This is a genomic window from Arthrobacter sp. P1_D12 (assembly GCF_056406175.1).
In genome coordinates this window covers 1-45,409 of sequence record NZ_JBFUAR010000033.1, presented here as the reverse complement: position 1 = coordinate 45,409, position 45,409 = coordinate 1, and the positions used below count along the sequence as shown (strand labels likewise).

The 45,409-nt window shown below is 67.1% G+C and carries 47 protein-coding genes, 1 other RNA gene and 1 riboswitch; of the genes, 24 read left to right on the top strand and 24 right to left on the bottom strand.

Annotation, left to right across the window (positions count from 1 at the left end; all coding sequences use genetic code 11):
- Positions 1-755 (top strand): HNH endonuclease (locus AC1DZV_RS20425; protein ID WP_476954462.1); only part of this gene is annotated, 755 nt, incomplete at its 5' end.
- Between the two features lie 77 nt (positions 756-832).
- On the opposite strand, the gene AC1DZV_RS20420 is transcribed toward AC1DZV_RS20425, so the two are convergent.
- Positions 833-1,705: a sulfurtransferase gene (locus AC1DZV_RS20420; protein WP_476954461.1), complete on the bottom strand. Its 873-nt coding sequence runs from the start codon at positions 1,703-1,705 to the stop codon at positions 833-835.
- 48 nt (positions 1,706-1,753) lie between these two features.
- Here AC1DZV_RS20420 and cds1 point away from each other — a divergent pair, with 48 nt between their 5' ends.
- Positions 1,754-2,854 carry an L-cysteine desulfhydrase Cds1 gene (cds1, locus tag AC1DZV_RS20415; RefSeq protein ID WP_476954460.1) on the top strand — a complete coding sequence of 367 codons (1,101 nt, stop codon included), beginning with the start codon at positions 1,754-1,756 and terminating at the stop codon, positions 2,852-2,854.
- Between the two features lie 60 nt (positions 2,855-2,914).
- Here the strand turns inward: cds1 and AC1DZV_RS20410 are convergent, their stop codons facing one another.
- A complete protein-coding gene (locus tag AC1DZV_RS20410) occupies positions 2,915-3,571 on the bottom strand; it encodes an MBL fold metallo-hydrolase (RefSeq protein ID WP_243181235.1) in 657 nt (218 codons plus the stop codon).
- Positions 3,572-3,703: 132 nt separating this feature from the next.
- Here AC1DZV_RS20410 and AC1DZV_RS20405 point away from each other — a divergent pair, with 132 nt between their 5' ends.
- A complete protein-coding gene (locus AC1DZV_RS20405; protein ID WP_223916071.1) occupies positions 3,704-4,165 on the top strand; it encodes a Fur family transcriptional regulator in 462 nt (153 codons plus the stop codon).
- A 119-nt stretch (positions 4,166-4,284) separates the two neighbouring features.
- Here AC1DZV_RS20405 and AC1DZV_RS20400 read toward each other — a convergent pair whose 3' ends face one another.
- The 6 genes from AC1DZV_RS20400 to AC1DZV_RS20375 form a co-directional block, all read right to left on the bottom strand.
- Positions 4,285-5,172, bottom strand: coding sequence for a metal ABC transporter permease (locus tag AC1DZV_RS20400; protein WP_476951035.1), 888 nt, complete (start codon positions 5,170-5,172; stop codon positions 4,285-4,287).
- Entirely contained in the window at positions 5,173-5,988 is an 816-nt protein-coding gene (locus AC1DZV_RS20395) for a metal ABC transporter ATP-binding protein (RefSeq protein WP_223916075.1), read from the bottom strand. It abuts the gene before it with no gap.
- Between the two features lie 49 nt (positions 5,989-6,037).
- Positions 6,038-7,012 (bottom strand): metal ABC transporter solute-binding protein, Zn/Mn family, encoded by a 975-nt coding sequence (locus tag AC1DZV_RS20390; RefSeq protein ID WP_476954459.1) that lies wholly within the window; start codon positions 7,010-7,012, stop codon positions 6,038-6,040.
- Between the two features lie 162 nt (positions 7,013-7,174).
- Positions 7,175-8,239, bottom strand: a complete 1,065-nt coding sequence (locus AC1DZV_RS20385; protein WP_476946911.1) for a hemolysin family protein — start codon at positions 8,237-8,239, stop codon at positions 7,175-7,177.
- Positions 8,236-9,573 (bottom strand): hemolysin family protein, encoded by a 1,338-nt coding sequence (locus tag AC1DZV_RS20380; RefSeq protein WP_476951038.1) that lies wholly within the window; start codon positions 9,571-9,573, stop codon positions 8,236-8,238. The genes AC1DZV_RS20385 and AC1DZV_RS20380 overlap by 4 nt, the downstream gene beginning before the upstream one ends.
- A gap of 318 nt (positions 9,574-9,891) precedes the next feature.
- Positions 9,892-11,370, bottom strand: a complete 1,479-nt coding sequence (locus AC1DZV_RS20375; RefSeq protein ID WP_476951039.1) for a GuaB1 family IMP dehydrogenase-related protein — start codon at positions 11,368-11,370, stop codon at positions 9,892-9,894.
- A 375-nt stretch (positions 11,371-11,745) separates the two neighbouring features.
- Here AC1DZV_RS20375 and AC1DZV_RS20370 point away from each other — a divergent pair, with 375 nt between their 5' ends.
- The 5 genes from AC1DZV_RS20370 (at position 11,746) to AC1DZV_RS20350 (ending at position 18,066) form a co-directional block, all read left to right on the top strand.
- On the top strand, positions 11,746-15,549 hold the full coding sequence (locus tag AC1DZV_RS20370; RefSeq protein WP_476954458.1) for a multifunctional oxoglutarate decarboxylase/oxoglutarate dehydrogenase thiamine pyrophosphate-binding subunit/dihydrolipoyllysine-residue succinyltransferase subunit: 3,804 nt from the start codon (positions 11,746-11,748) through the stop codon (positions 15,547-15,549).
- A 112-nt stretch (positions 15,550-15,661) separates the two neighbouring features.
- Positions 15,662-16,261 (top strand): GDSL-type esterase/lipase family protein, encoded by a 600-nt coding sequence (locus tag AC1DZV_RS20365; protein WP_028277496.1) that lies wholly within the window; start codon positions 15,662-15,664, stop codon positions 16,259-16,261.
- Between the two features lie 150 nt (positions 16,262-16,411).
- Positions 16,412-17,239: a DUF4097 family beta strand repeat-containing protein gene (locus tag AC1DZV_RS20360; protein ID WP_476954457.1), complete on the top strand. Its 828-nt coding sequence runs from the start codon at positions 16,412-16,414 to the stop codon at positions 17,237-17,239.
- On the top strand, positions 17,239-17,877 hold the full coding sequence (locus tag AC1DZV_RS20355) for a PadR family transcriptional regulator (RefSeq protein ID WP_476954456.1): 639 nt from the start codon (positions 17,239-17,241) through the stop codon (positions 17,875-17,877). Before AC1DZV_RS20360 ends, AC1DZV_RS20355 begins: the two co-directional genes overlap by 1 nt.
- A gap of 114 nt (positions 17,878-17,991) precedes the next feature.
- A complete protein-coding gene (locus AC1DZV_RS20350) occupies positions 17,992-18,066 on the top strand; it encodes a 50S ribosomal protein bL37 (RefSeq protein ID WP_104061284.1) in 75 nt (24 codons plus the stop codon).
- Positions 18,067-18,164: 98 nt separating this feature from the next.
- Here the strand turns inward: AC1DZV_RS20350 and rsrA are convergent, their stop codons facing one another.
- Together rsrA and AC1DZV_RS20340 are read right to left on the bottom strand one after the other, a co-directional pair.
- The gene (gene rsrA / locus AC1DZV_RS20345; protein WP_018775287.1) at positions 18,165-18,425 is read right to left on the bottom strand and encodes a mycothiol system anti-sigma-R factor; all 261 of its coding nucleotides are present in this window, start codon (positions 18,423-18,425) and stop codon (positions 18,165-18,167) included.
- On the bottom strand, positions 18,422-19,174 hold the full coding sequence (locus AC1DZV_RS20340; protein ID WP_476954455.1) for a sigma-70 family RNA polymerase sigma factor: 753 nt from the start codon (positions 19,172-19,174) through the stop codon (positions 18,422-18,424). Before AC1DZV_RS20340 ends, rsrA begins: the two co-directional genes overlap by 4 nt.
- 248 nt (positions 19,175-19,422) lie before the next feature.
- Here AC1DZV_RS20340 and AC1DZV_RS20335 point away from each other — a divergent pair, with 248 nt between their 5' ends.
- The 14 genes from AC1DZV_RS20335 to AC1DZV_RS20270 all read left to right on the top strand — a co-directional run bounded on the left by AC1DZV_RS20335 (position 19,423) and on the right by AC1DZV_RS20270 (position 30,731).
- Positions 19,423-19,971, top strand: coding sequence for a DoxX family protein (locus AC1DZV_RS20335; protein ID WP_028277492.1), 549 nt, complete (start codon positions 19,423-19,425; stop codon positions 19,969-19,971).
- A gap of 7 nt (positions 19,972-19,978) precedes the next feature.
- The gene (aroA, locus tag AC1DZV_RS20330) at positions 19,979-21,391 is read left to right on the top strand and encodes a 3-phosphoshikimate 1-carboxyvinyltransferase (RefSeq protein WP_476954454.1); all 1,413 of its coding nucleotides are present in this window, start codon (positions 19,979-19,981) and stop codon (positions 21,389-21,391) included.
- Positions 21,375-22,490 carry a ribosome small subunit-dependent GTPase A gene (gene rsgA, locus AC1DZV_RS20325; RefSeq protein WP_079553032.1) on the top strand — a complete coding sequence of 372 codons (1,116 nt, stop codon included), beginning with the start codon at positions 21,375-21,377 and terminating at the stop codon, positions 22,488-22,490. Before aroA ends, rsgA begins: the two co-directional genes overlap by 17 nt.
- Before the next feature lie 76 nt (positions 22,491-22,566).
- The gene (gene hisN, locus AC1DZV_RS20320; protein ID WP_028277489.1) at positions 22,567-23,397 is read left to right on the top strand and encodes a histidinol-phosphatase; all 831 of its coding nucleotides are present in this window, start codon (positions 22,567-22,569) and stop codon (positions 23,395-23,397) included.
- Between the two features lie 77 nt (positions 23,398-23,474).
- Positions 23,475-23,588, top strand: a riboswitch (SAM riboswitch).
- 34 nt (positions 23,589-23,622) lie between these two features.
- Positions 23,623-25,062, top strand: coding sequence for an aminotransferase class V-fold PLP-dependent enzyme (locus tag AC1DZV_RS20315; RefSeq protein ID WP_476954453.1), 1,440 nt, complete (start codon positions 23,623-23,625; stop codon positions 25,060-25,062).
- 81 nt (positions 25,063-25,143) lie between these two features.
- Positions 25,144-25,920 carry a class I SAM-dependent methyltransferase gene (locus tag AC1DZV_RS20310; RefSeq protein WP_476954452.1) on the top strand — a complete coding sequence of 259 codons (777 nt, stop codon included), beginning with the start codon at positions 25,144-25,146 and terminating at the stop codon, positions 25,918-25,920.
- 167 nt (positions 25,921-26,087) lie between these two features.
- Positions 26,088-27,374 carry an Nramp family divalent metal transporter gene (locus tag AC1DZV_RS20305; RefSeq protein ID WP_476954451.1) on the top strand — a complete coding sequence of 429 codons (1,287 nt, stop codon included), beginning with the start codon at positions 26,088-26,090 and terminating at the stop codon, positions 27,372-27,374.
- A 16-nt stretch (positions 27,375-27,390) separates the two neighbouring features.
- Entirely contained in the window at positions 27,391-28,104 is a 714-nt protein-coding gene (locus AC1DZV_RS20300) for a metal-dependent transcriptional regulator (protein WP_476954450.1), read from the top strand.
- A complete protein-coding gene (locus tag AC1DZV_RS20295; RefSeq protein ID WP_476954449.1) occupies positions 28,105-28,554 on the top strand; it encodes a fluoride efflux transporter FluC in 450 nt (149 codons plus the stop codon).
- On the top strand, positions 28,554-28,922 hold the full coding sequence (locus AC1DZV_RS20290; RefSeq protein WP_476954463.1) for a fluoride efflux transporter FluC: 369 nt from the start codon (positions 28,554-28,556) through the stop codon (positions 28,920-28,922). Before AC1DZV_RS20295 ends, AC1DZV_RS20290 begins: the two co-directional genes overlap by 1 nt.
- 87 nt (positions 28,923-29,009) lie before the next feature.
- Positions 29,010-29,381, top strand: a complete 372-nt coding sequence (locus tag AC1DZV_RS20285) for a hypothetical protein (RefSeq protein WP_243181223.1) — start codon at positions 29,010-29,012, stop codon at positions 29,379-29,381.
- Between the two features lie 47 nt (positions 29,382-29,428).
- Positions 29,429-29,563 (top strand): hypothetical protein, encoded by a 135-nt coding sequence (locus AC1DZV_RS20280; RefSeq protein ID WP_018775274.1) that lies wholly within the window; start codon positions 29,429-29,431, stop codon positions 29,561-29,563.
- 301 nt (positions 29,564-29,864) lie between these two features.
- Positions 29,865-30,353, top strand: coding sequence for a DUF6325 family protein (locus AC1DZV_RS20275; RefSeq protein WP_476954448.1), 489 nt, complete (start codon positions 29,865-29,867; stop codon positions 30,351-30,353).
- A 33-nt stretch (positions 30,354-30,386) separates the two neighbouring features.
- A complete protein-coding gene (locus AC1DZV_RS20270) occupies positions 30,387-30,731 on the top strand; it encodes an SHOCT domain-containing protein (protein ID WP_243181221.1) in 345 nt (114 codons plus the stop codon).
- A 143-nt stretch (positions 30,732-30,874) separates the two neighbouring features.
- Here the strand turns inward: AC1DZV_RS20270 and ssrA are convergent.
- The 13 genes from ssrA to AC1DZV_RS20205 all read right to left on the bottom strand — a co-directional run bounded on the left by ssrA (position 30,875) and on the right by AC1DZV_RS20205 (position 41,408).
- Positions 30,875-31,243, bottom strand: a transfer-messenger RNA (tmRNA) gene (gene ssrA / locus AC1DZV_RS20265).
- Between the two features lie 111 nt (positions 31,244-31,354).
- A complete protein-coding gene (gene smpB / locus AC1DZV_RS20260) occupies positions 31,355-31,825 on the bottom strand; it encodes an SsrA-binding protein SmpB (RefSeq protein ID WP_026266743.1) in 471 nt (156 codons plus the stop codon).
- Positions 31,826-31,951: 126 nt separating this feature from the next.
- The gene (locus tag AC1DZV_RS20255; protein ID WP_476951131.1) at positions 31,952-33,355 is read right to left on the bottom strand and encodes a peptidoglycan DD-metalloendopeptidase family protein; all 1,404 of its coding nucleotides are present in this window, start codon (positions 33,353-33,355) and stop codon (positions 31,952-31,954) included.
- 26 nt (positions 33,356-33,381) lie between these two features.
- Entirely contained in the window at positions 33,382-34,296 is a 915-nt protein-coding gene (ftsX, locus tag AC1DZV_RS20250; protein ID WP_028276034.1) for a permease-like cell division protein FtsX, read from the bottom strand.
- Positions 34,293-35,114 carry a cell division ATP-binding protein FtsE gene (gene ftsE / locus AC1DZV_RS20245; RefSeq protein WP_043435207.1) on the bottom strand — a complete coding sequence of 274 codons (822 nt, stop codon included), beginning with the start codon at positions 35,112-35,114 and terminating at the stop codon, positions 34,293-34,295. The genes ftsX and ftsE overlap by 4 nt, the downstream gene beginning before the upstream one ends.
- A gap of 138 nt (positions 35,115-35,252) precedes the next feature.
- Positions 35,253-36,368: a peptide chain release factor 2 gene (gene prfB / locus AC1DZV_RS20240; RefSeq protein WP_223916104.1), complete on the bottom strand. Its 1,116-nt coding sequence runs from the start codon at positions 36,366-36,368 to the stop codon at positions 35,253-35,255.
- Between the two features lie 193 nt (positions 36,369-36,561).
- Positions 36,562-36,975, bottom strand: coding sequence for a pilus assembly protein TadG-related protein (locus AC1DZV_RS20235; protein ID WP_476951048.1), 414 nt, complete (start codon positions 36,973-36,975; stop codon positions 36,562-36,564).
- A gap of 35 nt (positions 36,976-37,010) precedes the next feature.
- The gene (locus tag AC1DZV_RS20230) at positions 37,011-37,463 is read right to left on the bottom strand and encodes a hypothetical protein (RefSeq protein ID WP_476951049.1); all 453 of its coding nucleotides are present in this window, start codon (positions 37,461-37,463) and stop codon (positions 37,011-37,013) included.
- Positions 37,444-37,869: a TadE family protein gene (locus AC1DZV_RS20225; protein WP_476951050.1), complete on the bottom strand. Its 426-nt coding sequence runs from the start codon at positions 37,867-37,869 to the stop codon at positions 37,444-37,446. The genes AC1DZV_RS20230 and AC1DZV_RS20225 overlap by 20 nt, the downstream gene beginning before the upstream one ends.
- Before the next feature lie 3 nt (positions 37,870-37,872).
- Complete coding sequence (locus AC1DZV_RS20220; protein ID WP_476951132.1) at positions 37,873-38,076, bottom strand: hypothetical protein; 204 nt, start codon at positions 38,074-38,076, stop codon at positions 37,873-37,875.
- 316 nt (positions 38,077-38,392) lie between these two features.
- Positions 38,393-39,334, bottom strand: a complete 942-nt coding sequence (locus tag AC1DZV_RS20215; protein WP_476951051.1) for a type II secretion system F family protein — start codon at positions 39,332-39,334, stop codon at positions 38,393-38,395.
- Positions 39,331-40,185: a type II secretion system F family protein gene (locus AC1DZV_RS20210; RefSeq protein ID WP_476954447.1), complete on the bottom strand. Its 855-nt coding sequence runs from the start codon at positions 40,183-40,185 to the stop codon at positions 39,331-39,333. Before AC1DZV_RS20210 ends, AC1DZV_RS20215 begins: the two co-directional genes overlap by 4 nt.
- On the bottom strand, positions 40,185-41,408 hold the full coding sequence (locus tag AC1DZV_RS20205; protein ID WP_476951053.1) for a CpaF family protein: 1,224 nt from the start codon (positions 41,406-41,408) through the stop codon (positions 40,185-40,187). The genes AC1DZV_RS20210 and AC1DZV_RS20205 overlap by 1 nt, the downstream gene beginning before the upstream one ends.
- A gap of 189 nt (positions 41,409-41,597) precedes the next feature.
- Between AC1DZV_RS20205 and AC1DZV_RS20200 the strand changes: the two genes are divergently transcribed.
- A complete protein-coding gene (locus tag AC1DZV_RS20200) occupies positions 41,598-42,470 on the top strand; it encodes a glycosyltransferase family 2 protein (protein ID WP_476951054.1) in 873 nt (290 codons plus the stop codon).
- Positions 42,471-42,483: 13 nt separating this feature from the next.
- Here the strand turns inward: AC1DZV_RS20200 and galE are convergent, their stop codons facing one another.
- Positions 42,484-43,527, bottom strand: coding sequence for a UDP-glucose 4-epimerase GalE (gene galE, locus AC1DZV_RS20195; RefSeq protein ID WP_476954446.1), 1,044 nt, complete (start codon positions 43,525-43,527; stop codon positions 42,484-42,486).
- 644 nt (positions 43,528-44,171) lie between these two features.
- Here galE and AC1DZV_RS20190 point away from each other — a divergent pair.
- On the top strand, positions 44,172-45,409 hold a 1,238-nt coding region (locus tag AC1DZV_RS20190), incomplete at its 3' end, for a GH25 family lysozyme (protein WP_476954445.1).

The following is a 45,409-nucleotide window of genomic DNA, read 5'->3' as shown; positions in this document are numbered from 1 at the left end:
CCGACACCCTCCGCGCCGCCGCGGACCCGAGGGGCCGCGGGCAGCTCATGGCCGACGCGCTGGTCGAACGCACCACCGGAACCCCGGGCGGGATCAGCGGCGTCGAGATCCAGCTCGTCATCACCGACCGCACCCTGTTCCAGGGCAACGCCGAACCGGCCGTGCTGCCCGGCTACGGCATCATCCCCGCCGGCTGGGCCCGCACCCTCATCAACCCGTCGCCGGGCGGTAGCACCGGCAGTCCCCGTGGACCGGGTGGCGCCGCCGGGAGCGGCGACAACCCCGCGTTCAACCTCTGGCTCCGCCGCCTCTACACCCACCCCGGCACCGGCGAGCTCGTGGGGATGGACTCCCGCGCCCGGCTCTTCCCGCCCGGGCACCGCCGCTTCATCCAAACCAGAGACGACACGTGCCGCACCCCCTACTGCGACGCCCCCATCCGTCATCTGGACCACATCGTCCCCCACCACACCGGCGGCCCGACCACTACGGACAACGCCGCCGGCCTCTGCGAAGCCTGCAACCACACCAAAGAAACCCCCGGATGGAGAGCACGCCCCGCACCCGGGCCCCGCCACACCCTCGAACTCACCACCCCCACCGGCCACACCTACAACTCCACCGCGCCACCGTTGCCCGGAACTCCGCTCCGGCCATCAGCCACAGATCTGCCGGGCTCCCGCCACCGGCGCCAGCTCCGGCACCAAGCCAAAAGGCTCAGGCGCGAAAAGCCCAAAGTGGCAGCCGCAGCCTAGGAACCATTGACTGCCCCGGGAGGAACTGGAGGAGCTCTGGGCAGCCCGCGCGGGCCGTCCGGTGCTCGTGCTGGCCCTCAGTGGGAAGCCGCGTCCTCGCCGTACGGTTCCGGTCCGGTGGCAACATCGTTCGCGGGACCGTGGCACCACTCCGAAAAGGACCCCGGATAGAGGGCAGCGGAAAAGCCGGCAACCTCTAGGGCGGCGATTTCATGGGCCGCCGTCACTCCGGATCCGCAGTACACGGCAGTGGGGACGCCGTCCCGGTAACCGAGCCGTTCGAAGCGCTCCCGCAGCTCCGCCGGGGCCAGGAAGCGCCCGTCAGCGCGCAGGTTCCCGGTGGTGGGGGCACTGACGGCCCCGGGAATATGGCCGGCGCGGGGATCCACGGGTTCGATTTCTCCGCGGTACCGCTCCCCCGCCCGGGCGTCCAACAGCAGTCCCCGGCGGCCCCAACTGGCGGCTTGTCCGGCGTCGATCGCGGGCATGGCGCCGTCGGACAGGGTGACGGTTCCGGGTGCCGGCTGTTCGGGTCCGGCCGCCAGCTCGAACCCCGCAGCCCGCCACGCGGCCAGGCCGCCGTCGAGCAGGTACACAGAACTGAAGCCGGCGTTGCGCAGCATCCACCACAGCCGGGCCGCAGCCATGTTGCCGCTGTCGTCGTACGCTACGACCGCATCGCCGTCGTTGATGCCCCAGCGGCGCGCAGACTCCTGGAACTGCTCCGACGGCGGCAACGGATGCCTGCCGCGCGCCGGTTCCGCCGGTCCGGCAAGTTCAGTGGCGAGATCCACGAAGACGGCCCCGGGGATGTGTCCGCGCAGGTAGTGATCGTGACCGTGGGGATCTCCCAGCGCCCAGCGAACGTCGAGGAGTACTGTGCGCTGGCCGGCTGCGCCGGCGCCGTCCATCCGGTCCTTGAGGGCGGCAGCATCGAGAATGGTGTCCATTTCCCCACTCTATCTTTGGCGTCCCGCCGCCCCCGGTAGGCTGTAGCGGTGAACACCGCGCATCTGCAGGACCGGGCCTGGGCCGACGAGGCCGTCCGCCGGATCAACGCCGAAAACAACCGCTCAGCCGACACCCACCTGTATTCGGTGCCGCTCCCGGAGCACTGGGGCGTGCAGCTGTACCTGAAGGACGAATCCACCCACCGCACCGGCAGCCTCAAGCACCGGCTGGCCCGGTCCCTGTTCCTCTTCGGCCTTGTCAACGGCTGGATCCGGGAAGGCACCACTATCGTGGAGGCATCCAGCGGCAGCACCGCCGTCTCCGAAGCCTATTTTGCGCAGCTGCTGGGACTGCCCTTTATCGCCGTGATGACCCGGACCACCAGCCGCGAGAAAATCGCCCTGATCGAACAGTTCGGCGGCTCCTGCCATCTGGTGGACCACGCATCCGAGGTCTACGAGGCCGCCGCGGATCTGGCCGGCAGCACAGGCGGGCACTACATGGACCAATTCACGTACGCCGAACGGGCCACGGACTGGCGCGGGAACAACAACATCGCCGAATCGATCTTCGGCCAGCTGGCGCTGGAGGAGCACCCGGTCCCCCGCTGGGTTGTGGTCGGGGCCGGCACCGGCGGGACCAGCGCCACGATTGGCCGGTACCTGCGCTACCACCGCTACGAGACGGCCCTCGCCGTCGTCGACCCGGAAAATTCCGCGTTCTATCCGGGCTGGCGGAACAGCCGGCCCGACGGCGGGACAGCTGCCGTACCCGCGGCGGGATTGCCCTCCCGCATCGAGGGCATCGGCCGGCCGCGGATGGAGCCGAGTTTTGTGCCCGCCGTGATCGACCACATGATCCAGGTTCCCGACGCCGCGTCGGTGGCGGCCATGCGGCATCTGAGGGACCACGCCGGTCTGCACGCGGGTCCGTCCACCGGGACCAACCTCTGGGGCGCGTGGCAGCTTATCGCCGGGATGATCGCGGAGGGCCGCCGGGGCAGTGTTGTGACCCTGATGTGCGACGCCGGGGACCGCTATGCCGGGAATTACTACAACCCGGAGTGGCTGGAGGCCCACGGCCTGGATCCCGAACCCCATGAGGCCGTGCTGCGCGAGTTCTTCCGGACCGGCGCCTGGCCGGCCTAAACCAGCCCGCCAGCCCGCCGCCAGCACGCCGGCCTCAGCCCGCCAAGGCGCCCCCGGAGGCTAAACCTCCGCTGTATCGCCGCTGGAGAGGTGCCGGTACTCGGTGCCGTACTTGGCGCCGATCCGGGTCACGTGCCCCTCCACCAGGCCGCGGCCCAGCTCGTTCAGGAGCGCGTCGTGGATCGGGAAGGCCTGCGGTGCGCGCACACCGATGACAAAATCCACCACTTCGCCCACCTTGTTCCACGGAGCGTGGATGGGTACGAGCAGCGTCTTGACGTCGACGCCGTCGGGGATCGCGAAGGAGTCCCCAGGATGGTAGACATTGCCATCGACGAGGTAGCCGACGTTGGCCACCACGGGGATCTGCGGATGGATGAGGGCGTGCTGGCCGCCAAATGTCCTGATGGCGAAGCCCGACGTTTCAAATTCCTCGCCCGCGCCCGCCGCATGGATGCGGCTCGCGGCGTCGGGCGCCTTGCCGCGGAGCGTCGCGGCCACGGTCTCCGGGGCGAAAAGCTCAAGGGTGGTGTTCGACTGCAACGCCGCGGCGACGGCGTCGACGTCCACATGGTCCGCGTGCTCGTGGGTAATGAGCACAGCATGTGCTCCGGCCAGGGCCTGGTCCGTCTCCGAAAAGGTGCCCGGGTCAAACACCAGCACCCGGCCATCCTGTTCGAGGCGGACACAGGCGTGAGTAAATTTGGTCAGCTTCATCCGGCCAGCCTAGGCACCAGCCGTCACAGTGTCCACGGAGCGGTGCTGGCAATCCTGGGCGCTGGTAATCTTGGACATTGCCACCCTTAGCGAGTCCCACCCGCGAATTCTTTTGACGAAGCGAGTTCCACGATGTCCCAAGGCGCTACCACCGGCAGCAGCCGGACTCCGGCCTCGGCACCCGTGCAGGGTAAAGAACAGCGCGTCACCAAGCAGCGCCTCGCCGTCAGTGCCGCCTTGGACGATCTTGCGGACTTCGTCAGCACCCAGGAACTGCACCGCATCCTCCAGGAGCGCGGCACCGCGGTGTCCCTCGCGACCTCTTACCGGATCCTGCAGTCCCTCGCCGACGACGGGCTGGTGGATGTCCTGCGCAACGCCGACGGCGAAGCGGTGTACCGGCGCTGCGCCGTCACCGGGCACCACCATCACCTGCTGTGCCGGAACTGCGGCAAGGCCGTGGAAGTGGAAGCACCGGCGGTCGAGGCCTGGGCCGCGCGGATCGCGAATGAGCACGGCTTCACCGCGGTGGAGCACACCGTGGAAATCTTCGGCCTGTGCCCCGAATGCACAGCCAGTCAGCCCGGCCAGTAGCCGGAGCTGCTGAAATTCCCCACCTTTGACCTCGTGACCCAGGAAATCACCGGCGGGGCGCAGGGACCCGCCGGCGGCCGGCGGCAAACCTGGGGAAATTCCGCCGCAGTGGCGAGCGTTTAAGCCACGGCTCCCGCGCTCCGCACCACCCGGCCGTTGAGTCCCCGCCTGGCCCGTGCGCCACCGATCATCCGGCAGGCCACGTAGATCAGGAAGGACAACGTGGTCACATAGGGGCTGATCGGCAGCCGGCCGCCGAGGGCCAGCAGGATGCCTCCGACGGTCGCCGTCATCGCAAAGACGATGCTCAGCGTGACCACCAGCCGGGGCGAGGACGTGACGCGCATGGCGGCGGCCGCGGGCGTGATCAGCAGGGCCAGCACCAGCAGCGCGCCCACAATCTGGATGGACAGCGCCACGCTGATCCCCAGCAGCACCATGAAACCAAGGGCGAGGGCCCGCACCGGCACGCCGCGGGCGGTGGCGACGTCGGGGTCGACACTGGCAAAGGTCAACGGCCGCCAGATGGCGGCCAGCGCCAGCATCACCACGACGGCGGCGACCGCCAGGACCTGCAGCTGGACGGTCCCGACCGACACGATCTGACCGGTGAGCAGGCCGAACTTGTTGGCCGCCCGGCCCTCGTACAGGGACAGGAAGAGGATGCCCAGGCCAAGCCCGAAGGGCATGATGACGCCGATGATCGAGTTCTTGTCCCGTGCGCGGACCCCCATGACGCCGAGCACCAGGGCTGCCAGCACGGATCCCGCCAGCGAGCCGAGGATGATGTCGGCGCCGATCATCAGTGCGAACGCCGCGCCGGCAAAGGAGAGCTCCGAGATTCCGTGGACGGCGAAGGCGAGGTCGCGTTTCATCACGAAGGTGCCCATGATTCCGCCGAGCAGCCCGAGGACGGCGCCGGCCCAGATGGAGTTCTGCACCAGGACCAGCAGCTCGCCGTAGTTTTCGAAGTTGAAGATTGAGTGCAGCAGGTCGCCCAGATCCATTTAGCCCACCTCGCCCGCGACTGAGTGCGCGTCCAGATGGTGGTGCGTCGCGGCATCCGGCAGCCCGACGACGATCAGCCGGCCGTTGGCCTGGATGACTTCAACACGGCTGTCATACAAATCGGAGAGCACCTCGGTGGTCATGACCTCCGCGGGTGTGCCCACCCGGAACTTTCCGCCGGCCAGGTACAGGACCCGGTCCACGTAGTCCATGATCGGGTTGATCTCGTGGGTCACGAACACCACGGCGCTATCCGCGTCGCGGCATTGCCTGTTGATCAGCGCGCTGACGCCCTGCTGGTGCTGAAGGTCAAGGGAGAGCAGCGGCTCGTCGCACAGCAGCACCTTGGGATCGGTCGCGAGGGCCTGCGCCACGCGCAGGCGCTGCTGCTCACCGCCGGAAAGCTGCCCCACCGGCACCTTGGCGTAATCGGTGGCGCCCACAAGCTCCAGGAGTTCATCGACTTTGCGGTTCACCTTGGCGCCGCCGAGGCGGATGCCCCAGCGGTGGCCGTCGACGCCGAGGGCCACGAGGTCGCGGGCGCGCAGGGGCGTATCGGGGTCGAATGATTTCTGCTGGGGCACGTAGCCGATCCGGCGGCTTCCCCGCTCAACGGGGTGGCCGTCGAGCACGGCCGTTCCCGTGCTCAGTTCCTGCAGTCCCAGCAGGACCTTCAGGAAGGTGGTCTTGCCGCTGCCGTTGGGCCCGAGCACGGCAAAGAATTCCCCCGGGTTGATGTCCAGGTCCAGGCCCTCCCAGAGAGTCCGTTGGCCGAACGCCAGGGAGGCGCCGCGCAGGCTCACTACCGGTGTCAAAAGGGGTTTCCTCGATTTTCCGCGGAGATGGCTGCTCCCGCTGTTGCGATCATCCTAGGGCCTTGCCGATGCTCTCCACGTTTCCGGTCATCCACTGCAAGTAGGACTGGCCGTCCGGGAGGGTCTCGCTGAAGTTCACGACCGGGACGCCGGCGTTCTCGGCGGCTTTTTTCACCGCCGCCGTCTGCGGTCCCTCGGTCTGAGTATTGTAGGCCAGCAGCCGGACGCCCCGGGATGCCACGAGATCGACGGTGGTCTTGAGCACGGCGGGCGGGACGTCGGCGTCTTCCTCGATCGCCGCGGTGTACTCGGCCGGGGTTTCGTTCTCCAGTCCGGCGTCCTCGAGCAGGTACAGCGGTACAGGCTCGGTGACGGCCACGGGCGCGTGGCCCGCCGAGGACTTGATGGCGGCGAGCTTCGTTTCCAGGCCGCGGAGCGAGTCCTTGAAGGCCGCCGCGTTGCTCCGGAACGTCTGCGCCGAGGCCGGTTCCAGCGAGCCCAGCTTCCCGGCGACGGCGTCCGCGAGGCGGGACATGGCAGGCAGGCTGTACCAGACGTGTTCGTTCAGCCCCGCGGACCCGTGGGTGTGGCCGGCGGAGTCGGGGCTCGCCGCTGCCGGGCTTTCGCTGGCAGCGCTTTCGGAGACAAGGCCTGAAACGTCCACGGCGCTGATGACGCTGCCGCGGTCCAGTCCGGTGTCGGTCGCCAGCGTGTCGATGAAGGCGTCGTATCCCCCGCCGTTCTCCACCACCAGCTCGGCCTTGGAGATGGCCAGCTTGTCCTGCGTGGTCGCCTCGTAGGAGTGCGGGTCCTGGCTGGTGCGGTTGATGATCGAGCTGACCCGGACCTTGTCGCCGCCGATACTGGAGACGATGTCGCCGTACACACTGGTGGATGCGACGACGTTGACCATGCCGTCCCCCGCGGTCCCCCGCGGGCTGCCGGACGTCGGACTGCACGCGGTGAGCAGGAGGCCCAGGCCGGCAAGACCAGCCAGCAGGACTCGGGCAGCGGGACGACGCACGGAAAACCTCGGATCTGTTATTGAGAATCAGGAGCAATAGCAACAGCCCGAGTGTATCCCTAAATAGGAATCATTCCTATTTAGGGATACACGGCGTGCCCCGCCGGCGCCCGGCCGCAGCTGGGCTGCCGCTTACTGGGCCGCCCGTTATTGGGCTGTCCCTTACTGGTCCTGGCCCAGCCTGCGGTAGCCGGTGGCCTGCGTCGCGTCCCGGATTTCGCCGACGAGCTGCTCGATGACGTCTTCGAGGAACAACACGCCTTGGGTCAGCCCGTCGGGTCCGATCACGCGGGCCAGGTGCGAACCCGTGCGCTGCATGACGGACATGGCCTGCTCGATTTCGTCGTCCATGGCGAGGTTCGCCAGCGACCGGATGCGGCTTTCCGCAATCGGCTGGTGGTACCCGGCGTCCGGGATGGACAGCACGTCCTTGATGTGGAGGTAGCCGGCCAGCATGCCGTCGTCGTCGAGCATCGGGAAGCGCGAGAACCCGGTCCGGCTCACTGCCTTTTCGAATTCGACCGGTGTGGTGGCCGCCTTAAGCATGACGAGTTTGCCCAGCGGAACCATCACACGGGACGCGGTGTGTTCGGAGAACTCGAGCGCTCCGGTGATGAGTCCGGCGTCGTCGTCCACGAGTCCGTGGCGGGTGGATTCCTGCACGATCGACTGCACTTCTTCAAGGGTGAAGGTGGAGGTCACCTCGTCCTTCGGCTCAATCCGCATCAGCTTCAGGATGTGGTTCGCGGACCAGTTAAGCGCCGCAATGACGGGCTTGACGAGCCGCCCGATGAACATCAGCGGCGGCGCCAGCAGCAGCGCCGCCTTGTCCGCGACGGACACGGAGATGTTCTTGGGCACCATTTCGCCGAACGTGACGTGCAGGAACGTCACCAACAGCAGGGCGACGGCGAAGGCCACAATGTTCGCGACCTCCACGGGGACGCCCGCCGCTTCCAGCGGCACGGCCAGGAGGTGGTGGATCGCGGGCTCGGCCACCTGCAGGATCAGCAGCGAGCAGACGGTGATGCCGAGCTGGGCGCAGGCGAGCATGAGGGAAACGTTTTCCATCGCCCGCAGTGTGGTCTGCGCGCGCTTGGAACCTGCTTCGGCCAGCGGCTCGATCTGGCTGCGGCGGGCCGACATGACGGCGAATTCGGCGGCCACGAAGAAGGCGTTGCCCACCAGGAGGAACGCAAGCCAGAGGATTCCTGCCCAGTCGCTCATGCTGCACCTGCCTGGCTGGCGGGCTGGCCGTCGCCGGACACCCGGACGGGCCGGAAACAGATCCGGTCGATCCGGCGGCCGTCCATGCGGGTCACGCTGAGTGTCCCGCCGACGACGTCGACCGTGTCGCCGACTGCCGCGATGCGGCCGAGCTGGCTCATGACGTAGCCTCCCACCGTTTCGTAGGCAGCCTCGTCGGGCACGGTCAGGCCCGGGATCTGTTCGGAGAGTTCATCGGGCCGGAGCAGGCCCGGGAAGTACCAGTCGCCCGAGGCGCTTTGGAGCAGGCCGGGCCGGACCTTGTCATGCTCATCGGCCACTTCCCCGACGATTTCCTCCACGAGGTCCTCCAGCGTGGTGATGCCGGCGGTTCCACCGTATTCATCCAGGACCACGGCCAGTTGCAGGTTGCCCTCGCGCAGTTCGGCGAGGAGGGCGTCAAGGTGGATGGTTTCGGGGACCCGGAGCACGCCGGTCATGATGGCTCCCGCCTGCAGCTTGGCGCGGCGGTCTGCGGGCACGGCAATGGCCTTCTTGATGTGGACCACTCCGCGGATGTCATCGGAGGACTCCCCGATCACGGGGAACCGGGAATATCCGGTGCGCTTGGCGGCCTCGACGATATCCGAGACCGGCTGGTCGGCGTCGATGGTCTCCACGCGGATGCGGGGGGTCATGACGTCCGCGGCGGTCCGCCCGGAGAACTTCAGGGTTCGGGCGATGAAGTTGGCCGTTCCGGCGTCGAGGGTGCCCATGGCCGCGGAGCGGCGCACCAGCGAGGCCAGCTCGGCCGGGGTGCGGGCGCCGGAGATTTCCTCCTTGGCCTCCAGGCCGAAGACGTTGAGGACCTTGTTGGAGAAGCCGTTGAGCACCACGATGGCGGGCTTGAAGATAGCGGTGAACACCAGCTGGGGCCGGGCCACGGCCTTGCCGATCGGAAACGACAGCGCGATGGCCATGTTCTTGGGCACCAGCTCGCCGATCACCATGGAGAGCAGGGTGGCCACCGCCATTGCCAGGACCAGGGACAGCGAGGCAGCCGCCGCCGGCGGGACACCGAGCGCGGTGAGGGGGCCTTCGAGCAGCTTGCCCACGGACGGTTCCATGACATAGCCGGTCAGCAGCGTGGTCATGGTGATGCCCAGCTGGCAGCTGGAAAGCTGGGTGGAGAGTGACTTGAGACATCTGAGCAACGGCTCGGCGGCGGTGTCGCCGGTGTCAACGGCGCGCTGCACGGTGGCCTGGTCCAGGGCGACCAGGGAAAATTCCACGGCGACAAAGAAGCCGGTGCCGAGGATGAGCAGGAGGCCTGCTGCGAGGAGTAGCCATTCCATGTCAGCGGCCTGCTTCCGCAGCAGCGCATGGCACGTGCCGCGTCAGGGGACGCAAATGCGGGAAGGCCCGGCCTGGCGGAGGATGGTCGGCGGCGGCCGACCCTGTTTCCTGGATAGCTCCGGAATGGCGTGCGGCCGGAGAGTGATGGGCGCGTGAACGGGGTTTGCCGGCTCTGCGGGTGGACTGGGCGGGAACGGTTTCCGTACTCCGCTGACAGCCCCCAGGCCGGCACCTAGATTTACTGTCCATAAGAAGTTCAGTCTACAGGAGCAACCGCCACCAGCCCCCGACCGCCCGCGTCACCGGCCGCGCCGGACTCACCAGCTCTGCGGGACGGGCCGGCCCTCCTCGTACCCGGCTGCGGACTGGATGCCTGCCACGGCGCGTTCCCGGAAAGCGGCGAGATCGGCAGCGCCGGCGTAGCTCATGGAACTGCGCAGGCCCGCGGTGATCATGTCCAGCAGGTCCTCGACGCCGGGCCGGGCCGCGTCCACATACATGCGGGACGTGGAGATGCCCTCCTCGAACAAAGCCTTGCGGTCCTTTTCGAAGGCGCCCTCGCGCTGGTTGCGGTTCTGCACCGCCCGGGCGGACGCCATGCCGAAGCTCTCCTTGTACTGCCGGCCCGAGGCGTCGAGCTGCAGGTCCCCGGGGCTCTCGTGCGTACCGGCAAACCAGGAGCCGATCATGACCTGGCTGGCCCCGGCGGCCAGGGCCAGGGCGACGTCGCGCGGGTAGCGGACCCCGCCGTCGGCCCATACCCGGCCGCCGGCTTCCCGGGCCGCGGCGGAGCATTCCAGGACGGCACTGAACTGGGGGCGGCCCACGGCCGTCATCATGCGCGTGGTGCACATGGCGCCGGGGCCCACCCCGACCTTGACGATGTCCGCCCCGGCCTCGATGAGCTCACGCGTGGCATCGCCGGTGACGACGTTGCCGGCGACCACCGGCACGCCGGGGTTGAGACCCTTCACGGCGGCGAGGGCGTCGAACATCTTCTGCTGGTGCCCGTGCGCGGTGTCGAGGACCAGCACGTTCACGCCGGCCGCCAGCAATTCGGCGGCCCGCCCGGCCACGTCCCCGTTGATGCCGACGGCGGCAGCGACCTTCAGCCTGCCCTCGTCGTCCAGGGACGGCCGGTAGAGCGTGGAGCGCAGGGCGCCCTTACGGGTGAGCACGCCGGCCAGGACCCCGTCCTGCTGCACCGGTGCGTAGTCGGTTCCGGCGGCGTCCATCGCTTCAAAGGCGCGGCGGAGGGCCTGCGCAGCATCGGCCGCCGACGCGCCCCCAAACAATCTGCCGGCGAGCGGTCCGGCGTCGAGCACCAGCGGCTGGTGGCGGATGACGGAGGCCAGCGACGCGAAACGGTCCTGACCCTCGCAGTCGGTGGCCCTGACAACACCGGTGACCGCGCCGGAGTCGTCCACCACCACAACGGCCCCGTGCGGCCGCTTGCCCATCAGGTGGAGGGCATCAATGACGGTGTCCGTGGGCGCGAGCGTGACGGGGGTTTCCAGGACCGGGTGGCGCCCCTTGATCCAGGCCGTGACGTCACGGATGACGTCGAGCGGGACGTCCTGCGGCAGGACGCCAAGGCCGCCGCGGCGGGCCATGGTCTCGGCCATCCGCTTCCCCGTGACCGCCGTCATGTTCGCCGCCACGAGCGGGATCGCGGAGCCGGTCCCGTCGTCGGCCGCGAGGTCGACGTCCAGGCGGGAGGTGACATCGGACCGGGACGGGACCAGGAAGAGGTCCGAGTAGGTCAGATCGGTGGTGGGCTCATTCAGGAAACGCACTGCTGCTCCTTTGCTGGCACCCGCAGCTGGCACCGTCGGCGACAAACGGGTTCTCACTGCATTCTAGGGCGGTTTCCGGCGGGGCCGGCACCGCCTCCGGCACCGCGTCCGGCCTCGCGCAGGGCACCGCATGAGGGCCGCATCCGGGCCGCATCCGGGCCGCATCCGGGGCCGATTCGGCAACTCTTCTTCACCGCAATTCGGCGGCTGCCGGGGCGGATCATGATTTGGGTCACGCTTATTGGCGGTTTGGCAAGAATCCTCACTAGACTGGCATGGGTCTGGGTTCACTGGACGCAGAGACTGGCTCAATCGTTGTGCCGAGGCACCATGGAAGCCAGAGGGAATCAAACTCACGGAAGAGGCGTATTTCAAGTGCCAGAGCAGCCTAGCCACCGTCTACCAGAGGAATTTGGCGGAAACGAGTGGCTCGTTGACGAACTGTATGAGCGTTACCAGCAGGACAAGAACACGGTCGACTCCAAGTGGTGGCCCCTGTTCGAATCCTTTGAAGCTAGTGACGCCTCTCCCGCCAACGGAACGTCCGGCACCGCGACAGCTGTGCATCCTGCCACCCGTGAACTTCCCGTTGTAGCGCCCGCCGCGGCTCCGGCTGCACCTGCCCCCGCCGCCCCCGCAGCTCCCGCCGCCACGGCTGCGCCCGCACCGGCTGCGCCCGCCGCCAAGAAAGCCCCGGCCACCGTCGCCCGGGACGGCTCCAAGACTTCCGACGCCGGCCCCGGCACCGCACCGATCCCGGCGCAGCTGCCCAAGAACCTCAAGGCCCCGACGGCTCCCGAAGAAGATGTCGTCTCGGTCCTGCGCGGCCCGGCCAAGGCGATCGCCTCGAACATGGTCACCAGCCTGGAAGTGCCGACCGCGACGAGCGTGCGCGCCATCCCGGCGAAGCTCCTGATCGACAACCGCGTGGTCATCAACTCCAACCTGGCCCGCGCCCGCGGCGGCAAGGTCTCCTTCACGCACCTGATCGGCTACGCCGTCATCCGCGCCCTGTCCCAGTTCCCGTCGATGAACGTCTACTACGACGAGATCGACGGCAAGCCGGTGGCTGTCCAGCCGGCGCACGTGAACTTCGGCATCGCGATCGACATGCCCAAGCCCGACGGCACCCGCCTGCTCATGGTCCCGAACATCAAGAAGGCGGAGACCCTCAACTTCTCCGAGTTCTGGCACACCTACGAGGACCTGATCAAGCGTGCCCGCAACGGCAAGCTGACCGCGGACGACCACTCCGGCACCACCGTGTCCCTGACCAACCCCGGCGGCATCGGCACCGTCCACTCGGTCCCGCGCCTGTCCAAGGGCCAGGCCGCCATCATCGGCGTCGGCGCACTGGACTACCCTGCCGAGTTCCAGGGTGCCAGCGAGAAGATCATCGCGCAGAACGCGATCAGCAAGGTCCTCACACTGACCTCCACCTATGACCACCGCGTCATCCAGGGTGCCGGCAGCGGCGAGTTCCTCAAGCTCGTGCACCAGCTGCTGCTGGGCGCGCAGAACTTCTACGACGAGATCTTCGAGTCCCTGCGTATCCCCTACGAGCCCGTGCGCTGGAGCCCCGACCTTCAGGTGGACCCGGCCGACGAGATCAACAAGGTCGCCCGGATCCAGCAGCTGATCCACGCTTACCGCGTGCGCGGCCACCTCATGGCGGACACCGATCCGCTCGAGTACGTCCAGCGCAAGCACCCGGACCTCGATGTCCTGACCTACGGCCTGACCCTGTGGGACCTGGACCGCGAGTGGCCCACCGGCGGCTTCGGCGGCAGGCCGATGCTCAAGTTCCGCGACATCCTCGGCGTCCTCCGTGATGCCTACTGCCGCACCGCCGGCATCGAATACATGCACATTCAGGACCCGGCCGAGCGCAAGTGGTTCCAGGACCAGCTGGAGCACCCGTACTCGAAGCCGAGCCGCGACGAGCAGCTGCGCATCGTCTCCAAGCTCAACGCCGCCGAGGCCTTCGAGACCTTCCTGCAGACGAAGTTCGTCGGCCAGAAGCGCTTCTCGCTCGAGGGCGGCGAGTCCCTGATCCCGCTGCTGGACGCGATCATCTCCGACGCCGCCGACGACGAACTCGACGAAGTGGCGATCGGCATGGCCCACCGCGGCCGCCTCAACGTGCTGACCAACATCGCGGGCAAGACCTACGCGCAGGTCTTCCGCGAATTCGAAGGCACCCAGGACCCGCGCTCCGTGCAGGGCTCCGGCGACGTCAAGTACCACCTGGGCACCGAGGGCACCTTCACCTCGGACAACGGCAAGGAGACCAAGGTCTACCTCGCCGCGAACCCGTCCCACCTCGAGGCCGTCGATTCCGTCCTCGAAGGAATCGTCCGTGCCAAGCAGGACCGCCTGGACCAGGGCGAGGCGTTCCCCGTGCTGCCGATCATGGTGCACGGCGACGCCGCCTTCGCGGGCCAGGGCGTGGTCGCGGAAACGCTCAACCTCTCCCAGCTGCGCGGGTACCGCACCGGCGGCACTATCCACATCGTGGTCAACAACCAGGTCGGCTTCACCACCGCACCGTCGTCCTCGCGGTCCTCCACGTACTCCACGGACGTCGCCAAGATGATCCAGGCACCGGTGTTCCACGTGAACGGCGACGACCCGGAGGCCGTGGTCCGCATCGGGCAGCTTGCCTACGAGTTCCGCCAGCGTTTCCACAAGGACGTTGTCATCGACATGGTCTGCTACCGCCGCCGCGGCCACAACGAGGGCGATGACCCCTCGATGACCCAGCCGCTGATGTACAACCTGATCGAGGCCAAGCGCTCGGTCCGCAAGCTGTACACCGAATCGCTGATCGGCCGCGGTGACATCACCGAGGAAGAAGCCGAGCAGCTGCTGCGGGACTACCAGGAACGCCTGGAACGCGTCTTCGCGGAAACCCACGCGGCCCAGACGTCCCCGATCCCGATCATCACGGCCGATTCGGCCGCGGTGTCGGACCTGGAACGCCCCATGGCCCAGCAGTCCGATTCCGGCGTCAGCGCGCCGGTATCCACCGCGATCTCCGCGGAGACCCTGGCCCGCATCGGCAAGGCCCACACCGATATCCCGGACGGCTTCACCGTCCACGCCAAGCTCAAGCAGCTGCTGGAGAAGCGTGAGGCGATGTCCCGCGAAGGCGGCATCGACTGGGGCTTCGGTGAACTGGCCGCGTTCGGTTCGCTCATCATGGAAGGCGTCCCCGTCCGGCTCGCAGGCCAAGACTCGCGCCGCGGCACCTTCGTGCAGCGCCACGCCGTCTTCCACGACCGCGCCAACGGCGACGAGTGGCTTCCGCTGTCCCACCTCTCGGATGACCAGGCGAAGCTGTGGATCTACGATTCGCTGCTCTCCGAATACGCCGCCATGGGCTTCGAATACGGATACTCGGTGGAACGCCCGGATGCGTTGGTGCTCTGGGAAGCGCAGTTCGGTGACTTCGTCAACGGCGCGCAGACCATCATCGATGAGTTCATCTCCTCGGCCGAGCAGAAATGGGGCCAGCGGTCCTCGCTGGTTCTCATGCTGCCGCACGGCTACGAGGGCCAGGGCCCGGACCACTCCTCCGCCCGCATCGAGCGCTTCCTGCAGATGTGCGCCGAAGAGAACATGATCGTGGCCAACCCCACGACGTCGGCCTCGCACTTCCACCTGCTGCGCCGCCAGGCGTACAGCAGGCCGCGCAAGCCGCTCATCATCTTCACGCCCAAGCAGCTGCTCCGCCTCAAGGCCGCCGCGTCCTCCGTGGAGGACTTCACCACCGGCTCGTTCCGCCCGGTCATTCCGGAACACGCGCAGCTGCAGGCCGACGCCGTCGAACGCGTGCTGCTGGTCTCCGGACGCCTGTACTACGATCTGCTGTCCACCCGGCAGAAGACCGAGAACAAGACCACGGCGATCGTCCGCGTCGAGCAGCTGTACCCGCTGCCGGCCGACGAGATCGCCGCGGAGCTGGCCAAGTACCCGAACGCCGAAGTGGTCTGGGCGCAGGATGAACCGGCCAACCAGGGTCCGTGGCCGTTCATCGGCCTGAACCTGCCGGACGCCCTGGACCGCCGGGTCCGCCTCATCTCCCGCCCCGCCTCGGCCTCCACCGCGGCAGGGTCGATGAAGCGCCACGCGGCAGAACAGGACTCCCTGCTCAAGCAGGCATTCGCTCGTAAATAGCGGCATTACTGCCCGGCCGGAGACTGAAACAACAACACTCCGGCCGGGCGGTTCTGTTTAATGGACTATTAGTGGTCAGCTTGATGGACAGCGTTGAAGTGAAGAGGTAGTCGTGGAAGATCGGAAGCTGCGGATCGCAGCCGTTGGGGACGAGCTGTTGGCCGGGCTTGGTGATCCGCGCGCCTTGGGCTGGCTGGGCCGGGTCCTGGCCCGCACGCCGCAGGACAGCGTGGCCCTGGAGTGCTACTCCCTGCCATGCCCCGAAGAGGGCACCGAGGGCCTTGCAGCCCGCTGGCTCGAGGAGTCGGGCCGACGATTCGGCAACCACCACGAAAACCGCCTGGTGATCGGCCTGTCAGGACGCGACATTGAGTTCGGCCTGTCCACTGCCCGAAGCCGCCTGAACCTGGCCAACATCCTGGACTCCGCCTCCCAGAACAAGATCGAGGTCTTCGTCGTGGGCCCGCCGCCCACGCTCGACCCCGCACAGAACCGCAGGCTCGGCGAGCTCAACACCGCCTTTGCCGACGTCACGACGCGCCGGAAGCACCTCTATGTCGACACGTTCTCGCCGCTGCTGAACCACGAGCAGTGGCGCCAGGACCTCGCGGCCAACGGCGGCACGCCCGGCCAGGCCGGCTATGGCCTCATGGCCTGGCTCGTGCTGCACCGCGGCTGGTTCCAGTGGCTGGGCCTGGACACTCCGGAATAGGCGGGTAAGCAGGCAACCGGTCGCGCCGGGTCCCACCCTCCAGGGGATTTCGCGATATATCTTGACCTGCCGGCAAGCGCGATATATCGTGACTTCATAGTCGCGATATATCGTTAGTTGCCCAGCCCCTTTCGCCTTTCCGGAGGAACCATGTCAGAGAACACGTGGACCGTGACCGGCCCGCAGACCATCGACGTCGACGGCGTCCACTCCCTCAAACTCGGGATTGTCCGCGGCCGCTTCGACATCGTCACCCATGACGAGGACGTTGCCAGGATCGAGGTCTCCGAAATCGAAGGCGATCCCCTGTCGGTTTCGACCGTCAACGGCCGCCTGGAAGTCCGCCACCAGCTGCACGGCCCGCAGGGCTGGTTCAAGAACCTGATGAGCACCGTCAACAACGGCAGCAGCAACTCGGTGGTCATCAGCATCGCCCTGCCGGCCGGCGTCGAGGTCGAGGCCGGGACGGTGAGCGGCGACGGCATGGTTTCCGGGCTCAGCGGCCACACCCGGCTCAACACCGTCTCGGGATCCGTGCTGGCCGACGGCACCGCCGGCAACCTGTCCGTCAACACTGTCAGCGGCGAGGTGATTGCCCGCAACCACCGCGGCGTCCTGACCGCCAAGAGCGTCTCCGGTGAAGTGACGGCCTCGGGCGAATTCAGCAACATCCGGGCGAACACCGTCAGCGGCGACCTGAACTTCGACCTGCACGGCTTCACCCATGACTTTGGCGCCAATTCGGTCTCCGGCGACGTTACCATCCGGCTGCCGCACGACGTCGGGGTGGACATCGTGGCCAAGTCCGCCAGCGGCGCGGTGGTCATCGATGACACGAGGTACGTCCAGCCCGGCGGCACGGTGCAGACCATTGCGGGACCGGACGCCAAGCTGATGCTGGTCCGGACCAACTCGGTCTCCGGAAAAACGTCGCTCTTCCACGGCCAGCCCAGCCCGGACACCGAAACGGCCCTCTGATGCCTCCCGTCTTCGCCCACGGGGCGCTGCGGCTGTACCTGCTCGCCCTGCTCGAATCGGGCCCCAAGCACGGCTACGAGCTGATCAAGGCGCTCAGCGAGCGTTTCGGCGGCACGTACTCCCCCAGTGCCGGAACCATCTACCCGCGCCTGGGCAAGCTCGAAGAGGAAGGGCTCGTCGCCACCCGCACGGAAGGCCGCCGCACCAACTACAGCATCACTCCGGCCGGCCTCACGGAACTGAACCGCCGGCGGGACGAACTCGCCGGCGTCGAGAACGACATCTCGGCGTCGGTCCGCCGGCTTGCCGACAACCTGCGCCAGGACATCCGCGTCAACATGCGCGGCCTCCGGGCCGACCTTGCGGCCACGGCGGAGGCGGCCCGGACCTCGGCCCACGCCGCCGGTTCTGCCGGCGGGACGGGCACTGCCGGCGGCGCGGGAAGCCCGCGGTACTCCCCGGAGGGCGAACGGCGGCTGAAGGAGGCGGAAATGCTGGTGCAGGCGTTCCGGGACGACATGCGGGTGGAACTGCGCCGTCATGCCGGGAGCCGTCCGGTTACCGCCGTCACGCTCGAAACGGTCAGGACCGTGCTGGACCAGGCCCGGATCTCGATCCGAAATTCGTTGGAGGGCTGAGGCCGGGCCGGACCGGCCGCGGCCCGTAGCACGGGCCTCCGGTTCGCGGCGGGTGCCGCGATGTGGGAGACTTGAGGGCAGCTCTTTTGAGTACCAAGATTAAGGAGGCCAGCTATGAGCAAACGTGCACGTAAACGTCGTGACCGTAAGCGTGGCGGCGCGAACCACGGTAAGCGCCCCAACGCCTAAGCAAAGCTTGGAATGACAGCTTTAGACGAATGACCCCGGAATCCTCACGGAATCCGGGGTCATTCGTTTAATGTCGGCTCAGGCTTCCCTGGTCCGGCTCACGCTTCCACTGTCCGGATCGAGTGAATCCGGTCCAGGATGGAGTTCTTGAGGTTTTCCGGAGCTGCTTCCGTGCACGAACGCTTGACCATCACGCGGATGACACATTCGAGGTCGTACTGCTCCAGGCACTCCGGGCAACTGTCCAGGTGGTCCTTGATCTCTGCGATGTCTGCACGCGTGAGCGCACCATCCAGATATTCATAGATACGTTGCATCCGGGCGTCATCGCAATCGCCCAGTCCCTGGCAGTCGCTCATTTCCTGTTCTCCTGTTTGTTGCTGTCGGCCGCGGCGCTTGACTCGGTGGCGGCCCTGAATCCTCGTTCGGCGGCATAGTCCGCCAGCATGTCCCGCAGCATCTTCCGGCCGCGGTGCAGCCGCGACATGACGGTCCCGATGGGGGTGTTCATGATGTCCGAAATTTCCTTGTACGCGAAACCCTCGACGTCGGCGAAGTACACGGCCAGCCGGAATTCCTCCGGAATCGACTGGAGGGCGCGCTTCACATCCGAGTCGGGCAGGTGGTCCAGGGCCTCAGCCTCCGCCGAACGCAGTCCCGAGGACGTATGCGACTCGGCGCGGGCCAGCTGCCAGTCCTCGATGGTGTCCGAATTCGACTGCAGCGGCTCGCGCTGACGCTTCCGGTACAGGTTGATGTACGTGTTGGTGAGGATGCGGTACAGCCAGGCCTTCAGATTGGTTCCGGGCTTGTACTGGTGGAACGCGGAAAACGCCTTCGTATACGCCTCCTGGACCAGGTCCTCGGCGTCGGAGGGGTTCCGGGCCATCCTCATGGCCGCCGAATACAGCTGGTCCACGTACTGCATGGCGTCACGCTCAAAGCGCACCCGGCGCTCTTCCGCGGACTCGTTGGAGACATCAAGGGGCTTCCCGTCCACCTCGGTCTCCAAAGCGGCGGGCGTGCCGGCATCAGGTGTCTTGGTGGGCGTGGCGTCGTTTCCGGCAACCTCGTGCATGGCCGCAACGGCCGGGTCCATGGTGCTCATTGCGTTCAAGTCTACTGTCACCTTCCGCCGGGCACCCGGAACCGACGGAAGCGCGAGGGTCCATGATTGCCCGGAACCGGCTTCCGGTTCCGCCCTGTCTTTGACCAGAGTCAAATCTCCGCCTTCGTTAGCCTGCTGGGATCTGCCTTTCACAACCACGTCCTGCGGGCAAATATTCCGCAAAAGTGCAAGACTAGAACCGGTTCTCCCGCAGTGAAGCCGCTGTTCGTCCATCCAGGAGGAAATTCATGTCGTTTGTCCGCTTTCTCGCCCGGCCCATGCTCGCCTCCAGTTTCGTCCTCGCCGGCATGGACAAGCTCAAGAACGCGGATGACACTGCGGCCCAGCTGTCCCCCCTGTTGCGGCGTGCGGCCGACGCCTTGCCGTTCCAGCCAAATGAGAAAGTCGTGGCACGCGTGATCGGCGGCACCCAGATCGGTGCCGGCGTCTGCTTCGCCCTCGGCAAGTCCGCCCGGCTGGCGGCCACCCTGCTCGCCGTCATTTCGCTCCTGAACGGCTACGTCGAATGGCGCAGCGCGGACATCTCCTCGAAGGAAGCCCGCGACGCCCGCCGCAAACAGCTCCTGAAAAACGTCTCCCTCACCGGCGGCGTGCTCCTCGCCGCGGTCGATACCGCCGGCAAGCCCAGCCTGGCCTGGCGCGCCGGGCACCTGGCCGCCGATGCCAAGAAGAGCGCCGGCCACCTCGCCGCCGATGCCCGCAAGACCACCAACAAGCAGCTGAAGAAGGCCGACAAAGTCGTCCGCAAGGCCGTAGACCACTCTGCCGGGGCCTAAGACGGTAATGACTGGCACCACCCCCTCTGCAGCTGCCCCGTCCCACCCTGCCGGCGCCCATGCAGCCGGTACGCACTGGCCCGCCCCCTTCGCAGCACGGCCGGTCGATGCCACTGTCACCGTTCCCGGATCCAAGTCACTGACCAACCGGTACCTCGTGCTCGCCGCCCTCGCGGACGGACCTTCCCGGCTGCGCGCTCCCCTGCACTCCCGGGATTCCGCGCTGATGATTGAGGCCCTGCGGCAGTTGGGGGCCACCGTCACGGAAGTGCCCGGCGACGGCGCCTTCGGCCCCGACCTGGAAATCGTCCCGATCAGCATGGACACCGCGGCGGCGGACACGGCGATCGACTGCGGCCTGGCCGGTACAGTCATGCGCTTTGTGCCGCCGGTGGCCGCGCTGCGCCGCGGTGAGTCCCGTTTCGACGGCGACCCGCACGCCCGCAAACGCCCCATGGGCACCATTATCGAGGCCCTCGCTGGCCTGGGTGTGGCAGTCACCGCACCCGACGGCGGTCCGGCGTCGTCGTTGCCGTTCACGGTGCACGGCTCGGGCGAGGTGCGCGGCGGCCACCTGGTCATTGATGCCAGCGCTTCGTCCCAGTTCGTCTCCGCCCTGCTCCTGGCCGGGGCGCGCTTCACCGAGGGACTCCACCTCGAACATCAAAGCAGCGAACACGTCGGCAAGCCCGTGCCGAGCCTGGACCACATCAACATGACCGTGGCCGTGCTGCGCGGCGTGGGCGTGGCAGTCGACGACTCGGTGCCGAACCACTGGGTTGTCTCCCCCGGCCCGATCCGCGCCTTCGACGTCCGGATCGAGCAGGACCTCTCCAACGCCGGACCCTTCCTCGCGGCGGCCCTGGCCACCGGCGGCACCGTGCGGATCCCGAACTGGCCCGCCGAAACCACCCAGGTGGGTGATCTCTGGCGCGGAATCCTGACCGCCATGGGCGCCACGGTGACGGTTGACGGCGGCACCCTGACCGTCAGCGGAGGGCCGGAGATCAAGGGCGGCGACTTCGACGAGACCAGCGAACTCGCCCCCACCGTAGCCGCGTTGTGCGCCCTCGCCACCGGCCCCTCACGGCTGGGCGGCATCGCCCACCTCCGCGGCCATGAAACGGACCGGCTCGCCGCCCTCGTCGCCGAAATCAACCGCCTCGGCGGCGACGCCGAAGAAACCCCCGACGGCCTCATCATCCGCCCGGCCGCGCTGCACGGCGGTGTGGTGCACAGCTACGCGGACCACCGCATGGCAACCGCCGGCGCCATCCTCGGCCTTGCCGTAGCCGGCGTGGAAGTCGAGGACATCGCCACCACGGCCAAGACCATGCCCGATTTCCCGCAACTCTGGGAAGCGATGCTGGCCCAGGGATCCGCCGCAGATGAGGACACCGCCGGTGGCACGCAGCACTGATTCCTGGGACGAGTCCGACGTCCGGATCCGGCCGAACAAGAAGGGCACACGGCCCCGCACCAAGGACCGGCCCAGCTACGACGACGCCGTCACCGGACGCATCATCACCGTTGACCGCGGCCGCTACACCGCCGTCGTCGGCGAAGGGACCGCGGACGAACGCAAGATCATCGCGGCCCGGGCCCGGGAACTGCGCCGCAACCCGGTGGTTGCCGGCGACTTCGTCTCCCTCGTGGGGGACGTCACCGGCGAGCCCGACACCCTGGCGCGGCTGGTCAAGATCCAGGACCGCAAGACGCTGCTGCGCCGCAGCGCCGACGACACGGACCCGATCGAACGTGCCGTCGTGGCCAACGCCGACCAGCTGGTGGTGGTGGTCGCCGCCGCCAACCCCGAGCCGCGGACCGGTTTCATCGACCGCGCGCTGGTGGCCGCGTACGACGCCGGCATTGAGCCGCTGCTGCTCGTCACCAAGGCCGACGTCAAGGATCCTGCCGAGCTGCTGTCCAACTACCAGCACCTCGACTTCCCCGTCATCATCTCCAAGACCGCGGACTCCGCCGCTTCCGGCATCGACGCCCGCTCCGACGACGGGCTCTCCGCCCGGCTCGACAAGGACGCGGTATCCCAGCTGCGCGACTACCTCGACGGCAAGGTCACCGTGATGCTGGGCCATTCCGGCGTCGGCAAGTCCACTATGGTCAACGCCCTGACCGGGGCCGAGCGGGCCACGGGAGGCGTGAACGCGGTAACCGGCCGCGGCCGCCACACGTCCTCCTCGGCACTGGCGCTCAAAGTCAACGATGCCCCGGCCGGCAGCTGGATCATCGACACCCCCGGCATCCGGTCCTTCGGCCTGGCCCACGTGGACCCGGACCGGATCCTGCGCTCCTTCCCGGACCTGGAGCCGGGCACCGATGATTGCGAACGCGGCTGCAAGCATGACTCCACCGCCGTCAACTGCGGCGTCGACAAGTGGGTTGCGGCCGGGCACGCGGGGCCTTCGGGACCGGCCAGGCTCGCGTCCCTGCGCCGGCTGCTGGGCACTGACCCGCGGATGGAAGCGCAGGAAACCAAGGAACTGGGCACCGTCTCCTAGCCGGACCAGCAACGGGGCGGCGGCGCCGTGCCGCGGCCTACCGCCCGGCGGCCCGGTTTGACGGTAGTTTGGAACCATGAGTCAACCCGCTTCGAGCTACAACGATGACCTGCGCCTTGCCCATGTACTGGCAGATTCGGTCGATTCCCAGACCATGAGCCGCTTCAAGGCGCTCGACCTTCGGATCGAGACGAAGCCCGACCTCACACCCGTCACCGATGCCGACAAGTCCGCGGAAGAGGCCATCCGCGGCCAGCTCTCCCGGTCACGTCCGCGTGACGCGGTCCTGGGCGAAGAATTTGGCAGCTCGGGCCACGGTTCCCGCCGGTGGATCATCGACCCGATCGACGGCACGAAGAACTTTGTCCGCGGCGTCCCGGTCTGGGCCACCCTGATCGCCCTCGTCGATGAGGGCGAGCCGGTGGTCGGCGTCGTCAGCGCGCCGGCACTGGGCAAGCGCTGGTGGGCCGCCAAGGGTGCAGGCGCCTACACGGGCCGCTCGCTCGCCGCCGCCACACGGTTGAAGGTATCCAACGTCTCCAATCTCGAGGACGCCTCGCTGTCCTACTCCAGCCTTGGCGGCTGGAAGGAACGCGGGAACCTGGACGAGTTCCTGGGCCTGACCGAGGAAGTGTGGCGCACCCGCGCCTACGGTGACTTCTGGTCGTACTGCCTCGTGGCCGAGGGCGCCGTGGACATCGCCTGCGAACCCGAGCTGAATCTCTACGACATGGCCGCCCTGGTGCCGATCGTGACCGAGGCCGGCGGCCGCTTCACCTCGCTCGAAGGCGAGGACGGCCCCTTCGGCGGCAACGCCCTGGCCACCAATTCGATCCTGCACTCGGAAGTGCTCAAGCGGCTCAACCCCGGACTCGACGACCTCTTCCAAGCCCACCCGAACAACTGAGCCGCGCCCGTAATAATCCGCTTCACAATCGGCGGCCGCCTTTTCCCCGGCTGCCCCGATGTCCTACGCTCGATGCAGGTCACGAGTGCCAGCGCTAAACCCCGGTTTGCTGGCCGGCAACCCTCCAGTCGCGGTGGGGTGCCCCGGGTGACGACCTGGCCGGTCCGGAACGGACCCGGCAAGCGCGGATTCCCACGGTGTGGGGTCCTGTTCGAGTGAGGTCCCATGACAACTGCCATTTTCCCCGTTGCCCCTGAATTCCATGCACCGCTTGCCCTCGCGGCCCGCCCGCTGGCAGCCGTCACCGGGGCCGAAATCCAGGCCCCGCTGATCACCGGCGGCCACGCGCGCTACGCCAACCTCGACTACGGCGCCTCCGCCCCGGCCCTGTCCGTGGTCTCGGCCTACCTGAACGAAATCCTGCCGTACTACGCGAGCGTGCACCGCGGCGCCGGCTACGCATCGCAGATCAGCACCTCCGTCTACGAGAACGCCCGGGACATCGTGCGGGACTTCGTGGGCGGCCGGCCCGACGATTCCGTGATCTTCACTCGCAACACCACCGATTCCCTGAACCTGCTGGCCGGCTGCCTGCCGCTGCGCGACGGGCGCCCCGCGGGCGAGGTCCTCTACCTCGACATCGAACACCACGCCAACCTCCTGCCCTGGCAGAATGTCCCGCACCGCAGCGTCGTGGCCGCCGCCACCCTCGCGGCCACCGTGGACCGCCTGCGCGACGAACTCGCCCGCGGCGGCGTCAGCCTGCTGGCCGTCACCGGCGCCTCCAACGTCACCGGGGAGATTCTCCCGATCCGGACCCTGGCCGCACTGGCGCACGAATACGGCGCCAGGATCGTTGTCGACGCCGCGCAGCTCGCCCCGCACCGGCGGATTAATATCGCCGCGGACGACGTCGATTACCTCGCCTTCTCGGGGCACAAGCTGTACGCCCCGTTCGGCGCCGGCGTGCTGGTGGGGCGGACGGACTGGCTCGACGCCGGCACCCCGCACCTGGCCGGCGGCGGCGCGGTCCGCGATGCCCGGCTCGACTCCGTCAGCTGGACCACGGGACCTGCCCGGCACGAGGGCGGCTCGCCGAACGTCCTCGGTGCGGCGGCCCTCGCCCGCGCCACCCAGGTCATTGCGGCCCTGGACCCGGAGCAGTGGCAGGCCCACGAGGACGCCATCCGGTCCTTCCTCGTCGAGGGCCTCCAGGGCATCGAAGGGGTAACCGTGCACCGGATCTTTGCCGATTCGGTTTCTGATTCTTCCTCCGCTTCTTCCACTGGAGGCGATCAGCCGGACACCGGCACGATCGGCGTCGTGAACTTTTCCGTGGAAGGCTACGACGCCGGACTGGTGGCCGCCTACCTGTCGGCCGAACACGGCATTGGCCTGCGCGACGGCCGCTTCTGCGCCCACCCGCTGCTCAAGCGGCTCGGCCTGCCCGCCGGCTCCCTGCGGGCCAGCTTCGGCCTTGGCTCACGGCTGGAGGACGCCGAACGCCTGCTGGCCGGCCTGCAGCAGCTGCGGCAGAACGGACTCGGTTGGGATTACGTGGTGGACGCCGGCCGCTGGGTGCCGGCCAACGATACCCGCAGCTACCCCCACTGGGCTCCGAACACCCCGGGCACGGCCGGCGCTGCGCCCTGCACCCTCGACTAGCGCAGGATCAGGGCCCGGCGCGGGTGCGGTAAATTCGAAAGGTATCTGAAACCAGCAGGACCTTCCAGAAGGAGATCGCACGTGGCAAGCGCCGGACCCAGGCTCCACAGCGGACCGAAGCTGCACAGCGAGCGGCGCCAGGAACTCGGACAAAGCTTCCAGGACGGCGGCGAACACTACGAACGCGTCCGCCCCGGCTATCCGCAGGAGTCGGCCGACTGGCTGGTTCCGGCGGGAGCCAGGGACGCCGCGGACATTGGCGCGGGCACCGGGAAGTTCACTTCCCTTTTGGCAGAACGCGGACTGGGCACGGTGGCCGTGGACCCCTCTGCCGACATGCTCGGGCAGTTGCGCCGGACCCTGCCGGACGTCACCGCCATCGAGGGCAGCGCCGAGGACACCGGTCTCGAGCCGGAGTCCTTTGACCTGGTCACGGTTGCCCAGGCGTGGCACTGGTGCGACCCGGGCCCGGCCAGCGCCGAGATTGCCCGGATCCTGCGGCCGCGCGGCGTGCTGGGCCTGATCTGGAACCAGCTGGACACCAGCGTGCCCTGGGTGCACCGGCTCTCCCGGATCATGCACGCCGGGGACGTCCACAAGCCACACTTCCGTCCGGCCGTGGGCCCCGAGTTCACCGGGCTGGAGAGCCACCTGACGCGCTGGGAGGATTCCGTCACGACGGAGGACATCCAGGAGCTCGCCAAGTCCCGCAGCTACTATCTCGCGGCATCGGCCTCCACCCGGACCAAGGTCACAGCCAACCTTGCCTGGTACCTGAACGAGCATCTGGGACACACCCCGGGCGAGGTGCTCCGGCTGCCCTACCTGACCCAGACGTGGCGGGCCTTCCGGGCCTGATGCACGCTCACCCCGGATGCCCCCGGATTGCACGCAGCGCCCGCCGGGCTTATTGTTTCGGTATGCCTAATAATTTCTTATAGGCACACGAAACTTTGACACCGGCTGTTTTCCGGCCGGCGCCGATCATCGCGTCAACGCCGACGCGCCAATCACAGGAGCTGGCAGTGCTGGAGCTAACGGGACACGGGCAACCGGCGCAGGACGCCCCCACTTACAAACACCCGGGTGCCCGGAGGGCGCTGATCGGCCTGTTGGGACCGGCCTTCGTGGCGTCGATCGCCTACGTGGACCCCGGAAACGTGGCCGCCAACCTGACCGCCGGAGCGCAGTACGGCTACCTGCTGGTGTGGGTCCTCGTGGCCGCCAACGTCATGGCCGTCCTCGTCCAGTACCAGTCCGCCAAGCTCGGGATCGTCACGGGCAAGAGCCTTCCGGAGATCCTTGGTGAACGGCTCAAGCCGTTCTGGCGCCGCGCCTTCTGGGTGCAGGCCGAAGTCGTCGCCGCCGCCACCGATCTCGCGGAGGTGGTGGGCGGCGCAATCGCCCTGTACCTGCTTTTCGGCCTGCCCCTCCCCCTGGGCGCCATGATTGTTGGCGCCGTGTCCATGCTCCTGCTCGCGGTCCAGGCCCGGCAGAAACAGCGGCCGTTCGAATTCATCATCATGTTCCTGCTCGGCATCATCACAGTCGGCTTCCTGGCCGGGCTGTTCATCAGCCCGCCCGATCCGGGGGCCGCCCTGGCCGGGCTCATGCCCGGTTTCCAGGGCCCGGACACCGTCCTGTTGGCCGCCAGCATGCTCGGGGCCACCGTCATGCCGCACGCCATCTACGTCCACTCTGCCCTGTCCCGGGACCGGCACCGGCCGGACGAACACCTGCATGTTCCCCCGGCGGCCATCGCGCGCCTGGTCCGGGCCACCCGGTTCGACGTCGTGGCCGCCCTCGCGATCGCCGGGCTGGTCAACATTGGCATGCTGCTCCTGGCCGCCTCCACCCTCGGCGGCGAAGAAGGCACGGACACGATCGAGGGCGCGCACGCCGCCATCACCGCCAATCTCGGCCCGATCGTCGGCGTGATCTTCGCGGTCGGGCTGCTCGCCTCCGGCCTGGCATCGACCTCCGTGGGCTGCTATGCCGGCGGCACCATCATGCAGGGCCTGCTCAAGATCCGGATCCCCGTCATGGCCCGGCGGGTCGTGACCCTTATCCCCGCCGTCGTGCTGCTGGCGGTGGGCTTCGATCCCACCTGGGCGCTCGTCCTGAGCCAGGTGGTCCTCAGCTTCGGGATTCCCTTTGTCCTGGTCCCGCTGGTGGTGCTGACCAGCAACAAAGCCCTGATGGGCCGGTTTGCCGACGGCCCGGCCCTCCGAGTCGCCGCCATCATCAGCGTGGTGCTCGTCGTGGCTCTTAACCTGGTGCTGCTGTGGCTCACTTTCTCCGGAGGCAGCTGACGGTAGGCTTAGGTCTGTGAAGACCAGTACGCCCTCCTCCTCGATCGAGGACTACGTCAAGGTCATCTATTCGTTCACCGAGTGGCAGCGCAAGCCCATCACCTCCACGCAGCTGGCGCAGCGCCTGGGCGTCGCCAACTCCTCGGTGTCGGAAATGGTCCGCAAACTCAAGGACCAGGGCCTCGTGGACCACAAGCCCTACAGCGCCGTCACGCTCACCGGCGACGGAGTCCGGCTCGCCCTGTCCATGGTCCGGCGGCACCGGCTGATCGAGACTTTCCTCGTCCGCGAGCTGGGCTACCGCTGGGACGAGGTCCACGACGAAGCCGAACTCCTGGAGCACGCCGTCTCGGACACCTTTATTGAACGCATGGCGGCCAAGCTGGGCAACCCCACCCGGGACCCGCACGGCGATCCCATCCCGGCCGCCGACGGCTCGGTGCTGATGCCCGCCGCCCACCGCCTGAGCGAACTCGACGACGGCCACACCGGCCGGATCACCCGGATCAGCGACGAGAACCCGGAGCTCCTGCGCTATCTCGCCGCAGAGGACATCGACCTCGACGCCGAAGTGGAGGTGGTAGGCCGGCGTCCCTTCGGTGGCCCCATGGTAGTGCGGATCGGTTCCGCCGCGGCACTGCGCGAATTCGATTTCGCCGACGAGGTCGCCTCGGCCCTCTGGGTCCACAGCGATGCCGGGCACGCCGGCTGCAGCGTCACGGAGAGCTGAGTGAAGGGTGCGCTGGACGAGCGCCGGGCCGTGCCGCGCCCCGGCGTGCCGGGCTGGAAGGCCTGGTCCGCCGTCGCCGTCGGCGGGCTGATCGGAACCGAGCTGCGTTTCGGCGCCGGCCTGATTTTTCCCGAAGGCGCCGGCGCGGTGCCGTGGACCACGTTGGCGATCAATGTCTCCGGGAGTTTCGTCCTGGCCACCCTGACCACCCTCTGGATCGCGCGGCCACAAACGGCTTTCTGGTTGCGGGCCGGCATCGGCCCCGGCCTCCTGGGTTCCTTCACCACCTTTTCGGCGCTGGTGATCGCCATTGACCAGCAGATCCGCGGCGGCTTCCATGCCACGTGGCTGGCCTACCTCGGGCTCTCGCTCGTCCTGGGCCTCGGGGCCGCCGCGGCCGGCTGGAAAACCGGCAAGGCGATCGCCGACCTCCGCGGCGGTGCCCAATGATGACCGCGCTGGTGGTCGGGGCGTGCGGGGTGGCGGGAGCACTCCTGCGGTTCGCCGTCGACTCCTGGTTTGCGCACCATCAGGGCTCCCGACCGCACTGGCCCTGGGCGACGCTCACGGTCAACGTCGCCGGATCCTTCATCATCGGTTGGTCCGTCGGCCTGACCGGCCACCTGGAGCTGGGCGCCGACTGGCACGCAGCGATCGCAACCGGTCTCGCCGGCGGCCTGACCACCTTCAGCTCATGGACCACCGCGACGGTCCGCCTGGTCAGCGAAGAGCGGTACCGGGCGGCGGCGCTCAACATCGGCGCGAACCTTCTCGCGGGGCTCGCGGCCGCGGCGCTGGGGCTTGCCCTCGCCGGCTGAAAACCTCAGGCCGCCGCCGGTGTGGCGAGGGTAACACCGGGGCGCCCTGGTGGCTTCTGGCCGCCGTCGTTCCCGTATCGTTGAAGGATGGTTACCCGACGTGAAGCAGCCCAGATCCTCGACATTCCCCTGGAAATGGCGCACCGTCACGGCATCCCGCCCCGGCTGTCCGAGGCCGAGCTGGGCGAGCTGCTGGACAACCCGCCGGCGTGGCTGGTCCAGTCCAAGGCAAACCGCACCGGCAAGCGGCCCGTCTGGGTCCAGCTCACCTGTGCCGTCTGCGGATTCTCCGAAGCGGCCCGGCCCAAAAAATGGTGGCCGGAATTCACGTACGTCTGCTGCGTGCACCACGAGGCACGCGAGATCCCGGTGCTCGGGCCCGGGCTCGTGCGCAGTGTGTACGACGGCGTCGGCAGCCGTTTCGCAGGGATCGTGGACGCCGCCGTTCCCGAGGCGTAGCTTAAAAGACGGGGCTACCCCTGGCCCCTGCCGTGAGGGAGAGCACCATGCCTGACAAGACGCCGCACCAGAGCGTGTCGAAGAAGTCGGTTAAAACCATCAAGGAAAAACGGGCAGAGAAGAAGGCGAAACACATCGTCGATGCCCACACCGACCCAGTGGCACACATCAAGAAGCGCTGAAATATCGAGAGGCCGGAAGCCGTTGCTTCCGGCCTCTTGTCGTATTGGCCTGGCACGTCGCTGCGGGCTGGGGGCTCACCCGAAATGGATGATGTGACAATCTCCCGTTGGCGGTTTAGTGGTCTTGGAATCCGACCGAGAGGTCCCATTCCGGGGCCATGTCCGCGGGGCAGTTCCAACCGTTGAGCGGCGCGGCCCCTATCGGAATCATTCGACGCGGGTGGTGACGGCCCGGCGGGGACCGCCCACACTAAGACCAGTGCGCCAGACAGCGTGCTCGACACAGACCGGAGGAATACCAGTGACAATCACACCGGAGACTGAGGCCCACGGGCCGGTCGACTTCGTACTCCTGGAGTTCCCCGTATCGGGACTGACGGGACAGGCGAGTGAGGAACTCGTTAAGCTCGTCGAGCAGGGCGTGATCCGCCTCTTCGATCTCCTCGTCGTCATGAAGAATGACGACGGATCTGTCGAGGTGCTCGAACTCACCGACCCAGGCGGTCCGGCGGCGGGGTTCTCCTACTTCGAGGGAGCCCGGACCGGGCTCTTGGGCGATGACGACATCGCCGAGGCCTCGGCCGCGCTGCTCCCCGGGACTGTGGCCGCGCTGATCGTCTACGAGAACATCTGGGCGGCACCGTTCGTGGCGGCCGTTCGGGACAGCGGGGGCGAACTCATCGCGAGCACTCGGATCCCTGCTCCGGACGTGATGGAAGCACTCGATGCCCTCGAGGCCCTCGACGCCGAGACGACGGCAACCGCCGTGTCGCCGGCACCCGACGCGTAAGACACACAGGAAGCAATCCGACAGGAGAAAATTATGGGACTTCTCAGAGGTATAGGGCGGACGGCGGTGGTTGCCGGGACAGCCAGTGCAGTCAGCGGCCGGGTCCAGCGCCGCCAGGCCAACAAGTTTGCCGAGAAGGACGCCGCGACGGCGGCCAAGCAGCAGGAGGCCTACGATTCGCAGATGGCCCAGCAGGAGCCACCGCCGCAGGCCTACCAGCAGCCGGTCTACCAGCAGCCACCACCCCCTCCCCCGGCTGCCGGCGGCATCTCAAACGAAGCCCTCGAACAGCTCAAGCAGCTCGGGGCGCTGAAGGATCAAGGGATTCTCACGGAACAAGAGTTTGGCGTCCAGAAGGCGAAGATCCTCGGCATGTAGTGCCAAGCAACTGGAAGGAGGAGGGGGAGTGTCGGAAGACGCTTCCCTCCTCTTTGGCTTTAAGCACAAAAGTCCCCGCCGACAGAAGCCGGCGGGGACTTTTGTGAACCCAATACGGGGTGGAGCGCCGTTGCCGGGCCCCTATGTGGAGATGGGGGGAATTGAACCCCCGTCCGATGTCGTGTTGTCAGGGCTTCTCCGGGCGCAGTTTGCATTGGAATTTCTCGGCCCCAGCCATGCTGCAAACAGCTGGCTGATCCGGGCCCAGTCATCTAAGAGTCCCGTTTACCCCGATGACGGAGGTAAACAGCAGTGGCTATCTAAATGACGCCAGGATCCGGGGCAATAGCAACCTCGGGCTGACGGACTGTCTTACTGCTTAGGCAGCGAGAGCGAAGTCAGTGCGTTTTGATTCGGCACTTATTGGTTTGCAGACAGCGTTTACGAGATAATTCTGCATCCTCGGCCCGCTTCACCTGTCGCGACTAACATCGTCGAAACCGATCATCCCCGTATTTTTTTATCAAACCCGGACCGGATACTTTCGAATCCTTCCCGGACTACCAATCATAACGCACCGCCTCCGGGAAACATTCCCGGGCACCGTGACAGCCTGCGGCGCGCTAGCGGCGGTTGCGTTCGCGCATGACGCGCTGGGCCTCGCGCTTGTCCTGCTGTTCGCGCAGTGTCTGGCGCTTGTCATATTCCTTCTTGCCGCGGGCGACGCCGATTTCGACCTTCGCACGGCCGTCCACGAAGTACAGCTGCAGCGGCACGATCGTGAAGCCCGACTCGCGGATCTTGTGCGAGATCTTCGTGAGCTCTTCGCGGTGCAGCAGCAGCTTGCGGCGGCGGCGTGCGGCGTGGTTCGTCCAGCTCCCCTGGTGATACTCGGGGATGTGGATGCCCTCCATCCACAGCTCGTCGTTGTAGAACGTGCAGAAGCCGTCCACCATCGAAGCATGGCCCTCGCGCAGGGACTTCACTTCCGTGCCCATCAGCGCGATGCCGGCCTCATAGGTGTCAAGGACGTGGTAGTCGTGCCGGGCCTTGCGGTTGGTGGCCACTACCTTACGGCCACTTTCTTTGGGCACGGTAGGACTCCTCGGTTTGTTGGTGGTTCACTCCGGCCAGGTGGTGCGGAGTCTTTCCAGTTTACGGCAGGGCGCCCGCCTCAGCGGATGGCCCGCCGGATGGCCTGCCGGATGGCCCGGGCCGGACTACAGCAGGTTCATGGGGTCCACGGCCCGGCCGTTGAGCCAGGTCTCGAAGTGCGAGTGGCAGCCGGTGGAGTTGCCGGTGGTGCCTGAATAGGCGATCAGCTGCCCCTGGTTGACGTGCTGGCCGACCGAGACCGCCACGGAAGTGTTGTGGTAGTAAATCGTGGTCAGCGAGTTGCCCTGGACCACCCCGTGGGAAATCTTCACGTTGTTGCCGCCGCCGTCGTTGGCCCAGCCGGCCGAGAAGACGGTGCCGGCAGCCGCGGCGTAGACGGGCGTGCCGCAGGCGGCACCGAAATCGATGCCTGTGTGCATGTAGCCGCCCTGGCCGTAGAAGTCGATGGTGCCCGGCGGCGTCGCCCGCCAGCCAAACCCGGAGGTGATCGGAATATTGCCGGGGAACGGGTGCTGCAGCCCGAAGGCCGACGGCGAGCCCTGGGCCGGCGGGACATACGGCTGGACGGCCTGTCCCTGCGCCCGGGCGGCGGCCGCCGCGGCCTCGGCAATGCGGCGCTGCTCGGCCAGCCAGGCCTCACGCAGCTTCCGGTCGCGTTCGGCGATCTCGGCGGCGACGGCGTCCTGCTGGGCCTTGACCTGGGCGAGCTGGTTCTGGATGCCGGGCTTGGCGGCCTGGAGTTGGGCGTCGAGCCGGGTGGTGTCGGCAATCAGCTTGTCCACGGCGGCCTTCTTGGCTGCGGCCTCGTCCCGGGCGGCCTTTTCCCGGGCCAGGGCGGCGTCGGCTTTGGCCTTGAGGTCGGTGATTTCAGCCTCGACGGCGGCCAGCCGGGCCTGCGCGTTGACGTTGGTGGCGCTCTGCTGGGTGAGCTTGTCCATCGCGGAGTTCTGGCTGCGCAGGGCCTGGTCCGCGAGGTCGATGGTGTCCGTCAGGCTGCTGCCCTGGTTCGAGCCAAAGAACAGGGACAGGTTGGACGGGACGCCGCCGGACTTGTAGGCCTGCGTGGCGATTTGCCCGATCAGTTTCCGGGTGTCCGCGATCTTCTGCTTGTCCGCTTCCAGCTGCTGCGTGATTTTTGCCTTGTTCTGCTGCGCCAGGTCCACGCGGGCCGCGAGGGCCTGCACTTCCTGGACCGCTCCGGCCACCCGGCCCTGGGCGTCCGTGAGCGCCTGCTGGGCGCCGGGGAGCTGGCCCTGGTACAGGACCAGGTCTGCCGCAGCCTGGGCGATCTTGCCGTCCACGAATTCGAGGGAGTGCTGGACCCGGGCCGCCTCGTCGCGCAGCGCGGCCTGCTGGTCCTCAAGGTCATCGGCGAATGCCGCCGGACTCGAGGCCCCCATGGTCCCGGCCAGGACCAGCGCCAGGGTGGCGCTGATCATCCGGCTGCGGCGCCCCACCAGGCGGAGCCGGAGGGATTGCCGGAGGGGGCGGCGGGCCATCGGTGTCATAAGCATTCCCTTTTCGTTTCGCAAGGCTAGACCCGCAAGTACCGGCGGAGGGTCAGCAGGGAGGAAATTCCGGCCAGGACAACGCCCAGGCCAATCAGGGCAGGTACCAGGATCAGGGTCTGCCCGGGTGAGATAAACGCGGTGTCCGGATACTGCTTGGACAGGACGCCTTCGAGGAAGAAGCGGGCCACGGCCCACAGGGTGCCGGAGGCCAGGGCGGCACCGATCACCGCGGCGATCACGCCTTCGAGGATGAACGGGAGCTGGATGACCATTTTGGACGCGCCCACCAGGCGCATGATGCCTGTTTCCCGGCGGCGGCTGAACGCGGAGAGCCGGATGGTGGTTGCGATCAGCAGGATGGCGCAGATGATCATGACGCCGGCAATGCTCACGGCCACCAGGGACGCGGCGTTCATGGCCGAGAACAGCCGCTCCAGCAGCTGCCGCTGGTCGATCACGGTCTCTACCCCGGCCTGGGAGGAGAAGGTCTCGCTGATGATCTCGTACTTCTCCGGGTCCTTCATGTTGATCCGGAAGGACGCCGGCAGCTGGTCCGGGGTCACGGAGTCAACGATCGGGGAATTGGAGAACTGTTCCTTGAAGTGCTTGTAGGCGTCGTCCTTGGACTCGTACTGGAAGTCGTTGACGTACTGCGCCACCGCGGGCGACTTCAGCAGCGTGCGCAGGTTGTCCTCCTGCTCCGGCGTCGCCGGACCGGTGGCGCAGCCGGGCGCCGTCGAACCGTCACTGCAGAGGAAGATGGCCACCTGGACCTTGTCGTACCAGTAGCCTTTCATCTGGTTGATCTGCAGCTGCAGCATGCCGGCGGCGCCGACGAAGGTCAGCGACACGAAGGTCACCAGGATCACGGAGATCACCATGGACAGGTTGCGGCGCAGGCCGCTGCCGATCTCGCCCAGGACGAATGCAAGCCTCACGCCTGGCCCTCCCCTGCGGTGCGGAACTCGGCGCGGGCTTCGGCGCGCGAGCCGGCCCGGGGCGGGATAACCTGCGGCTGTTCGTCCCGTCCGCTGGCGTCGCGCAGGCGGCGCGACTGGCCCACGACGGGAATCATGGAGGTGTAGAGGGCCTTGGCTTCGTCGCGGATGACGACCCCGTTCTTCAGTTCCACCACCCGTTTGCGCATTTCGTTGACGATGTCGTCGTCGTGCGTGGCCATCACCACGGTGGTGCCGTTCTGGTTGATCTTGTCCAGCACGCCCATGATGCCCATCGAGGTGGTGGGGTCCAGGTTTCCGGTCGGCTCGTCGGCCAGCAGGATGCCGGGGCGGTTCACGACGGCGCGGGCGATCGCCACGCGCTGCTGCTCGCCGCCGGAGAGTTCGTGTGGGAGACGGTTTTCTTTGCCTTCCAGGCCGACGGTCTTCAGGACCTCGGGGACGGTGTCGCGGATGACGCTGCGGCTCTTGCCGATGACCTGCATGGCGAAGGCGACGTTGGCGAAGACGGTCTTCTGCGGCAGCAGGCGGAAGTCCTGGAAGACGACGCCGATTCCGCGGCGCAGGCGCGGCACGCGCCAGCTGGAGATGTTCGCGACGTTCTGGCCGGCCACGTAGACGGCACCGGAGGAGGCGCGGTCCTCTTTGAGGACCAGGCGCAGGAAGGTCGATTTGCCGGAACCGGAGGCGCCGACGAGGAAGGCGAATTCGCCACGGTCGATCTCAAGGTTGATCGAATCCAGCGCCGGCCGCGCCTTCTGGTCATAGACCTTGGTGACATTTTCGAAACGGATCATGGCCCTTAGTACCCTGCAGGACATGACCGCGAGGGCCCGGTTCTGCTGCCGGCGCAAGGGCTTTCGTTTGGGGGAAGTAGAGCTCCGGCCCCTCGACTATACGCACGGGTAACGGCGGAACCGCGCCGGGCGCCGGGCCTACTTCTCGGCGTTGCGGTTGTCCGTCCGCCAGCGGATGCCGGCGTCGATGAAGTCGTCGATTTCGCCGTCGAACACGGCCGAGGTGTTGCCGACCTCGTGCTCGGTGCGGAGGTCCTTGACCATCTGGTACGGGTTCAGGACGTAGGAGCGCATCTGGTCGCCCCACGAGGCCTTGACGTCGCCGGCGAACGCCTTCTTCTCGGCGTCCTCCTGTTCCTTCTTCAGCAGCAGCAGCCGGGACTGCAGCACCCGCAGGGCGGCGGCGCGGTTCTGCAGCTGCGATTTTTCGTTCTGCATCGACACCACGGTGCCAGTGGGGATGTGGGTCAGGCGCACCGCGGAATCGGTGGTGTTGACCGACTGGCCGCCGGGGCCGGAGGAGCGGAAGACGTCCACGCGGATCTCGTTGTCCGGGATGTCGATGGAGTCCGTCTGCTCGATCAGCGGGATCACTTCCACGGCCGCGAACGAGGTCTGGCGGCGGCCCTGGTTGTCGAACGGGCTGATCCGGACCAGGCGGTGGGTGCCGGCCTCGACGCTGAGCGTGCCGAAGGCGTACGGCGCCTTGACCTCGAAGGTGGCGGACTTCAGTCCGGCTTCTTCGGCGTAGGAGGTGTCCATGATGGTCGTCGGGTAGCCGTGGCGTTCGGCCCAGCGCAGGTACATGCGCAGCAGCATTTCGGCGAAGTCCGCCGCGTCCACACCACCGGCGCCCGCGCGGATGGTCACCACGGCTTCGCGCTCGTCGAACTCGCCGGAGAGCAGGGTGACGACTTCAAGGTCGGCCAGCGCCTTGCGGACCGATTCGAGTTCCGCGGCGGCGTCGGCCATGGAGTCGGCGTCGTCCTCGTCCTGGCCGAGTTCCACGAGGACCTCAAGGTCGTCGATCCTGGCCACGAGCTTGTTGAGCCGCTCAAGCTCGGTCTGCTTGTGCGAGAGCTTCGAGGTGATGACCTGCGCCGCGGCGGGGTCGTCCCACAGATTGGGTTCACCGGCCCGCTCGCTGAGCTCGGCGATGTCTTCCTTGAGCGCCTCGACGTTCGAGACGTTCTCGATGGACGTGTAGGTGGCCCGCAGTGCGCGGATTTCAGCGGGAAAATCAATGTTTGCCATGGTTTTTTAAGCCTACGCTATGTGTCCTAGCCGCCCGACCCTGCCGGTTGCCCTGTCACTTTGGGTTGCCCGATAGATGGTTGCCCTGTCACTTTGGGTTGCCCGATATCCGCTTGCCCTGCCACTTTGGGTTGCCTGACGGCCTGGTTGGCAGCATCTACTGATAGGGCAACTGGACTGGCGGGCCAGCGGCTCACCGGCTGAGGCGGGAGCGCGCCGTGGACGTCGCCTCGATCCGGATGCCGTCCGGCACCAGGAAGTTCACCACCGGCGGGTGGACGGCTGCACTCAGGACGACGACGGCGGTGGCGCCGTCCGGGCTGCCCGTGGAGGGCGCCACGCTTAGGGCGCTGAAGCGCTCGAACGCGCCGTTGCGGCCCAGATAGTCGACAGCGGTGCTGCGAACCCTCGCCCCGCTGAGGACGGCGGACGGCGTGCCGCCGGAGTTGCCCAGCTGGCCGAGGGTGAAGCTATCCGCTGCCGCCACCGAGGCACCGTCCGCGAGGGAGAGCAGTTTCTTGTGTTCGAGGTAGACGCTGGAGGCCGCCATTACGACGGTGGCGACCAGCAGGGCAATCAGCATGAAGCCGATGCTCAGCACCAGCACCTGTCCCTCCTGCCGGCAGGGCCCGGGCCGGCCCCTCACCGGAACCTGCCCACCAGCTGGGTTGCCGACGCGCTGAGCTGGCTCGCGTTCAGATGCAGTGCGTCGCTGAACGGCAAAAACGGCAGGGGCACGGTGAGGCGGACGGTGACTGTCACCGCCGAACCGGGAGCCAGACAATCGGCAGGCTCGCAGCGGGTGTCGACGGTGCCGTTTCCCGCCGGCTGGCCGTAATCGGCGAGCGCCAGCAGCACGGCTTGCTCTGCCGCTGCCCGGCCGCTTGCCGCGTCCGGCTGGGCAACATAGACCTTGGCGGCCTGGTCGGCGGCGCCCACGACTGCGTACGAGCCGCCCTGGATCTGGCCCACGGTGATGATGAAGTACACCAGCGGCACCATCAGCAGTGCGGACAGGAAGACGAACTCGACCACGGCACTCCCCTGTTCCGGTGAGGCGTCGTGCTCCGGCCATTCACCGCTGGATAACCGCATGGCCCTTCACCTCCAAGAGCGCCCGGGGACCGATGAAGCCGATGATCGGCAGGGGTGCCCGGACGGTCACCTCGAGTGTACGGATGCCCTGGAACGTCGATTCGCTTGTCCCCACGTCCCGCGCGAAATCCGAATTGAGCGCCGCCGTGATCAGCTGGACAGTCCGTTCCTTGGCGTCCCCGTCGTTGCGGTCGGCCAACGTGCCGTATCTGGCGCCCGAGGCGGCGGCGTCGATCAGCGTATTCCGGACGTGGAGTACCAGGGTGAGCTGGACGATCGCGAGGAAGAGCGAGGTGAGCAACGCACCGATCAGCACGAAGTCCACCACTGCAGCGCCCCGCTCCGCGCCCTTGCGGTTTTTCCCGCTATCGGTCTGGCGCCCGGTCCCCCCGCCCTGGGCTGCCATTGCCTACTGTCCGACCTTGTCCATTGCCTGGTTGAAGAGTCCCTCAAGCGCAGGACCGGCCAGGGCGAGCAGGGCGGCCACGAGGACTGCCGACATGAGCGTGATCATGACCCAGCCGGGGACATCCCCGCGCTGGGGATGGGCGGTTCCCACGTCAGAGTGGTCCGCCGCCCGCGCTTGCGGCGGAGCAGACCACCAGGTCAACATGCTGAGCGCGCAGGCCGCCATTGCAGCCCGGGTTCCGAAGTTCTTCACCGTGTCCTCTTTCCTGGTTCTCTGGTTTTGTGTTTCTGGTTTTGTGTTTTCTGGTTTTCTGGTTTTCTGGTTTTCCGGGGTCCTGTTTTTGGATCTGATGGTTCGTGACATGTCGCAGGCAGATCGTGCACCAGGTGCCCCAGGCTGGCCGGCCAGATGCAGGGCGTCCTTCGTATCCTGTTCCCTCCTCGTATGACTTTTCTTGAGTCCTGCCCGTGCCGGCCGGCGGGCAGCCGCCGGCTGTCCGTCGTCGTCGTTCGCCAGGCTCCTAGAGTCCGAGACTGATGGCGGCCAGACCGGGGAAGACGGCGAAGATGACCGTGAGCGGAAGGACGCCAAAGACAAGCGGCACCATCATGCCGATTTCCTTCTTGCCGGCGGACTCCATCAGTTCCCTCTTGGCTGTGTCCCGGACATCCTGTGCCTGCGCCCGGAGGACGTCGGCGAGGGGTGTTCCACGTTCGACGGCCACGATCATGCCGTCCACGAAACGGAGCAGCGGCCCTTGATCGGTCCTGGACGAGAACTCGTGGAGGGCTTCCACGAGGGGCTTGCCGGACCTGGTCTCTGCGAGGACACGGCCGAATTCCTGCGAGAGCTCACCCCGCGCGCTGCGGCAGACCCTGTCCAGGGCACCGGTGGCACTTTCGCCGGCGCTGACGGCCAAGGCCATGAGTTCGGCGATGCTCGGAAACTCCGCCATCATCCGCGTCTCCCGTTTCTTGATGTGCGCGCCCAACAGGTAGTCCCGGAGCAGGAACCCGCCGACCGCGCTGCCCACGACGGCCACGACGGCGACGAACGGGCTGAAGCGGCCGATCGAGCCGGCGAGCGCCACAACGCCGACGGCGAGGACGAAACCGCCGGCCGCCCAGAGGAGTTGCTCAGCCCGGAAGTCCACGGCTGTTTTGGCGCTGCCGGCGCGGGCGAGCCTGCGGTTTAACGCCGTCGCGCCAAGGTTGATCCGGCCCAGGGACCTGGCACCGTCCCGGAACGCCGGGCGGAGGATCCGCTCGAGCGGCCCAAATGGTGTGACATTCCGCGGGGCGGCCCGCAAAAGCCGGGATTCGAGGCTGTGGGTTCTCAGCTGCGGTTCGATACGTTCGACGAACGTCGTTGGGCGCATGAAGGGAAGCCGGACGAGGACCAGCCACAGGCCCGCCCCGAGCACGGCCCCGCACACCGCGGCGCCGGCCATCAGGCCCGTCATCGGAGGACCCGCTGTTCTTCCGGCAGCGCCCCGATACGCAGCATGATGGCGTAGGACAGCAGGGAGACGGCAAGGCCGCCCAAAAGGACGGCAGCGCCGAGCGGGGTGTTGTACGCCATCACGGCCTCAGGACGGCTGGCCAGCAACACCAGGACAATCCAGGGCGCAGCGACGGCCAGGCGTGCCGCGTTGACGGTCCAGGATTGCCTTGCCTCCAGCTCACTCCGAGTCCTGGCACTTTCCCGCAGGAACTCCGCGAGGGTGCCCAGCAGCCTCCCGAGGTCCGAACCGCCCACCTCCCGGGTGAGCCGGAGGGCCTCGACGATCCGGTCCGCCACGGGATCGGCCAGACGGTCCTTGAGCCGGGTGAGTGAGGGATCGAATTGGCCTCCCGACCGGTAGTCGGAGCCAAAGTCCACAAACACGTGGCGCAGCTCCACGGGGCCCTTGTCGCCTAGCTGGATAAGAGCCTCCGGCAGCGACAGGCCGGCCCTGATGGCTGAACGCAAATGATCAACGACGTCGGGCCAGAGCTGGCGGAGGACAGCCGTGCGCTTTCTGGCACGCCACCGGACCATCGCCATCGGCAGCCATCCGCCAAAGAGGCCAAAGCATCCCGAGATCGGCCATGACCCGGTAACTGCGAAGAACGCGAGCGTTGTGAAGGCCCCGAGTCCAAGGCACGAGGCGAGTAGCCCTGCCGCGCTGACCTTTTCGATGCCCGCCGACCGCAGGAGGTCCTCAAGCCGGCTGGTCCGGGTCCTGCGCCGCACGCTCTCAGGCGTCTCCCACGCGGACCACCAGATCAGCAGGAGGCCGGCGCCGCCCAGCATCCCGACCAGCGGCGCCATCACCGCTGCTCCAGCAGCGCCGCGACGTCGTACCCGGAGCGGGCAAACTTTTCCGCGGCGGGCATGGAGTTGGCCTTGGGCAGAAGGTGCCCGTCCGACATCGTGAACACCATGGATGACTCGATGATCCCGTTTTCCACCCGGCGGCCCAGGGACAGGATCTCGGTGACCTGTCGGCGCCCGCTGATGTGCCTGCTGCAATGGACCACCAGATCGATGCAGGACGCGACGGTGGGCACTACGAACGCGCTGGAGATGTTGTCGCCGGCGAGCAGCGGAAGCGTGCAGATTTTCGTCACGGCATCATGGGCGGAGTTCGCATGCACGGTGCACATCCCGGGCAGGCCGGAATTCAAAGCGATGAGCATGTCCAGGCTCTCGGCCTCCCGGACTTCCCCGACCACCAGCCGGTCCGGCCGCATGCGCAGGGCCTCCTTGACCAGGCGGCGCAGCGGAATCTCCCCCTGCCCCTCCAGGTTCGGCTGACGGCACTGAAGACCGACGACGTCGCGGAGCGGCAGCTGCAGTTCAAAGATTTCCTCCACCGTGATGACCCGTTCGCGGGTGCCGATGCTGGCGGCGAGGCAGTTGAGCATGGTGGTTTTGCCCGCCTGGGTGGCGCCCGAGACCAGGATGTTGAGGCCGCTGGCGACGGCCGCGCCGAGGAACCTGGCCGCCTGCGGGGTGAGCGTTCCCAGCTCCACCAGGTGCTCGAGCCGGCTGGCTTTGACGACGAACTTGCGGATGTTGATGGCCCAGTGACGCCGGGTGACGTCCGGGATCACGACGTGCAGCCTGGAGCCGTCCGGGAGCGCCGCGTCCACAAACGGCGAAGACATGTCCAGGCGCCGGCCTGAGCTCTTCAGCATCCGTTCCACAAGGTCCCGGACCTGCTGGTCCGTCAGCGAAACAGAGGTCAGTTCCGATTCGCCGTTGCGCGCTACATAGATTTCATTCGGCGCGTTGAGCCAGATTTCCTCGATGCCCGGGTCGTCAAGGAGCGGCTGGAGCGCACCAAAGCCCGCCACAGCGTCGAAGACGAATCTCCGGGCCGACTCCAACGGGCCCAGCGGGGGCAACGGCGCCAGGAGGGCCCGTTCGTCGTAGTCGCTGACAGCCGCCTCGACCAGGCGCCGGACTTCGCCGCTCTGCTGCAGTGGATCCAGCCCGCGGCGACGGATCAACTCACGGACTTCGTCTTCGACGATGCGCACAGCCTCCACGGTGCCCCCCAATATGACCGCTACCCCTCCCCCTGGGGCAGTGCAACTGGGGTTAAAACTAGAGGAGCCCGGGGTTCCCGACAAGGGCGTTTAACGACGCTTGTGGATAAGTTACCGGCAACGGGCCCGGGTCACCCCTCCTCCGCCTGCTCGACTAAACTCGGACTTTAGCCAACAGAAAGGTCGAACGTGCCACAGCTGAGCGTGCTGCTCCCCGTCAAGGACGGGATGCCCTACCTGAAATCAACCGTTGCCAGCACCCTGCGCGCAATGCCGCGGGACTCGGAACTCCTTGTTCTGGACGATGGCAGCACCGACGGCACCGAGGCCTTCCTCTCAGGCATGAGTGACAAGCGGCTCAAGGTCTACCGAAATGAGCAGTCAGCCGGCGTCGCTGCTGCTTCGACCGCCATGCTTTCGCGGGCCAGCGGCGAACACATTGCCCGCATCGACGGCGACGACATCTGCCTGCCGTGGAGGTTCGCCGTCCAGCGGCGGGCCCTCGAGGGCGTGGACATGGTCTTCTCGCAGGCTCTCATGATCAACGCCAAGAGTGTTCCGTTCAGGCCACGCTTCGAGCCGGGCATCTCCGCTGAGGCCATGCCCCTGCATCTGCTGCTGACGAACGTGCTGATGAACCCGACGATGTACGCCTCCCGCGCCGCCCTGGAGTCGCTCGGCGGGTACCAGGCGACCCCGGCAGAGGACTATGACCTGTGGCTTCGTGCCGCCACAGCGGGGCTGCGCATGCGTCGCATTCCGCGGCTGCCAACCATTGCCTACCGCCGCCACCAGACCCAGTTGAGCCAGACCCGAGCCTGGTCGGACGAGAACGGGGACAAAGTCCTCGCGGAATCCTTCAGCAAGCTGGCGGCGGACCGGATCGGCTTCCACGGATCGGCTTCCACGATCCTGTACAACCGGCCGACTGCGGGAAAGCCGTACCCGGAGGATCCCGACATCGCTGAATTCGCCCGTTGCATGATGGAGGCGGCCAGCCGGCTTGGCGAGCGCGACCGCCGCGGCGTCGAGGCGCGGCTGAGGTCCAGCTACCACCTCTGACTCAATGGATCCGCTAGTCGGCCTGAACTCCGGCGGCCTCGGCAACCGCGGTGTAGCCCTGCGGGTTCCTGCTTTGCCAGCGCCAGTGGTCCTCACACATTTGTGCGAGGTTGCGGTGCGCTGACCAGCCCAAATCCGCCAGGGCCGCCGACGGGTCGGCGTAACTGACGGCGGCGTCGCCGGGCCGGCGCGGCGCGAATTCGTAGGGCACCGGGTGGCCGGCCGCCGCGCCGAACGCATCGATGACTTCGAGCACGGAGGAACCCCGGCCGGTGCCAAGGTTCCAGCGGAACACCCCTGCTTGGTCGCTGAGGTAGCCCAGGGCGGCCAAGTGGCCGGCGGCGAGGTCCATCACGTGGATGTAGTCCCGCACTCCGGTGCCATCCGGCGTCGGGTAGTCGTTGCCGAAAACCATCACTTTTTCGCGGCGACCCACGGCCACCTGGGCCACAAACGGCAGAAGATTGTTGGGGATGCCACTGGGGTCTTCACCGATGAAACCAGACTCGTGGGCGCCCACGGGGTTAAAGTAGCGCAAGAGGGCGATGCTCCAGCGGGGATCGGCGGCTGCCAGGTCTGAGAGGATGTCCTCGATCTGTTCCTTGGTGCGGCCGTAGGGGTTGGTGGCATCCAACGGCGCCTTCTCGATGAGGGGAACTTCATCCGAGGCACCGTAGACAGTCGCGGACGAGCTGAAGACCAGGCGGCGTACCCCCGCGGCGTCCATGCCGTGCAACAGGTTGAGGGTGCCCACGACATTGTTCTGGTAGTACATCAGGGGTTTCTCGACGGATTCCCCCACTGCTTTGAGCCCGGCGAAGTGGATCACAGCCTCGAATCCGCCCTCGGCAAAAACGGCGTCGAGGCTGGGAGCGTCAAGAAGGTCGACCTCCCGGAAGTCCACGGTCCTGCCCGTGAGCTGCTCCACACGGCGCAGGGACTCCACGCTGGAATTCATTAGGTTGTCCAGGACCACAACCTCGTGCCCCGCTTCGAGGAGGGAAAGAGTCGTGTGGGATCCGATGTAGCCGGCGCCGCCGGTAACCAATACCTTCATGAATGACAGCTTAGGAGGATCGGCCGGCCACCGCGAACTCGACCAAGGCCCGCCGAGTCAGCATCCCAAAGCCGAACGGCTCCCGGACAGCCTACGAATTCAAGCCTCCTGAAGGTAGCAGCGATCCCACCCGCCACATGAGCAACATCAGGATCAATGGTCCCAATCGAGTGACGGTGCTAGGGTGAGCGCCATGAGTCAGACATTCTCTTCGTTCGGTGGTTCCTGACGCATCCGAACAAACCTGAGGCATATATGCGGCGCTCGCGAAGCGCACCATCGTTCCGGAGCAGAAAATGAAGCGGACCCAACTTCCCCACGGCAACTATTTCGCCAGACGCGCAGGGAACATATTGTTACTCGTTTCGCTATTGGTTGGTCCTGGACTGGCAGCGCCCTCCACAGCCGCCGAGCCACCGATCCCAAAAGTTGCGACGCCGACGTCGAGCACTGCTTCCTCGCCTCCAACGCCAGCGCCCGTTGCTACAGCCGATGCGACGCCGATGCCCTCCGGCCAGACGACGACGCTGCCGGCTCCCGCGCCCTCACCAACCACGACTGCCTCGACGCCGAATTCGTTCCCACGCACCGGTCCACCCGATGCGGCCGCGATGGCTGCGGCAATCGGCGCTGGAGGCGCCGAGATGGGGCAACGATCGGCCCGCGTTGCGGGGACGGCTGTCGCAGGTCCGGGTGCTACCGGCAGGACCCTTGCCACCGAGGCTGTGGCAGCGGAAGGCACATGGCAGCCGACGTTCGGAATCCAGGGCCTTGATGTGAGCGGCCATCAGGCCTCGGTCGACTGGCAACACCAGTGGGATTTGGGCGCACGCTTCGCCTATGTCAAGGCAACAGAAGGCGACTACTACTCAAGCGAGACCTTCGCCTCCCAGTATCAAGGTTCCCGGGGTGTTGGGATGGTCCGAGGCGCCTACCACTTCGCGATCCCCAATTGGTCTTCAGGGGCGGACCAAGCACGCTACTTCGTTAACAATGGCGGTGGATGGAGCGCTGACGGTTACACACTGCCACCGGTGCTCGATATTGAATTCAACCCCTATGCCGGCCGCACCATCAGTGGCTTCTTCTTTGGCAACAACTGTTATGACATGTCTGCTGCCCAGCTAACATCCTGGGTACGGGATTTTGGAAACACCATGCTTTCGCTAACGGGACGCTTGCCCGTGATTTACACCAATACCTCATGGTGGAAGCAGTGCACGGCAGATGCACGGGCGTTCGGGGACTACCCGCTATGGGTGGCCGCATACCCGTTGGCCCCAACGAACAACGTCGGACTCATACCCTCAAGTTGGGGCAACTACAGCATCTGGCAGTACAGCAGCACCGGGCCCTTTACAGGTGATTCGAATGTTTGGAATGGAGACTACGCCGGCCTGAGACGCTTCGCGGCTGGATATAGCATCACCGGAGCAATCGCGTCCGCATGGGCTGCAGCTGGGGGCGGGGACGGCAAACTCGGCTACCCCGTCACGAACGAGATCTGCGGCCTGGCCGGCGGCGGCTGCTACCAGCGCTTCCAGGGCGGAACCATCCATTGGTCGCCCGCCACCGGCGCCCACGCCACCTGGGGCGCCATCCGCACAGCCTGGGGCGCCTTGGGCTACGAAAACGGCAAACTCGGCTACCCAACCAGCAACGAGATCTGCGGCCTGGCCGGCGGCGGCTGCTACCAGCGCTTCAAGGGCGGAACCATCCATTGGTCGCCCGGCGCCGGCGCCCACGCCACCTGGGGCGCCATCCGCACAACCTGGGGCGCCTTGGGCTACGAAAACGGCAAACTCGGCTACCCAACCAGCAACGAGATCTGCGGCCTGGCCGGCGGCGGCTGCTACCAGCGCTTCAAGGGCGGAACCATCCA

Excerpts from the sequence above, each read along its gene's own strand:
- AC1DZV_RS20230 (WP_476951049.1), bottom strand. The coding sequence starts at position 37,463 with ATGCGGTTATCCAGCGGTGAATGGCCGGAGCACGACGCCTCACCGGAA.
- AC1DZV_RS20290 (WP_476954463.1), top strand. The coding sequence starts at position 28,554 with ATGACCGCGCTGGTGGTCGGGGCGTGCGGGGTGGCGGGAGCACTCCTG.
- ftsE (WP_043435207.1), bottom strand. The coding sequence starts at position 35,114 with ATGATCCGTTTCGAAAATGTCACCAAGGTCTATGACCAGAAGGCGCGG.
- aroA (WP_476954454.1), top strand. The coding sequence starts at position 19,979 with ATGACTGGCACCACCCCCTCTGCAGCTGCCCCGTCCCACCCTGCCGGC.
- AC1DZV_RS20355 (WP_476954456.1), top strand. The coding sequence starts at position 17,239 with ATGCCTCCCGTCTTCGCCCACGGGGCGCTGCGGCTGTACCTGCTCGCC.
- rsrA (WP_018775287.1), bottom strand. The coding sequence starts at position 18,425 with ATGAGCGACTGCCAGGGACTGGGCGATTGCGATGACGCCCGGATGCAA.
- AC1DZV_RS20255 (WP_476951131.1), bottom strand. The coding sequence starts at position 33,355 with ATGACACCGATGGCCCGCCGCCCCCTCCGGCAATCCCTCCGGCTCCGC.
- AC1DZV_RS20340 (WP_476954455.1), bottom strand. The coding sequence starts at position 19,174 with ATGAGCACCATGGACCCGGCCGTTGCGGCCATGCACGAGGTTGCCGGA.
- AC1DZV_RS20210 (WP_476954447.1), bottom strand. The coding sequence starts at position 40,185 with ATGGCGCCGCTGGTCGGGATGCTGGGCGGCGCCGGCCTCCTGCTGATC.
- AC1DZV_RS20380 (WP_476951038.1), bottom strand. The coding sequence starts at position 9,573 with ATGGAATGGCTACTCCTCGCAGCAGGCCTCCTGCTCATCCTCGGCACC.
- AC1DZV_RS20405 (WP_223916071.1), top strand. The coding sequence starts at position 3,704 with ATGTCCCAAGGCGCTACCACCGGCAGCAGCCGGACTCCGGCCTCGGCA.
- AC1DZV_RS20410 (WP_243181235.1), bottom strand. The coding sequence starts at position 3,571 with ATGAAGCTGACCAAATTTACTCACGCCTGTGTCCGCCTCGAACAGGAT.
- galE (WP_476954446.1), bottom strand. The coding sequence starts at position 43,527 with ATGAAGGTATTGGTTACCGGCGGCGCCGGCTACATCGGATCCCACACG.
- AC1DZV_RS20400 (WP_476951035.1), bottom strand. The coding sequence starts at position 5,172 with ATGGATCTGGGCGACCTGCTGCACTCAATCTTCAACTTCGAAAACTAC.
- AC1DZV_RS20385 (WP_476946911.1), bottom strand. The coding sequence starts at position 8,239 with ATGAGCGACTGGGCAGGAATCCTCTGGCTTGCGTTCCTCCTGGTGGGC.
- AC1DZV_RS20420 (WP_476954461.1), bottom strand. The coding sequence starts at position 1,705 with ATGGACACCATTCTCGATGCTGCCGCCCTCAAGGACCGGATGGACGGC.
- AC1DZV_RS20360 (WP_476954457.1), top strand. The coding sequence starts at position 16,412 with ATGTCAGAGAACACGTGGACCGTGACCGGCCCGCAGACCATCGACGTC.
- AC1DZV_RS20220 (WP_476951132.1), bottom strand. The coding sequence starts at position 38,076 with ATGTTGACCTGGTGGTCTGCTCCGCCGCAAGCGCGGGCGGCGGACCAC.
- AC1DZV_RS20285 (WP_243181223.1), top strand. The coding sequence starts at position 29,010 with ATGGTTACCCGACGTGAAGCAGCCCAGATCCTCGACATTCCCCTGGAA.
- AC1DZV_RS20335 (WP_028277492.1), top strand. The coding sequence starts at position 19,423 with ATGTCGTTTGTCCGCTTTCTCGCCCGGCCCATGCTCGCCTCCAGTTTC.
- hisN (WP_028277489.1), top strand. The coding sequence starts at position 22,567 with ATGAGTCAACCCGCTTCGAGCTACAACGATGACCTGCGCCTTGCCCAT.
- AC1DZV_RS20280 (WP_018775274.1), top strand. The coding sequence starts at position 29,429 with ATGCCTGACAAGACGCCGCACCAGAGCGTGTCGAAGAAGTCGGTTAAA.
- AC1DZV_RS20215 (WP_476951051.1), bottom strand. The coding sequence starts at position 39,334 with ATGACGGGCCTGATGGCCGGCGCCGCGGTGTGCGGGGCCGTGCTCGGG.
- prfB (WP_223916104.1), bottom strand. The coding sequence starts at position 36,368 with ATGGCAAACATTGATTTTCCCGCTGAAATCCGCGCACTGCGGGCCACC.
- AC1DZV_RS20270 (WP_243181221.1), top strand. The coding sequence starts at position 30,387 with ATGGGACTTCTCAGAGGTATAGGGCGGACGGCGGTGGTTGCCGGGACA.
- AC1DZV_RS20225 (WP_476951050.1), bottom strand. The coding sequence starts at position 37,869 with ATGGCAGCCCAGGGCGGGGGGACCGGGCGCCAGACCGATAGCGGGAAA.
- AC1DZV_RS20315 (WP_476954453.1), top strand. The coding sequence starts at position 23,623 with ATGACAACTGCCATTTTCCCCGTTGCCCCTGAATTCCATGCACCGCTT.